General features: G+C 69.2%; 49 protein-coding genes (1 of these 49 cut by a window edge). 24 read left to right on the top strand and 25 right to left on the bottom strand.

Annotated features, from left to right (window positions below):
- Window positions 1–1,927 carry the 5' portion of a cyanophycin synthetase gene (gene cphA / locus A9977_RS32370; RefSeq protein ID WP_259652253.1) on the bottom strand. 326 nt of this gene lie to the left of the window's left edge, so only the first 1,927 of its 2,253 coding nucleotides appear in the window; it begins with the start codon at window positions 1,925–1,927; the stop codon falls past the left edge of the window.
- A gap of 127 nt (window positions 1,928–2,054) precedes the next feature.
- Here cphA and A9977_RS32365 point away from each other — a divergent pair, with 127 nt between their 5' ends.
- The 6 genes from A9977_RS32365 to A9977_RS32340 all read left to right on the top strand — a co-directional run bounded on the left by A9977_RS32365 (window position 2,055) and on the right by A9977_RS32340 (window position 7,333).
- Entirely contained in the window at window positions 2,055–4,337 is a 2,283-nt protein-coding gene (locus tag A9977_RS32365) for an ABC transporter ATP-binding protein (RefSeq protein WP_183028930.1), read from the top strand.
- Window positions 4,337–4,807 carry a DUF1854 domain-containing protein gene (locus tag A9977_RS32360; RefSeq protein WP_183028929.1) on the top strand — a complete coding sequence of 157 codons (471 nt, stop codon included), beginning with the start codon at window positions 4,337–4,339 and terminating at the stop codon, window positions 4,805–4,807. Before A9977_RS32365 ends, A9977_RS32360 begins: the two co-directional genes overlap by 1 nt.
- A gap of 459 nt (window positions 4,808–5,266) precedes the next feature.
- Window positions 5,267–5,959: a hypothetical protein gene (locus A9977_RS32355; protein ID WP_183028928.1), complete on the top strand. Its 693-nt coding sequence runs from the start codon at window positions 5,267–5,269 to the stop codon at window positions 5,957–5,959.
- Window positions 5,956–6,501 carry an ATP/GTP-binding protein gene (locus A9977_RS32350; protein ID WP_183028927.1) on the top strand — a complete coding sequence of 182 codons (546 nt, stop codon included), beginning with the start codon at window positions 5,956–5,958 and terminating at the stop codon, window positions 6,499–6,501. Before A9977_RS32355 ends, A9977_RS32350 begins: the two co-directional genes overlap by 4 nt.
- Entirely contained in the window at window positions 6,498–6,881 is a 384-nt protein-coding gene (locus A9977_RS32345) for a hypothetical protein (RefSeq protein ID WP_183028926.1), read from the top strand. Before A9977_RS32350 ends, A9977_RS32345 begins: the two co-directional genes overlap by 4 nt.
- A gap of 92 nt (window positions 6,882–6,973) precedes the next feature.
- On the top strand, window positions 6,974–7,333 hold the full coding sequence (locus A9977_RS32340; RefSeq protein WP_183028925.1) for a hypothetical protein: 360 nt from the start codon (window positions 6,974–6,976) through the stop codon (window positions 7,331–7,333).
- Between the two features lie 31 nt (window positions 7,334–7,364).
- Here A9977_RS32340 and A9977_RS32335 read toward each other — a convergent pair whose 3' ends face one another.
- The 3 genes from A9977_RS32335 to A9977_RS32325 all read right to left on the bottom strand — a co-directional run bounded on the left by A9977_RS32335 (window position 7,365) and on the right by A9977_RS32325 (window position 11,172).
- A complete protein-coding gene (locus tag A9977_RS32335; protein ID WP_259652252.1) occupies window positions 7,365–8,015 on the bottom strand; it encodes a hypothetical protein in 651 nt (216 codons plus the stop codon).
- Between the two features lie 137 nt (window positions 8,016–8,152).
- Window positions 8,153–9,676 (bottom strand): alkaline phosphatase, encoded by a 1,524-nt coding sequence (locus A9977_RS32330; RefSeq protein WP_183028924.1) that lies wholly within the window; start codon window positions 9,674–9,676, stop codon window positions 8,153–8,155.
- Window positions 9,677–9,708: 32 nt separating this feature from the next.
- On the bottom strand, window positions 9,709–11,172 hold the full coding sequence (locus A9977_RS32325; protein ID WP_183028923.1) for an alkaline phosphatase: 1,464 nt from the start codon (window positions 11,170–11,172) through the stop codon (window positions 9,709–9,711).
- 236 nt (window positions 11,173–11,408) lie between these two features.
- Between A9977_RS32325 and queC the strand changes: the two genes are divergently transcribed.
- Window positions 11,409–12,110 carry a 7-cyano-7-deazaguanine synthase QueC gene (gene queC / locus A9977_RS32320; protein ID WP_183028922.1) on the top strand — a complete coding sequence of 234 codons (702 nt, stop codon included), beginning with the start codon at window positions 11,409–11,411 and terminating at the stop codon, window positions 12,108–12,110.
- Here the strand turns inward: queC and A9977_RS32315 are convergent.
- The gene (locus A9977_RS32315) at window positions 12,095–13,882 is read right to left on the bottom strand and encodes an ABC transporter ATP-binding protein/permease (protein ID WP_183028921.1); all 1,788 of its coding nucleotides are present in this window, start codon (window positions 13,880–13,882) and stop codon (window positions 12,095–12,097) included. The genes queC and A9977_RS32315 overlap by 16 nt on opposite strands.
- A 271-nt stretch (window positions 13,883–14,153) precedes the next feature.
- Between A9977_RS32315 and A9977_RS32310 the strand changes: the two genes are divergently transcribed.
- From A9977_RS32310 to A9977_RS32295, 4 genes are read left to right on the top strand one after another with little or no spacing between them, the layout of a single operon-like run.
- Window positions 14,154–15,188, top strand: coding sequence for a putative 2-aminoethylphosphonate ABC transporter substrate-binding protein (locus A9977_RS32310; RefSeq protein WP_183028920.1), 1,035 nt, complete (start codon window positions 14,154–14,156; stop codon window positions 15,186–15,188).
- A gap of 25 nt (window positions 15,189–15,213) precedes the next feature.
- Complete coding sequence (locus tag A9977_RS32305; RefSeq protein ID WP_183028919.1) at window positions 15,214–16,287, top strand: ABC transporter ATP-binding protein; 1,074 nt, start codon at window positions 15,214–15,216, stop codon at window positions 16,285–16,287.
- Between the two features lie 2 nt (window positions 16,288–16,289).
- Window positions 16,290–18,005, top strand: coding sequence for a putative 2-aminoethylphosphonate ABC transporter permease subunit (locus A9977_RS32300; protein ID WP_183028918.1), 1,716 nt, complete (start codon window positions 16,290–16,292; stop codon window positions 18,003–18,005).
- A complete protein-coding gene (locus tag A9977_RS32295) occupies window positions 18,005–19,132 on the top strand; it encodes a TIGR03364 family FAD-dependent oxidoreductase (protein ID WP_183028917.1) in 1,128 nt (375 codons plus the stop codon). The genes A9977_RS32300 and A9977_RS32295 overlap by 1 nt, the downstream gene beginning before the upstream one ends.
- Before the next feature lie 10 nt (window positions 19,133–19,142).
- Here A9977_RS32295 and A9977_RS32290 read toward each other — a convergent pair whose 3' ends face one another.
- The 16 genes from A9977_RS32290 to gspG form a co-directional block, all read right to left on the bottom strand.
- Window positions 19,143–21,152, bottom strand: coding sequence for a lipoxygenase family protein (locus tag A9977_RS32290; RefSeq protein ID WP_183028916.1), 2,010 nt, complete (start codon window positions 21,150–21,152; stop codon window positions 19,143–19,145).
- 206 nt (window positions 21,153–21,358) lie between these two features.
- Window positions 21,359–22,756 (bottom strand): 8-oxoguanine deaminase, encoded by a 1,398-nt coding sequence (locus A9977_RS32285; RefSeq protein ID WP_183028915.1) that lies wholly within the window; start codon window positions 22,754–22,756, stop codon window positions 21,359–21,361.
- A gap of 19 nt (window positions 22,757–22,775) precedes the next feature.
- Window positions 22,776–25,022 carry a phosphocholine-specific phospholipase C gene (locus tag A9977_RS32280; protein WP_183028914.1) on the bottom strand — a complete coding sequence of 749 codons (2,247 nt, stop codon included), beginning with the start codon at window positions 25,020–25,022 and terminating at the stop codon, window positions 22,776–22,778.
- Window positions 25,023–25,042: 20 nt separating this feature from the next.
- Window positions 25,043–25,222, bottom strand: coding sequence for a hypothetical protein (locus tag A9977_RS32275; RefSeq protein ID WP_183028913.1), 180 nt, complete (start codon window positions 25,220–25,222; stop codon window positions 25,043–25,045).
- A 238-nt stretch (window positions 25,223–25,460) separates the two neighbouring features.
- Complete coding sequence (locus A9977_RS32270; protein ID WP_183028912.1) at window positions 25,461–26,360, bottom strand: 5'-nucleotidase; 900 nt, start codon at window positions 26,358–26,360, stop codon at window positions 25,461–25,463.
- A gap of 5 nt (window positions 26,361–26,365) precedes the next feature.
- A complete protein-coding gene (gene gspF / locus A9977_RS32265; protein ID WP_183028911.1) occupies window positions 26,366–27,598 on the bottom strand; it encodes a type II secretion system inner membrane protein GspF in 1,233 nt (410 codons plus the stop codon).
- A 1-nt stretch (window position 27,599) separates the two neighbouring features.
- A complete protein-coding gene (gene gspE / locus A9977_RS32260; RefSeq protein WP_183028910.1) occupies window positions 27,600–29,018 on the bottom strand; it encodes a type II secretion system ATPase GspE in 1,419 nt (472 codons plus the stop codon).
- Between the two features lie 13 nt (window positions 29,019–29,031).
- Entirely contained in the window at window positions 29,032–31,314 is a 2,283-nt protein-coding gene (gspD, locus tag A9977_RS32255) for a type II secretion system secretin GspD (protein ID WP_183028909.1), read from the bottom strand.
- A gap of 2 nt (window positions 31,315–31,316) precedes the next feature.
- Window positions 31,317–32,114, bottom strand: coding sequence for a type II secretion system protein N (gene gspN, locus A9977_RS32250; protein ID WP_183028908.1), 798 nt, complete (start codon window positions 32,112–32,114; stop codon window positions 31,317–31,319).
- 11 nt (window positions 32,115–32,125) lie between these two features.
- The gene (gspM, locus tag A9977_RS32245) at window positions 32,126–32,686 is read right to left on the bottom strand and encodes a type II secretion system protein GspM (RefSeq protein ID WP_183028907.1); all 561 of its coding nucleotides are present in this window, start codon (window positions 32,684–32,686) and stop codon (window positions 32,126–32,128) included.
- Window positions 32,683–33,888: a type II secretion system protein GspL gene (gene gspL / locus A9977_RS32240; RefSeq protein ID WP_183028906.1), complete on the bottom strand. Its 1,206-nt coding sequence runs from the start codon at window positions 33,886–33,888 to the stop codon at window positions 32,683–32,685. The genes gspM and gspL overlap by 4 nt, the downstream gene beginning before the upstream one ends.
- A gap of 122 nt (window positions 33,889–34,010) precedes the next feature.
- Window positions 34,011–35,027 (bottom strand): type II secretion system minor pseudopilin GspK, encoded by a 1,017-nt coding sequence (gspK, locus tag A9977_RS32235; RefSeq protein WP_183028905.1) that lies wholly within the window; start codon window positions 35,025–35,027, stop codon window positions 34,011–34,013.
- On the bottom strand, window positions 35,024–35,665 hold the full coding sequence (locus tag A9977_RS32230; RefSeq protein WP_183028904.1) for a type II secretion system protein J: 642 nt from the start codon (window positions 35,663–35,665) through the stop codon (window positions 35,024–35,026). Before A9977_RS32230 ends, gspK begins: the two co-directional genes overlap by 4 nt.
- Window position 35,666: 1 nt before the next feature.
- Window positions 35,667–36,038, bottom strand: coding sequence for a type II secretion system minor pseudopilin GspI (gspI, locus tag A9977_RS32225; RefSeq protein ID WP_183028903.1), 372 nt, complete (start codon window positions 36,036–36,038; stop codon window positions 35,667–35,669).
- On the bottom strand, window positions 36,035–36,538 hold the full coding sequence (locus A9977_RS32220) for a prepilin-type N-terminal cleavage/methylation domain-containing protein (RefSeq protein WP_183028902.1): 504 nt from the start codon (window positions 36,536–36,538) through the stop codon (window positions 36,035–36,037). The genes gspI and A9977_RS32220 overlap by 4 nt, the downstream gene beginning before the upstream one ends.
- Window positions 36,513–36,953: a type II secretion system major pseudopilin GspG gene (gene gspG, locus A9977_RS32215; RefSeq protein ID WP_183028901.1), complete on the bottom strand. Its 441-nt coding sequence runs from the start codon at window positions 36,951–36,953 to the stop codon at window positions 36,513–36,515. The genes A9977_RS32220 and gspG overlap by 26 nt, the downstream gene beginning before the upstream one ends.
- A 59-nt stretch (window positions 36,954–37,012) precedes the next feature.
- Between gspG and A9977_RS32210 the strand changes: the two genes are divergently transcribed.
- Window positions 37,013–37,510: a type II secretion system protein N gene (locus A9977_RS32210; protein WP_183028900.1), complete on the top strand. Its 498-nt coding sequence runs from the start codon at window positions 37,013–37,015 to the stop codon at window positions 37,508–37,510.
- Window positions 37,511–37,520: 10 nt separating this feature from the next.
- On the opposite strand, the gene ilvA is transcribed toward A9977_RS32210, so the two are convergent.
- Window positions 37,521–39,074, bottom strand: a complete 1,554-nt coding sequence (gene ilvA / locus A9977_RS32205; RefSeq protein WP_183028899.1) for a threonine ammonia-lyase, biosynthetic — start codon at window positions 39,072–39,074, stop codon at window positions 37,521–37,523.
- 404 nt (window positions 39,075–39,478) lie between these two features.
- Between ilvA and A9977_RS32200 the strand changes: the two genes are divergently transcribed.
- Window positions 39,479–39,928, top strand: coding sequence for an OsmC family protein (locus tag A9977_RS32200; RefSeq protein ID WP_183028898.1), 450 nt, complete (start codon window positions 39,479–39,481; stop codon window positions 39,926–39,928).
- A 23-nt stretch (window positions 39,929–39,951) separates the two neighbouring features.
- Here A9977_RS32200 and coq7 read toward each other — a convergent pair whose 3' ends face one another.
- Entirely contained in the window at window positions 39,952–40,581 is a 630-nt protein-coding gene (coq7, locus tag A9977_RS32195) for a 2-polyprenyl-3-methyl-6-methoxy-1,4-benzoquinone monooxygenase (RefSeq protein ID WP_183028897.1), read from the bottom strand.
- 282 nt (window positions 40,582–40,863) lie between these two features.
- Between coq7 and A9977_RS32190 the strand changes: the two genes are divergently transcribed.
- From A9977_RS32190 to A9977_RS32160, 7 genes are all read left to right on the top strand, one after another.
- Complete coding sequence (locus A9977_RS32190; RefSeq protein WP_183028896.1) at window positions 40,864–41,985, top strand: porin; 1,122 nt, start codon at window positions 40,864–40,866, stop codon at window positions 41,983–41,985.
- Window positions 41,986–42,204: 219 nt separating this feature from the next.
- Window positions 42,205–43,185 carry an ABC transporter permease gene (locus A9977_RS32185; RefSeq protein ID WP_183028895.1) on the top strand — a complete coding sequence of 327 codons (981 nt, stop codon included), beginning with the start codon at window positions 42,205–42,207 and terminating at the stop codon, window positions 43,183–43,185.
- A gap of 1 nt (window position 43,186) precedes the next feature.
- Entirely contained in the window at window positions 43,187–44,413 is a 1,227-nt protein-coding gene (locus A9977_RS32180) for a M20 aminoacylase family protein (protein ID WP_183028894.1), read from the top strand.
- A gap of 31 nt (window positions 44,414–44,444) precedes the next feature.
- Window positions 44,445–46,028 (top strand): ABC transporter substrate-binding protein, encoded by a 1,584-nt coding sequence (locus tag A9977_RS32175; RefSeq protein ID WP_183028893.1) that lies wholly within the window; start codon window positions 44,445–44,447, stop codon window positions 46,026–46,028.
- A 160-nt stretch (window positions 46,029–46,188) separates the two neighbouring features.
- On the top strand, window positions 46,189–47,100 hold the full coding sequence (locus A9977_RS32170) for an ABC transporter permease (RefSeq protein ID WP_183028892.1): 912 nt from the start codon (window positions 46,189–46,191) through the stop codon (window positions 47,098–47,100).
- Window positions 47,100–48,107 (top strand): ABC transporter ATP-binding protein, encoded by a 1,008-nt coding sequence (locus A9977_RS32165; protein ID WP_183028891.1) that lies wholly within the window; start codon window positions 47,100–47,102, stop codon window positions 48,105–48,107. Before A9977_RS32170 ends, A9977_RS32165 begins: the two co-directional genes overlap by 1 nt.
- On the top strand, window positions 48,104–49,135 hold the full coding sequence (locus A9977_RS32160) for an ABC transporter ATP-binding protein (RefSeq protein ID WP_183028890.1): 1,032 nt from the start codon (window positions 48,104–48,106) through the stop codon (window positions 49,133–49,135). Before A9977_RS32165 ends, A9977_RS32160 begins: the two co-directional genes overlap by 4 nt.
- A gap of 78 nt (window positions 49,136–49,213) precedes the next feature.
- Here the strand turns inward: A9977_RS32160 and zwf are convergent, their stop codons facing one another.
- The gene (zwf, locus tag A9977_RS32155; protein ID WP_183028889.1) at window positions 49,214–50,683 is read right to left on the bottom strand and encodes a glucose-6-phosphate dehydrogenase; all 1,470 of its coding nucleotides are present in this window, start codon (window positions 50,681–50,683) and stop codon (window positions 49,214–49,216) included.
- Window positions 50,684–50,834: 151 nt separating this feature from the next.
- Here zwf and A9977_RS32150 point away from each other — a divergent pair, with 151 nt between their 5' ends.
- The 4 genes from A9977_RS32150 to A9977_RS32135 are packed head-to-tail and all read left to right on the top strand — an operon-like array spanning window position 50,835 to window position 55,827.
- Window positions 50,835–51,851 carry an ABC transporter substrate-binding protein gene (locus A9977_RS32150; RefSeq protein WP_183028888.1) on the top strand — a complete coding sequence of 339 codons (1,017 nt, stop codon included), beginning with the start codon at window positions 50,835–50,837 and terminating at the stop codon, window positions 51,849–51,851.
- A gap of 4 nt (window positions 51,852–51,855) precedes the next feature.
- Complete coding sequence (locus A9977_RS32145) at window positions 51,856–54,069, top strand: iron ABC transporter permease (protein ID WP_183028887.1); 2,214 nt, start codon at window positions 51,856–51,858, stop codon at window positions 54,067–54,069.
- Window positions 54,070–54,083: 14 nt separating this feature from the next.
- Window positions 54,084–55,145, top strand: a complete 1,062-nt coding sequence (locus tag A9977_RS32140) for an ABC transporter ATP-binding protein (protein WP_183028886.1) — start codon at window positions 54,084–54,086, stop codon at window positions 55,143–55,145.
- A gap of 46 nt (window positions 55,146–55,191) precedes the next feature.
- A complete protein-coding gene (locus A9977_RS32135) occupies window positions 55,192–55,827 on the top strand; it encodes an HAD family phosphatase (RefSeq protein WP_183028885.1) in 636 nt (211 codons plus the stop codon).
- Here A9977_RS32135 and A9977_RS32130 read toward each other — a convergent pair.
- Window positions 55,824–56,479: lipocalin family protein (locus tag A9977_RS32130; protein WP_259652251.1), on the bottom strand; the 656-nt coding region annotated here is incomplete at its 5' end. The genes A9977_RS32135 and A9977_RS32130 overlap by 4 nt on opposite strands.

Genomic DNA, 56,479 nt, shown 5'->3' with positions numbered 1-56,479 from the left:
CATAGAGGATCACGGCGCCGTCGCACAGCGGCGCCAGCGCGGCCACGCGCGGGTCGGCGGCGTTCAGCACGGCGGTGCCCTGGGGCAGCACCACGTCGACCTGGGTGCGCAGCACCTTGACCATCTGGTCGCTCTCGGTGATATCGAACTCGGCCAGCGCCTCGGCGCCGTCGAGGTCGGTCACGATGCCGACCTGGCAGCGGTCGTAGGCCAGGCCGTCGCGCAGGATCGACGCGGCGCCGTTCTCGATCACCACGGCCTGCACCGAGCGGTTGACCAGCAGCCGGTGGCCGGCTTCCCAGTTGGCGCTGGGGCGGGCGTCGACGCGGCGGCGCTCGAGGAACAGGCCGTCGCCGCAGGCCAGGCCGGTGTAGCGGCCGCCCAGGCCGGTGAGCCAGGCCAGCAGGCGCGCCAGCACGGCCGTGTCGCGCGAGCCGGCCACGCCGACCACGGGGATGCGGCCGGGCAGTTCGGCGTCGTCGCCGTCGGGGAACAGGTGCTCGCAGATCACGCGGCCCACGGGGCGCGGCGAGCCGACGGCCGGCTTCAGGTGCATCAGCAGGCCCGGGCCGGCGTTGACCTCGACGATCGCGCCGCGTTGGGCCGCCAGCGGCCGCGAGATGTCCTCGGCCACCAAGTCGATGCCGGCGATGTCCAGGCCGACCACGCGCGCGGCCAGCACGGCCGCATGGGCCACTTCGGGGTGGACCTGGTCGGTGCAGTCCACGCCCAGGTTGCCGCTGCGCTGGATCGTGACGACCCGGCCCTTGGCCGGCACGGCACCGCCGTCGAGCGCCTGGCGCTGCAGTTCGAGCTGCAGCTTGGCGTCGGTCGCGACGTCGATCACGTCGAGCGGGAATTCTTCCTCGGCGCCGCGGCGCGGGTCGCTGTTGAGCTGGCTGTCGATCAGCGCGGCCACGGTCGAGGTGCCGTCGCCGGTCACGGTGATGATGTCGCCGCGCGCCGCCGCGACCACCTGGCCGCCGACCACCAGCAGGCGGTGCTCGTGGCCGCGCACGAAGCGCTCGACCATCACGTCGCTGCCTTCGGGCTCGGCCACCGCGAAGGCGGCCATGACTTCTTCGCGCGTCGTGAGTTCGAGCGAGACGCCGCGGCCGTGGTTGGCGTCGGAGGGCTTGACCACCACCGGCAGGCCGATGTCCTCGGCCGCTTCCCAGGCTTCCTCGGCGCTCTCGACCACCTGGCCTTCGGGCACCGGCACGCCGCAGCTCTGCAGCAGCGACTTGGTCAGTTCCTTGTCGCTGGCGATCGATTCGCCGATGGCGCTGGTGTGGTCGGTCTCGGCGGTCCAGATGCGCTGCTGGCTCGCGCCATAGCCCAGCTGCACCAGGTTGCCGCCGTTGAGGCGCAGGTGCGGGATGCCGCGGTCGGTGGCCGCGCCCACGATGGCCGCGGTGCTCGGGCCCAGGTAGCAGTCCTCGACCTTGGCCTTGACCACGTCGACGGCGCGCTGCACGTCGGCGGCGTCGAAGGGCGTGTTGTTGATGGCGGCCATCAGCAGGCGATGGCCCTCGGCCAGCGCGACGCGCGCGACCTGCTCGTCACGGGCGCGGAACACCATCCGGTAGACCGCGTGCTGCGAGGTGCTGCGGGTCTGGCCGAAGCCGGTCGGCATGCCGGCCAGGTTCAGCAGCTCGATCACCACGTGCTCGAGCACATGGCCGGCCCAGGTGCCTTCGTTGAGGCGCTGGATGAAGCCGCCGCGCTCGCCCACGCCGCAGTGGTGCTCGATCAGCGCCGGCAGCAGGGTGGTCAGGCGCTCGGTGAAGCCGGGCACCAGGTTGGAGGGGAAGTCCTCGAGCCGGCCCAGGTCGAGCCAGACCTCGAGCACCGGACGGTAGGTCCAGAGGTTCGGGCCGCGCAAATAACGGGTACGGAGCAGTCGGATGTCGTCGAAACAGGTCATGGAAACGTTCGTTGTGCTTGGGCCGAGCACGCGGGCGCCCTCAGGCGCGCCCATGGCGATCGATCAGAATCGGCGCCGGGCGGGCACCTTGGCGTGGTTCGGCGAGGACCAGAGACACAGAAAGACAATGCAACATCACGATCCAATCGGCACCCCGGAGGGCGAAGCGGGGCCGGTTTCAGAAGCGCTGAAAAGCCGGCTCTCAGTCGCGGAAAACGTTCTGGCGACGCTCACGGTTGACCTTGACGGCGAACTTCGGTTTGCACAAGGGCTGCTGGCCCTCAGCGATCGACGGCTGCTGGCCCGATCCGCAGAGGGGGTTTGGCGTGAGTGGGCGCTCACAACAGCCGGACTTTCCATGCAGCTGAGCGATCACGCGGGCGTCGGCACCATCGACCTGCAAAGCGATGCCGGCCATCTGGCGCGCTGGCGTTACACCTTGGCACAGCAAGCGGACGCGCTGCGCCTGTTCAAGTTGCTGGGCCAGCGGGCCGGCAGTGTCGCGCTGGCGACAGAGCCGGTCGACGCGGAGGAACTGCCCGCGGAAACCGTGTCGGCCGCGCCGCCCTCCACCTGGGTGCTGCTGCGCCTGGGCCGTTTCGCCAAGCCCTACCGCAAGCAGCTGATCGCGGGCTTCCTGCTGACGCTGGCCTCGACCGCCGCCACGCTGGTGCCACCCTACCTGACCATCCCGCTGATGGACGACATCCTGATCCCGTTCCAGAACGGCCATCAGATCGCCATGAGCAAGGTCGCGCTGTTCCTGGGTGCGCTGCTCACAGCCGCGCTGGCCGGCTGGGGCCTGGGCTGGGCCCGCACCTACCTGCTGGCGCTGGTGTCCGAGCGCATCGGCGCCGACCTGCGCACCACCACCTACGAGCACCTGCTGACGCTGCCGCTGGACTACTTCGGCGGCAAGCGCACCGGCGACCTGATGGCGCGCATCGGCTCCGAGACCGACCGCATCAACGTCTTCCTCTCGCTGCACGCGCTCGACTTCCTGACCGACGTGCTGATGATCGTGATGACGGCGGTGATCCTGTTCTCGATCAACCCGCTGCTGGCGGTGGTGACGCTGGTGCCGCTGCCCTTCATCGCCTGGATGATCCATGTGGTTCGCGACCGGTTGCGCACCGGCTTCGAGAAGATCGACCGGGTGTGGAGCGAGGTCACCAACGTGCTGGCCGACACCATCCCGGGCATCCGCGTGGTCAAGGCCTTCGCGCAGGAAAAGCGCGAGGCCGACCGCTTCCATGCCGCCAACGCCTACAACCTGCAGGTCAACGACAAGCTCAACAAGACCTGGTCGCTGTTCACGCCCAGCGTGTCGCTGCTGACCGAGATCGGGCTGCTGGTGGTCTGGGGCTTCGGCATCTGGCAGGTGGCGCGCGGCAGCATCACGGTGGGCGTGCTGACCGCCTTCATCGCCTACATCGGCCGCTTCTACACCCGGCTCGACTCGATGAGCCGCATCGTCTCGGTCACGCAGAAGGCCGCGGCCGGCGCCAAGCGCATCTTCGACATCCTCGACCATGTGAGCAACGTGCCGGAGCCGCTCAACCCGGTCAAGGTCGACCGGCCCTCGGGCCGCATCGAGCTGGCCGACGTGGGCTTCCGCTACGGCTCGCGCGCGGTGATCCGCGACCTCGACCTGGTGATCCAGCCCGGCGAGATGATCGGCCTGGTGGGCCACAGCGGTTCGGGCAAGAGCACGCTGGTCAACCTGATCTGCCGCTTCTACGACGTGACCGACGGCGCGATCAAGGTCGACGGCACCGACATCCGCCGTTTCGCGGTGGCCGACTACCGGCGCCACGTCGGACTGGTGCTGCAGGAGCCCTTCCTGTTCTTCGGCACCATCGCGCAGAACATCGCCTACGGCAAGCCCGAGGCCACGCGCGAGGAGATCGTCGCGGCCGCGCGCGCGGCCCATGCGCACGACTTCATCCTGCGCCTGCCGCACGGCTACGACTCGCTGGTGGGCGAGCGCGGCCAGGGCCTGTCGGGCGGCGAGCGCCAGCGCATCAGCATCGCGCGCGCGCTGCTGATCGACCCGCGCATCCTGATCCTCGACGAGGCCACCTCGGCGGTCGACACCGAGACCGAGAAGGAGATCCAGAAGGCGCTCGACAACCTGGTGAAGGGCCGCACCACCATCGCCATCGCGCACCGGCTGTCGACGCTGCGCAAGGCCGACCGGCTGGTCGTGATGGACCGCGGCGAGGTGGTCGAGGTCGGCCCGCACGACGTGCTGATGGAGAAGCAGGGCGCCTACTGGCGGCTCTACCAGGCGCAGTTGCGCCAAGCCGACGAGGAGGCCAGCGACGGTGCCGTGGCCGAGCGCGCCGCGGTGGCCGTGGCGCTGCTGTCGAACCAGAACCATGCGGCCCATCCCGCGGGAGAGGCGTGATGACAACCCCCGACTTCCAACTCGCGCGCGACGCCTTCGACCGCCTGGTGCTGACCGACGCCGAAGGCCAGCGCCACGAGGGCATCGTGCCGGTGCGCGCCTTCCCGCTCAGCGCGCCGCAGGCCGGCCTGTCGCTGGTGGGCGCCGACGGCCGCGAGCGGCTCTGGATCGACCGGCTCGACGAGCTGCCGCCCGCCATGCGCGCGCTGCTCGACGAGGACCTCGCGGCCCGCGATTTCGCGCCCGCGCTGCTGAAGCTGCATGCGGTGTCGAGCTTCGGCGTGCCCAGCACCTGGCGGGTCGACACCGACCACGGCCCGACGAGCTTCGTGCTCAAGGCCGAGGAAGACATCCGCCGGCTGGCCGACGGCGCGCTGCTGATCGCCAGCGCCCACGGCGTGCAGTTCCGGATCGCCGACCCGAAGACCTTGGACCGGCCTTCGCGCAAGCTGCTCGAGCGCTTTCTCTGAGGCGCGGCGGACCGGCCGCGCGTGGCGACCGGTGCGTCAAGAAAGAAACATTCGGCGAGTCCGACCGTGCACAGGTCGCTCGCCGTTTTCTTTGGTCCGAATGAAAACTTTCCAATTCTTTTTTGGCCTCAACTGAGGGGTCTGTATGCAATGTCTCAATTCATTGAAATGACATTGAATTTCCCTCTGCTACGAGGAGAAGTGGTGATTTTCAAACCGTTTTCCAGGGGAAAAATTGGCCTTTAGGATGTAATAAAAAAACATTAGATCCACGAAGCTTTTACAGGCTTCGGAATTGAGAAAAAGGACGCAAAAAAGCACGCTTCAATAGCGCAAGCGTGTAACGAAAGGCTGATAATTGTTTCCAGTCGTTATGAATTCAGTCCTTTTTCCAATTGCCATCCGCACGCGTTTCGACCGGTCGAGCGATCGGGCGCAGGGCGGGGGGCGGGGTTCCAGATGACGGACGCAGCCACCGCGGCACTGCGCAGGCCCTCGCTGGGCCTGAGCGTCGAAGGGTTGGCTCCGCGCGACGAGCTGCTGCTGAAATCCCTGGTGCGCCTGCTCGATCACCGCACGCAGCACCAATGGAGCTTCCATGCCGCGCGCTGCGACCTGCTGATCGCGGGCGAGGGCCTCGGCGGCCTGGCCACGGTGTCGGGGACTGCCGCGGGCGACGGGCCGCCACCGACCGTCCTGCGGGCCGCTCGCGCCGGAGCGGGCGCCCACGCACTGAACCTGCCCTTGAATCCCGAAGCGCTCGAGCAGGCGCTCAACCGCGCTGGCGCCGCCATCGTCGAGGCGCGCCAGCGGGCCGAGGCGCAGGCGGCGGTGCCGATCCTGGATGACGAGCGGGCCTTTCAGCTGACGCGCTGGCCGCCGTCGGAGCTGCTGCGCGGGCCGGGCCGCCTGGCGCTGGCGACCCTGCTGGTCAGCCGGCCCTGCACCGTGACGCAGCTGCATCTGCGCGGCTGCGCCGAGCGTTCGGTCTGCCTCGCCTTCCTCCACGAACTGCAGCGCGCGCAGCTGTTGCGCAGCGACGAAGCCCACACCGCCGGACCGTCGAGCGCCCCGGTGCCGGCACCGGCGCTGCCGGGCCTGTTCGCCCGCATCCGCCGCCGCCTCGGCCTGCTGCCGGGCCTCGCCTCATGATCGAACACAAGATCCTTTTCTCCGGCACCATGGGTGCCGGCAAGACCACGGCCATCGCCGCGGTCAGCGAGATCGGTCCCTTGAGCACCGACGTGCGCAACACCGACGAATCGGTGGCCAAGGCCACCACCACCGTCGGCCTCGACTACGGTGAGCTGACCCTGGACAACGGCGAGCGCCTGCGCCTCTACGGCACGCCGGGCCAGCCGCGCTTCGCCTTCATGTGGGACATCCTGGCCCGCGGCGCGCTCGGCCTGGTGATCCTGATCGACAACAGCCGGCCCGATCCGCTGGCCGACCTCGACGTCTACCTCGACGGTTTCGCCGACCTGATCGGCCGCTCGGCCTGCGTGGTCGGCATCGGCCGCTCCGAGACCCATGCGTCGCCCGACATCGACGCCCACGGCCGCCACATGGCCGCGCGCGGCGTGGTGTGCCCGGTGCTGCCGGTCGACGTGCGCGAGCGCGCGCAGGTGCTGCAGCTGCTCGATCTCCTTCTTCTCCAGCTCGAATCCCGGTCCCTGTCGGACCTGCGCGCATGAACATCCCTCCCCACATCCATGCGGTCGCCCAGGCCGCCGTCGACAGTCTCATGCGCGAGGTCAAGGGCGTGCGGGCCGTGGTGGTGTCCACCGAGGACGGCTTCGAGGTCACGGGCCGGATCGAGAACACCGCCAAGGTGGCGCAGCTGTCGGCGGTGGCCAGTTCGCTGGCGGCGCTGGGCTCGCTCTCGGGCGAGGAAAGCAACCTCGGCGCCTGCACCAGCGTGACGGTGGAAGCGGCCCACGGCCATGTGGTGATGGTGCAGGCGCGCCACCGCGAGGTGGACCTGATCGTGAGCGTGGTCGCCGGGCGCGATGCGGTCATCGGCCAGGTCCTGTACTTCGCCAAGCAGGCGGCGCGCACGCTGGCGCAGGCCTGAACGCGGCGTCGCACACACATCGATCGCCGGCGCCCATTTCTCGCCCGGGCGGCGGCTTTTTCAACGGGCGATGAACTCAACGAGGAAATGAAATGGCAACCATCAAGCAATCCATGGAAGACCTGATGACCAGCGACGGCGCCATGTGCGCCGCCCTGGTGGACTCGGACAGCGGGATGATCCTGGGCCAGATCGGCTCGGGCCTCGACCTCGAGGTGGCTGCCGCGGGCAACACCGAAGTCGTGCGTGCCAAGCTCAAGACGATGCGCTCGCTGGGCATCAACGACGCGATCGAGGACATCCTCATCACGCTCGGCAAGCAGTACCACATCCTGCGCCCGATGGTGAAGCAGGAGGGCCTGTTCCTCTACGTGGTGCTCGACAAGGCCAAGTCGAACCTGGCGCTGGCCCGCCGCAAGGTGCTGAGCGTCGAGCAGGACCTGGTGATCTGAGCGGGCGGCCGAAGAACGGCCGCCCGGCCGTTCAGTCCAGCAGGTCGGAGTACTCGCCGCGCTCGTAGCTGCCGATCTGCTGCCAGGGCAGCGCCTTCGGCGCCGCGATGGCCGAGGCGGTCATCACGTTGAGCGAGGTGCCGTGCGCGTTGCGCTGCTCGATCTTGCGCGCGTAGCGGCCTGCCACGTCCCAGTCGATGCGCAGCGTGCTCTCGCCCTGCTGCAGCTCGTAGCGCTGCACGCCCTTGCCGGCCGCGCCCAGGTCCTTCATGCGCTTCAGGCTCGCCGGGTCGACCAGCCAGTAGGCGTTGGCCCAGGAGCCGTTGTAGCCGACGTTGCCGTAGTTGGCGGCATCGACCTCGATCAGCTTGCGCTGCTGGCGCAGCACCATCCCCACCTGCACCTTGCCGCCCGCATCGCGCCGCACCCACAGCGGCGCCGCGGTGTTGTCGGCATGGGCGTGGCCGATGTGCACCTTGCCCTCGCGGGCCTCGTGCGCATGGTCCTCGCGCAGCGCCGGCGGCAGCTCGCGCTCGACCCACACCGAATCGGCGCGGCGGAACATCAGGTCGGCGTAGCGGCTCTCGCGCTGCACGCCGTCCTTGCCGATCGTCAGCACGTGGTGGCTGATGCGCAGGTTCTGGTCGGGCGCCGTCGCATCGCCCGCGGCGATTCCCGCCAATGGAACGACTGCGAGAAAAGCCGCCAGCCCCAGGCCAGGGATGCCGCGGAACCGGCTTTGCCGGGCCGCTGGCATCGCCCCCTGGAAGGGGGTTGGCGAAGCGACACGCAGTGCGCGAAGACTGGGGGTGAGCCTGTTCACAGGCCCGCCGCTTCCTTGACCTTGTTGAACACCTTGGTGTTCTCCACGGTGCCCTTGAACAGCTTCGAACCCGCGCCGCCCGCGAACAGCATCACATCGCCGCCGCCGTGCGTTTCCGCGCCGGGCGTGCCGAGGTTGATGCCGACTTCCTGCAGGTAGTTGTCGTCGGTGGTGTCCATCGCGCTCTGGTCGTCGCGCACCGGGCCGCGTGCGGGCGCGATCCAGGGCTTGTTGCCGTCTTCGGCGTTGACCTGGCTCGAAGGCGTGGCGTTGGGGCGGCCGCCGTTGCCGAACACCAGCGTGGTGTAGGGCTTGCCGTCCGCGGCCTTCGTGGGCTTGCCGTCGGCGTAGCCGTTGACCAGGCCCAGGATCGGGTTGCCGATCTTCGGGTAGCCGTTGAAGGCCATCGCGTGGTCATGGTCGGCCGTGACCACCACCAGCGTGTTCTTCAGGCCCGGGTCCTTCTTGTTCATGATGTCGAGCGCGGTCTGGATGGCCGCGTCGAAGGCCAGCGTGTCTTCCAGCGCACGCTTGGCGTTGGTGCCGTGCAGCGCGTGGTCGATGCGGCCGCCTTCGACCATCAGGAAGAAGCCCTTGTCGTTCTTGCTCAGCACGCCCAATGCCTTCTCGGTCATGTCCGACAGGCTGGGCTGGTCGAGCTTCTGCTTCACGCGGTCCAGCTCGTAGGCCATTTCGCTGGGCGAGAACAGGCCCAGCAGCTTGCCGGTGGCGGCCGTGTCGACGGCTTTGAGCTGGGTGCCGGTGTCGACGTAGGCATAGCCCTTGGCCTTCATCGCGGCCACCAGGTCCACGCCGTCGGTGCGCTTGGTACCGGCGCCGACCAGGTAGTTGCGCTGGCCGCCACCCATCAGCACGTCGATGCCGTCGAGCAGCTTGGGGTTGTAGTTGGCATGGCCCGGCACGCTCTGCTCGGCGATGGTGTTGTAGCCGTTGCGGTTGCAGATGTGGGCATAGGTGGTGGCTGGCGTGGCATGGCCGACGCGCGTGGTCGACACCGCGCCGACCGCGCGGCCCTTGGCCTTGGCCAGCTCGAGCAGCGTGTCGGCGGCCTTGCCGTTGGTGGGCTGGCAGGTGGTGTCTTCGCCGTTGATGTACTGCTTGCCGGCGCTGTCGTAGGCCATGGTGTCGCTCGACATCGAGATCACCTCGTTGCGCATCTTCACGCCCGTCATGTAGGCGGCCATCGAGGGCGCGCTGTCGGTGGTCTGGCCGTCGAGCGAAAAGGTCTTCACGCGCGCCGCGTAGGGCAGCGACTGCATCACGAGGGTGGCGCGCTCGGAGCTCACCAGCGAGCCGGGCTTGGCGGCCAACTGCTTCTCGCCCTTGTAGATGCGCGCGGCGGTCACGGTGACCGGGCCCATGCCGTCGCCGAGGAAGAAGATCACGTTCTTGGCTTCGCCGGCGGCGTGGGCGCCGAAGGCCAGCGTGCCGGCGGCGGCGCAGACGAGGGCGGCGGCCAGGCGGGTGGTGCGGTTGGTGCGGTTCATGGTCGTGTTCATGGTTGTGTTCGTCGGTGGGCGGCGTTCGCCACTCACAGGCCGACCGCCTTCTTGATCAGGCCGAACACGTCGGTGTTGGTGAGGACGCCGGCAAAGTTGTCGGCGCCCAGGCCTTGCGCGCCGAGGAACACGTCGGCGCCGCCGTGGGTTTCGGAGTCGCTCGTGGGGTCGGTCGGGACCACGGCTTCCTGGCGGTAGTCCTTGTTCTCCAGTGCCGTGCTGTCGATGCCGCTACGCGTGGCCAGTCGAACCGGGCCATTGCCGAAGCCGATGATGGTGTACGGGTTGCCTTCGACGTCCTTGCTGGTTTTGCTGGTGTCGACATAGTCCTTTACCAGACCGAGCACGCCCGGCTTGTTGGCTTCGGTCTTGCCGGTGCGCGCGGCATAGCCGTTGAGTTGCAGCGTGTGGTCGTGGTCGGCCGTGACCACCACCAGCGTGTTCTTCAGGCCCGGGTCGACGGCTTGCATCTTGCTCAGCGCGAGCTTGATGGCGTCGTCGAAGGCGCCGGTGTCCTGCAGCGCGCGGCGTGCGTTGGTGGCGTGCAGCGCATGGTCGATGCGGCCGCCTTCGACCATCAGGAAGAAGCCCTTCTTGCGCGCGGCCAGTGCGTCGATGGCCTTGCCGGTCATCTCGGCCAGGCTCGGTTCCTTGCTGGCGTCGCGGTCCAGGTCGTAGGCCATGTGGCTCTTGGTGAACAGGCCGACGATCTTGGTGCTGCCGTCGACCGGCAGCTTGTCGAAGTCGCTCTTGCTGGCGGCGTAGCTGTACTTGGCGGTCTTGAGTTCGGCGATCAGGTCGCGCTTGTCGTTGCGCTTGCCGCCGGCTTCCTTGGACAGGAAGTAGTCGGTGCCGCCGCCGAAGAGCACGTCGATGCCGTCACCCAGCTTGCCGTTGAAGCCGCTGCCGCCCGGCACCAGCGCCGCGGCGATGGTGTTCTCGGCGTCGCGGTGGCAGACGTGCGAGTAGGTGGCGGCCGGCGTGGCGTGCGTGATGCGGGTGGTGGTCACCACGCCGGTGGCGTAGCCCTTGGCCTTGCTCTGCTCGAGCAGCGTCTCGACGGCCTGGCCGTTGGTCGACGGACAGGTGCTGTCGAAACTCACGTGATACGCCTTGCCCGCGGCGTCGGTGGCCTTGGTGTCGGGCGTCATCGAGATGACTTCGTTGTTCATCTTGATGCCGGTCATGTAGGCCGACATCGAGGGCGCGCTGTCGGTGACCTGGGCGTCGTTCGAATAGGTGTGGACGAAGGCCGTCTCGGGCAGCGTGTCCATCGTCAGGTCGCCGTCCTCGCCGACCTTGTAGATGCGCGCGGCGGTCATGGTGGTGATGCCCATGCCATCGCCCAGGAAGAACAGCACGTTCTTCGGCGCCTGTGCCACCGGCGGCGGTGTCGTCGTCGGCGGTTGCAGTTGCGGGCCTTGGCTGCTGCCGCCGCAGGCGGTCAGCAGCAGTGAAACGCCCAGCAGCGCTGGGGCAATGAAGCGTTGGGTCATGCGACTCCCTCGGATGGTTGTTCGGGTGGTGCGCGCGGCGCGCACCTGTTCCGAGGCGGGAATCTAGAGACCGCAGATGACCGGTCCGTGACGAGTCGGATCCCGCACGGAAGTTCACTGCATGGCGAAAAAGATAGGCAGTGCCGGTCGTCGGCTTGTCATGTGCGGCGTGCAGGCGCATGGCACGGCCTGCGAAAATCGCGGCTTTGAATGCAGCGGCCCGGCCGTTGAAGGAAATGCCCGTGCACACCACTGCCCTCGTCCTGTTCTCTGGCGGCCAGGACTCCACCACCTGCCTGGCCGACGCCCTGTCGAAGTACCAGCGCGTCGAGACCCTGGGCTTCGATTACGGCCAGCGCCACCGCGTGGAACTCGACGTGCGCCGCACGGTGCGCGAGCGCATCGCCGAACGCTTCCCGGACTGGGCGCCGCGGCTGGGCGAGGACCACCTGCTGACGGTCGATGCGCTGTCGCAGCTCGGCGGTTCCTCGCTGACCGAGGAGGTGGCGTTCGCAATGCAGGCCGACGGCCTGCCCAACACCTTCGTGCCCGGGCGCAACCTGCTGTTCCTCGCGCTCGCGGGCGCGCTGGCCTACCGCCGCGGCCTGCAGGTGATCGTCACCGGCGTCTGCGAGACCGACTACTCGGGCTACCCCGACTGCCGCGACGACACCATGAAGGCGATGCAGCTCGCGCTGTCGCTCGGGCTCGACCGCCGGCTGGTGATCGAGACGCCGCTGATGTGGATCGACAAGGCCCAGACCTGGGCCATGGCCCACCGGCTCGGCGGTGACGCGCTGGTCGAGCTGATCGTCGAGGAGACCCACACCTGCTACCAGGGCGACCGCAGCCACCGCCACCCCTGGGGCTACGGCTGCGGCGGCTGCCCGGCCTGCGAACTGCGCAAGACCGGCTGGGCGCGCTACGCCGCGGGCTGAACCGCCGTGGTGGTCAGCCGGTAGCGCGCGCCGCCGGCGTCGCCGTCCTGCTGCGGCACCAGCGTCCAGCGCTGGTTGTGGAAATCCCCGACGGCGGCGCGGTGCGCGATCGACACCATCGCGCCGCCCGCGGCCTTCACCGTGTCCGACAGCCGCTGGTAGAGCACGCCTTCGGCCTGCGCGTCCAGCGCGCTGGTGATCTCGTCGGCGAACAGCCAGGCCGGTTTCTTGAGCAGCACGCGCGCGATGGCCAGCCGCTGCTGTTCGCCGCCCGAGAGCTTCTGGCTCCAGGCGTCGCTGTCGTCGAGGCGCGCGGCGAGATCGGGCAGCAGGGCGTCGTTCAGGGCCTGCCGCAGCTGGTCGTCGCCGAAGTCGGCGGCCGGGTGGGGGTAGGTCAGCGCGTCGCGCAGCTTGCCGTCGGGCACGTAGGGGCGCTGGGGCATGAAGGCCACGTTGTCGGGCACCTGCATCCGGCCCGTCGAGAACGGCCAGATGCCGGCGAAGGCGCGGAACAGCGTCGACTTGCCGCTGCCCGAGGGGCCCTGCAGCAGCACGCTGTCGCCGGGCTTCACCGCGAGCGCGGCGCCGGCCAGCAGCGGCGTGCCATTGGGCAGGGCCACCGCCAGATCCTCGGTGTGCAGCACGGCCGAGGGCGTGCGCCGCAGGCCGTCTTCGCGTTCCGCATGGGCGCGCATGCCGTCGTCGAAGCTGGTCAGGCGGTCGGTGGTGGCGCGCCACACGGCCACGCTGTCGTAGTTGTCGACGAACCAGCTGAGCGACTCCTGCACCTTGCCGAAGGCCGAGCTGATCTGCATCAGGTGGCCGAGCTGGAAGGCGCCGCCGAAGTACTGCTGCCCGGCCACCAGGAACGGAAAGATCACCGCCGCCTGCCCGAAGAAGGAGGTGAAGGTGACCAGGTTCTTCTGCTGCTTGATCAGCGCCAGGTAGTTGCGCAACACGTCGCCGAAGCGCAGCTCGAGCCGCTCGCGCTCGACCGTCTCGCCCTTGTCCAGTGCGATGGCCTCGCTGTACTCGCGCACCCGCACCAGGTGGTGGCGGAAGTCGGCCTCGTAGCGTTGCTGCCTGAAGTTCAGCCCGATCAGCGGACGGCCGATGAAGTGCGTGATGGCGGTGCCGACGATGGAGTAGCCGAGCGCCACCCAGACCATCGCGCCCGCGACCTGGTAGGTGGTGCCGTGGAAGCTGAACGAGAAGCTGCCCGACAGCGCCCACAGCAGGCCGATGAAGCTCATCAGCGTCACCACCGCGTTCAGCAGGCCCATCGACAGCGTCATCGTGGCGCTGGTGAAGATCTGCATGTCCTCCTGGATGCGCTGGTCGGGGTTGTCCGGCGTGTGGCTGTCCTTGGCCGCATAGCGCGCGAGCTCCAGGTGGTAGAAGGTGCGGTCCGCCATCCAGCGCGACAGGTAGCTGCGCGTCATCCAGGCCCGCCAGCGCAGCTGGAGCAGCTGCGTCACATAGAACTTGAGCACCTGCACCGCGATGTTGGCGAAGGCGATCCAGCCGAAGACCCCCACCTCGTGCCAGAAGACCACCGAGTCCTTGTTCTGCAGCGCATCGTAGAAGCGGCCATACCACTGGTTGCCCAGCACGGCCACATACACGAACAACAGGTTCAGCGCGACGATGCCCAGCAGCATCGCGCGGGCGCGCCATTTCTCTTCCGAGCGGAAGTAGGGCGCCGCGAGCGTGAAGACGCGCCGGAGCACCTGGGCAAAGCTGCCGGCACGCGCCGAGATGGATGGAGACATGCGTATTCCCTCGCTGGCGTCGTGCGCCGAACATCGTGAGGCGCCCATGGTAGGGGGCGAATCCTTAGCCGGGGCTGAAAGCGTGCGCCGATGCGCTCGTCCCGGCACCGGCCCGGTGACGCCGGCATGACAGGCGAGCGGCCGGAGCGCGCAAGACACCGGTCACGGGTCTGACAAATCTCTGTCACATGGCACTGCGAGCATCGCCGCGTTGACCTGTGTCGACGTGCTTCGCGCACGTCCCCTCCTTCTTTCCTAGGGACTCCCCAACATGCTGCGTCGTTCTTTCCGCTGGGCCCTCGTGCCGGCCGCCCTGCTCTCGATGGCCTTCACCGTGGCCGCGCAGGGCCGCACCGAGCTGCTGGTCTACACCGCGCTCGAAGCCGACCAGGTGCAGGCCTACAAGGCTGCGTTCGAGAAGGAGAACCCGACGATCGAACTGAAGTTCGTGCGCGACTCCACCGGCATCGTCACCGCCAAGCTGCTGGCCGAGAAGGCCAACCCGCAGGCCGACGTGGTCTGGGGCCTGGCCGCCACCTCGCTGATGCTGCTCGACAAGGAAGGCATGCTCCAGCCCTACGCGCCCAAGGGCCTGGACGCCATCAAGCCCACCATGCGCGACCCGGCCAACCCGCCCAAATGGGTCGGCATGGACGTGTGGTCCTCGGCCATCTGCTTCAACACCGTCGAGGCGCAGAAGAAGAACCTGCCCAAGCCCATCAGCTGGGCCGACCTGACCAACCCGGTCTACAAGGGCCAGGTCACCATGCCCAACCCGGCCGCCTCGGGCACCGGCTACCTGATGGTCTCGGGCTGGATCCAGATGATGGGTGAGGACAAGGCCTGGAAGTACATGGACGCGCTGCACCAGAACATCGGCATCTACAGCCAGTCGGGCAGCAAGCCCTGCCGCCAGGCCGGCGCGGGCGAGTTCGCGCTGGGCATGTCCTTCGAATACCGCGCCAACAAGACCAAGCGCGACGGCGCGCCCATCGACATCGTGCTGCCCAAGGAAGGCCTGGGCTGGGACATGGAGGCCACCGGCATCCTCAAGACCAGCAAGAAGCAGGACGCCGCCAAGGCGCTGGCCGACTGGGCCGTGACCAAGCAGGCCAACGAGCTCTATGCGAAGAACTTCGCGGTGCTGGCGCTGCCGGGCGTGCAGGAGAAGCTGGAGTTCGTGCCGGGCGACGTCGAGAAGCTGCTGGCCAAGAACGACTTCACCTGGGCCGCGTCCAACCGCGAGCGCATCCTGACGGAGTGGTCGAAGCGCTACGAGTCGAAGTCCGAGAAGAAGCCCCTCTGACCGGGCCCCGAGACCGCCGCCGCACATGACGAGCTTTCTTTCCCTGCGCGGCATCGGCAAGTCCTTCGGCGCCACCCGCGTGCTCGACGGCATCGATCTCGACATCGAGCCCGGCGAGTTCGTCTGCCTGCTCGGCCCCTCGGGCTGCGGCAAGACCACGCTGCTGCGCATCGTCTGCGGCATCGAGCGCGCCGACCGCGGCCAGATCCTGCTGGGCGGCCAGGACATCGCGGGCCTGCCGCCGGCGGCGCGCGGCTTCGGCGTGGTGTTCCAGTCGTACGCGCTGTTCCCCAACCTGACGGCCGCGCAGAACATCGCCTACGGCCTGCATCCCACCGGCGCGCTGGCGCGCGAGATGGCCAGACGCTCGCGCGAGATGCTCGACCTGGTCGGCCTCGCCGCGCATGCCGACAAGTACCCGGTGCAGCTCTCGGGCGGCCAGCAGCAGCGCGTGGCGCTGGCACGGGCCCTGGCGCCCAATCCGCGCCTGCTGCTGCTCGACGAGCCGCTGTCGGCACTCGACGCGCAGGTGCGCGCCAGCCTGCGCAGCGAGATCCGCGCGCTGCAGAAGCGCCTGGGCATCGTCACCATCATGGTCACGCACGACCAGGAGGAAGCACTGTCGATGGCCGACCGCGTGGTGCTGATGCACGACGGCCGCATCGCGCAGGCCGGCACGCCCGGCGAGCTCTACCGCCAGCCGCGCACCCGCTTCGTCGCGGGCTTCGTGGGCCGCATGAACATGCTGCCCGCGACCGTGCTGGCAAACGGCAAGGTGCGCGTGCGCGACAGCGAGCTGGTCTGCGCCCCGGGTGACCTGCGCGTGGGCGCGCAGGTCACCGTGGGCATCCGGCCCGAGCATGTGGTGGTCTCGCGCTTCGGTTCGGAACTGGGCGTCAACAGCTTCGCGGCCCGCCTGCTCGACACCGAGTTCTTCGGTCACCGCACCTCGGCCCGCCTGGCCTGCGAAGCGCTGGGCACCGAGATCGAGGTCGAGCTGCCGGCCGATGCGCGCGGCGATGGCGGCGAGCCGCTGGTGCCCAGCAGCATGGTGCACATCCAGCTTCCCCTGAACGCACTGTCCGTTCTGGCGCATTGAGCATGAGCAGTCTTCCGGGCGCCGTCGCCGTACCGCCGGTGGCGATGGCGCGCAGCAGCGCCTTCGACCGCGAGCGCTGGCTGACCGGCGTCGCCGTGGGGCTGATGGTGGCGCTGCTGGTCGTGATCGTCGCGCTGCCCGTCGGCGCGCTGGTCGGCCAGAGCTTCTTCGACCGCGCGGGCGCCTTCGTCGGCCTGGCCAACTTCGCGCGCTATCTCGACAACCCCGCGCTGGTGCAGTCGGCTTTCAACAGCCTCTGGCTGGCGGCGATCAGCGCGGTGATCTGCACGGCCATCGCCTATGTCTACGCCTACGGCCTCACGCTGTCGTGCATGCCGGCCAAGGGCCTGCTGCGCGCGGTGGCGCTGGTGCCGCTGCTCGCGCCTTCGCTGCTGCCGGCCATCAGCCTGGTCTACCTGTTCGGTAACCAGGGCCTGTTCAAGGGGCTGCTGGGCGAGGTGTCGATCTACGGGCCGCTGGGCATCGTGCTGGGCTCGGTGTTCTGGACGCTGCCGCATGCGCTGCTGATCCTCACCACCGCCATGGCCACCTCCGATGGCCGGCTCTACGAGGCCGCGCAGACCATGGGCGCCTCGCGCTGGCGCATCTTCCGCACGGTCACCTTGCCGGCTTCGCGCTATGGCCTGATCGTGGCCGCGATGGTGGTGTTCGTGCTGGTCATCACCGACTTCGGCGTGCCCAAGGTGGTGGGCGGCCAGACCGGCGTGCTCGCGACCGACATCTACAAGCAGGTGGTGGGCCAGCAGAACTTCCAGATGGGCGCGGTGGTCGGGCTGGTGCTGCTGATCCCGGCGGTGCTGTCCTTCCTGGTCGAGCGCCGCGTGCGCAGCCGGCAGGCCGCGGCGCTGTCGGCGCGCGCCACGCCCTACCAGCCCGAGCCGGTGCGCGCGCGCGACCGCGCGCTGCTGGCCTTCTGCGTGTTCACGGCGCTCGCGATCCTGGTGATGATCGGCATGGCCGTGTTCGCCTCGCTGGCCACCTACTGGCCCTACAAGCTCACGCCCTCGCTGAAGAACTACGACTTCAGCAACATGGACGGCGGCGGCTGGGGCAGCTACTTCAACTCGCTGCGCCTGGCCGTGTGCGCGGCGGTGGCGGGCGCGCTGCTCACCTTCGTCTCGGCCTACCTGGTCGAGAAGCCGCGCCACTTCGGCCTGCTGCGCGAGCTGCTCAACCTGCTGGCCAACCTGCCGCTGGCGGTGCCGGGGCTGGTGCTGGGCGTGGGCTACATCTTCTTCTTCATCTCGCCGTCGAACCCGCTGCGCGCCATCTACGGCAGCATGACCATCCTGGTGGTGTGCACCGTGGCGCACTTCTTCTCGGTGGCGCACCTGACCTCGCTCACCGCGCTGCGCCAGCTCGACCGCGAGTACGAGTTGGTGTCGGAGTCGATGGGCGTGCCCTTCTGGCGCACGCTGTGGCGCGTGCACCTGCCGGTGGCCTTGCCCACGGTGCTCAACGTGGGCGGCTATTTCTTCGTCAACGCGATGACCACCGTGTCGGCCGTGGTGTTCCTCTATTCGCCGCAGACCACGCTGGCCGCCATCGCCGTGCTCAACATGGACGATGCCGGCGACGTGGCGCCCGCCGCGGCCATGGCCTCGCTGATCATGCTCACCGCGGTCATCGGCCGGGGCGTGTTCGCGCTCGCGGGGCACTGGGCGATCCGACGCACCCAGGCCTGGAGGCACCGCTGATGCCCGACGTCACCCAACACTTCGACCTGGTCGTCGTCGGCGCCGGCATCGTCGGCCTGGCCCATGCCTACACCGCGGCACAGCGCGGCCTCCAGGTGTGCGTGGTCGAGCGCGATGCGGCCGCCATCGGTGCATCGATCCGCAACTTCGGCTTCATCACCGTCACCGGCCAGGCACCGGGCGACATGTGGCGCCGGGCGATGCACAGCCGCGAGGTGTGGAACGCGGTCGCACCGCAGGCCGGCATCGACATCGTGCACCGCCACCTCTGGCTGGCGGCCTATCGCCCGGAGGCGCATGCGGTGCTCGAAGCCTTCATGCGCACGCCGATGGGTGAAGGCTGCCAACTGCTCGACGCAGACGATGCACAGGCCAGGGCGCCGGCCCTGAGCCTGGCCGATGCGCAGTCGGTGCTGTTCAGCCCGCACGAGCTGCGCGTCGAATCGCGCACCGCCATCGGCCTGCTCACGAAGTGGCTGGCCGAAGCGCATGGCGTCGTGTTCCGCTTCGGCGAAAGCGTGCACGAGGTCGATACGCCGCGGGTGCGCACTTCGCGCGGCACACTGCACGCCGAGCGCGTGGTGGTCTGCACCCACACCGAGCTGCACGGCCTGTTCGCCGATCGCATCGCTGCGCAGGACCTCACGCTGTGCCGCCTGCAGATGTTGCGCGTCCAACCCGAAGCCGGTTTCCGTCTGCCGGGCGCGGTGATGACGGACCTGAGCCTCGTGCGCTACGAGGGCTACAGCCGCCTGCCCGAGGCCGCGGCCCTGCGCGCGCGGCTGCAGGACGAAGAGGCGGCGTCGCTGGCGCACGGCATCCACCTGATCGTGGTGCAGAGCGCCGACGGCTCGCTGGTGGTCGGCGATCCGCACCACTACGCCGACGCGCCCGAGCCCTTCGCGATGGAGGCGGTCGACCAGCTCATCCTGCGCCACCTGCGCAGCACGCTGAACCTCGAGGCCGCGCAGGTCACCGAGCGCTGGACCGGCGTCTACCCCTCGTCGAAGACCACCCCCTGCGTCATCGATGCGCCCGACGACGCCACGCGCGTGGTGCTGGTCACGAGCGGCAGCGGCGCGAGCACCGGCTTCGGCATTGCGAACGACGTCTTCGAGGCTTGGTGACGCCGGCCGCTCAGATGTTGGTGCTCGACGGGATGCGGCTCGGCAGCAGGTGCTCGTAAGGGCGCGATCGTGTCGCGTTGCGCTGGCGGATGGTGGCTTCGATGCCGACGAGCGCGCGGCGGAAGCGCTCCAGCGGCCCGCCGGGGCCCGCGATGGCCGGGTCGATCAGCACCGGCAGGTGCGGGAATGCGTTGTCCTTGTACTCGCCGAGCATCCGGTAGTACACGCCTCCGAGCACGTGGAACAGCAGAATCTGCTCCTGCGCCGCAAGCCGTGAAGGCAGCATCTGCGACCAGGTGGCCTCGGTCTGACCGGTGCGCGTGACGGGGGCCGGCGTGCCGGAAGTGCCGGCGCTGAAGGGCGCGTAGGTCATCACCGAGTACTGCGGGAAGTTCACGGCCGCATGCTGCGCGCTGGTGTTGAACAGGATCGCCGTCAGCACGTCGACCAGCTGGGCCCGCGTGGTGATCGGCCGGAAGCCGTGCACCTTGCCCTGGGTCGCGAGTTCGGTGGCCCAGGCCTTGAGCTCGTAGTCGGCGGTGACGTCGCCGTCGCTCAGGTAGTAGGTGCCGACGTAGTCGCCGACCCACTGCGCGATCGCCTTCCACACCAGCAGCGCGTCGTCGCGGTAGGGATAGTCGGGCAGCGCCGCCGTGTCGTCCACGCCGCGCGCGCGCAGGTCGTTGGGCAGCATCATGCGCTCGTAGAAGTCATAGGCCAGCCGGTCGCGGCCGCACTCGCGCTGCAGCGTCTCGATGGGTGCGGTGAGGATCACGTCGCCCGTGGTCAGCGGCGCCATGATCAGCAGCGTGGCGGCCTCGTTGATGAACATCGTGCCCTCGAGGTGCGGCGACAGCAGCCGGCTCAGCGGATGCGCGGTGGCCAGCTGGCGCTGCGTGGCCATCGCGAAGGCCTCGGACATCAGGTGCGTGCGGCCCAGGTGCACGAACATCTCGTGGTAGTTGAAGTCGGCGACCTGCACCACGGTCTTGGCCGATTGCCAGGCCCAGTAGGCCTCGGCATTGGCCGTGTCGTCGACGCGCAGGAAGATCGGGTTGCGCGTCGCGTCCTGGCCGCACTGGATCGCGACCGGCACCAGCGAGCGGCCGGCCTTCGGGCGTGCGAACAGCGCGATCGGTGCCGCGGCATAGCCTGTGCCCGTGAGCGGCTTGCTCGTCGGTCCCTGGGGCGCCATGTCGCCCAGGTCCTGGTAGTCGAGCAGGTAGAGCCGGCCCGAGGCCGCGGCATCGGCGAGGCTGTCGCCGGCGCCCATCACCTGGCGATACTGCGCGTCGCCGAGCGGGAACTTGGCGGGCAGTGCCGAGGCGCGCTGGATCAGCATCGGATTCGGTCCGGCGACACGCATGGCGGCGAACAGGTCGTTGTCGTGCAGCAGCTGCGAGATCGCCGGTTTCTCGATGGTCACGAACAGCGCGTCGTACTGCGCCACGGTCTTGGGGCCGCCGAGCGCGTTCAGCGGACCTTGCGACAGCAGCTGCTGGTGGATCTGCCGCAATTGCGTGCCGATGTCGCCCGCGGTGCCGACCAGTCCGGCGAGCAGGCTCAGGGCCGTGGCCGGCAGGGTGAGCAGGCCGCCGTTCGCGGCCAGCAGCTGGTCGAAGGCCGCCTGCAGGCTCGCGAGGCGCGTGCGCAGGTTGTCGAGCGCCTGCAGGCTGCCCGGGGCCTGTGCGCTGGTGACGAAGGAGGCCGCGAAGTTGGTCACGGCCTCGAGCGCCTTGGTGAGCGTCTTCAACTGGTGCTCGAGCGCGGGCAGCTCGCCCGGGGGCACCACCGCGCCCATCGGCACGCCGGCGAGGTTGATGTGCGATTCGGTCCACACATAGGTGGCCTGGCGCCCGGCCAGCTCGAGCCGCCGCGCCGCGGCGCTGAGCGGATCCAGCTTCTGCGGCAGCCGGGGCTGGAGGACCGGGACGGCCGCCGACGCGGTCGATGCCTGCCCGGCGAGCAGGCCGAGGCCCCCCATCGAGGCGGACCATTTGAGAATCTCTCTGCGCTTCATCGTTGAACTCCCTGACGTTGTGATTCCTGGAGCGTTCGAAGAGGTGACAGCCGGATCGAACGCTCGTTCCATTCGGCTGCGGATTCTGTGGAGGGGCCCTGGCCTTGGCAACGCCGGTCTTCGCCTGCCGCGCGAATGCGAGGAAAAATGCCGTTTGGGCGGGGCTTTTCGTCCTGGGGCGAAAGCCGAACGAAAGGCGACCGGCTTCAGCGGTCGGCGGCGTGCGGATGCCTTGCGCCTTCGTACAGCGCCTGCGCCAGCGCGCGATGCCGCGCGAGCAGGGGCGCGAACTCGAGGCCGGTGAAGCGTCCGGCGCGGATGCGCACCTGGCCGTCGATCACGCTCAACGCAGTCGAGGCCGGCGTGCAGAACACGAGGGCCGCCACCGGGTCATGGCCGGCGCCCGCATGCGCCACGCCGCGCAGGTCGAAGGCCACGAGGTCGGCCGACATGCCCGGCGCGAGCGCGCCGATGTCGTCGCGGCCCAGCACCTGCGCGCCGCCCAGCGTCGCGATCTCCAGCGCCTCGCGCGCGGTCATCGCGGCCGGGCCGTGGCCCACGCGCTGCAGCAGCAGGGCCTGCCGGGCCTCGCCCAGCATGTGGGCGCCGTCGTTCGAGGCGCTGCCGTCCACGCCCAGGCCCACGGGCACGCCCGCGCGGCGCATCGCGCCGACGGGTGCGATGCCCGAGCCGAGCCGCATGTTGGAGCAGGGGCAGTGCGCCACGCCGGTGCCGGTGCGGCTGAACAGCGCGATGCCGGCCGGGTCGAGCTTGACGCAGTGGGCATGCCACACGTCGCGGCCGACCCAGCCCAGGTCCTCGGCGTATTCGGCCGGCGTCATGCCGAACTTCTCGCGCGAGTAGGCGACGTCGTTGTCGTTCTCGGCCAGGTGGGTGTGCAGCGACACGCCCCGCGTGCGCGCGAGCACCGCCGACTCGCGCATCAGCTCGCGCGAGACCGAGAAGGGCGAGCAGGGCGCGAGCACGATGCGGCGCATCGAATGGCGCGAGGCGTCGTGCCAGCGGTCGATCAGGCGTTCGCTGTCGGCCAGGATCGCGGCCTCGGTCTCGACCACCGCATCGGGCGGCAGGCCGCCCTGGCTGCGGCCCACGCTCATGCTGCCGCGCGCCGCGTGGAAACGCATGCCCATGGCGTGCGCCGCCTCGATCGAGTCGTCGAGCCGCGCGCCGTTTGGAAAGAGATAGAGGTGGTCGCTGGTGGTGGTGCAGCCCGAGAGCATCAGCTCGGCCATCGCGGTCTGCGTCGACACGCGCACCATCTCCGGCGTGAGGCCGGCCCAGAGCAGGTAGAGGTTGGTGAGCCAGCCGAAGAGCTCGGCGTCCTGCGCGGCCGGCACGGCGCGCGTCAGGCTCTGGTACATGTGGTGGTGCGTGTTGACCAGGCCCGGCGTCAGCACGTGGCCGTGCAGGTCGATGGCCTCGGCCTGGCCGTTTCGCCACGCCTCCAGGTACACGGCGGGCAACTCGGCCGTGGGGCCCACCCAGGCCACCGCGGGGCCATCGCACACCACGGCGCCGTCGGCGATTTCGCGCCGCGCGGCGTCCATGGTGACCAGAACGTCGGCATGTCGAAGGATCAGCATGCCGGCATTCTGCCGCCGCTCAGCGTTCGGACAAGCCCATCGCCGGATCGCTCACCGTGTGCTTGCCGGTTTCCACGCGGCCGGCGAAGCGGCGGTAGTAGGCCGGGTCGCTGTCGCAGGTGACCGCGAAGTCGTACCACTGGCCGCTGGCCGCGAGCTCCCAGTGCTGGTCCACGCTGGCGCCGCCGGCCACTTCCGCGGTCCAGGGGCCGTCGTTGCGGTAGGCCTTGGGGACGATGGTGAAGCGGCAGGCGGTCTTGCCGTCGTTGCGCATGCTCAGGTAGACGTTGCCGTTGGCGATGTCGTAGCAGACGCGCACTTCAGGACTCGCGGCGCCGCCCGCGCGCAACGTGTTGAGGTTGCCCTTGAAGTGGCGATGGAAGCCGTTCGGGCCAAGCACCCAGAGGTCGTAGGCGCCGGCGTTGTCGCTCATCGCGCTCCAGGCGTCGTCGAGCGTCTTGCCCGCTTCGACCATGTAGCGGCGCGGCAGGCGGTCGAGGTTGAGCTTGTCGTAGACATGGAACACCGCGGCGGCCTTGCCGCTGTTGGCGAACAGCAGCTGCACCTTGCCGTTGAGGGCATCGGTCCTGGCGCTCGCGTGCAGCTCGTAGGGCAGCGCGCGCGAAGGGCGGGTGCCCGTGGGCTGGCGCGGCAGCTGCGGATCGAGCGGCAGCGGCACCTGGGGCAGCTTGCCCTGGTCGGTGCGCAGCTGGTCAGCCTGGTCCCGGCTCAGGCGGCCGCCGAGCGTCGGCAGCGTTTCGGTGTTGGGCGTGGCGAAGTTGAAGGCGCTCGTGAGGTCGCCGCACACCGCGCGCCGGAAGGGCGAGATGTTCGGCTCCTTGACGCCGAAGCGGGCCTCGATGAAGCGCAACACCGAGGTGTGGTCAAAGGCCTGCGAGTTGACCCAGCCGCCGCGGCTCCAGGGCGAGATCACGTACATCGGCACGCGCGGGCCGGGGCCGAAGACGCGGCTGTCGGTGGGGGGCTGCGAGCTGCTGCCCGCGGGCGGCGGCTGCGTGAAGTACTCGTGCGCCAGGTCGGCATCGGCCAGCGTGGTCTTGCCGGCCGGCTTCTTGCTGGCGTCGAGCGAGGGCGCCGAAGGCGAAGGCACGTGGTCGAAGAAGCCGTCGTTCTCGTCGAAGTTGACCAGCAGCACGGTCTTGCTCCAGACCTCGGGCGCGGCGGTCAGGGCGTCCAGGATCTCCTGGATGAACCAGGCGCCCTGCACCGGGCTGGAGGGGCCTGGATGCTCGCAGTAGGCCGAGGGCGCACTGATCCAGCTCACCTGCGGCAGGCGGCCCGCCAGCACGTCCTTGCGGAAGGCGTCGAGGTACTCCTCGGGCTTGGTGCCGGGCAGGGTGTTGGCGATGCCCTTGTAGAGCGGGTTGCCGGGGTTGTCGCTGGCCGCGTCGTAGGCGTGGTAGGGCACGGCCTGTCCGGGGTTGGAATACGGCGCGCCGGGGCCGCCGCCGCTGGAAACCGGGAAGGCCGAGGCGCGGTTGGCGCGGCGGAACTGGCGGAAGGCGCCCAGCATGTTGTCGCCCCATTCGTCGGGCATGTTCTGGTAGCAGATCCAGTTCACGCCCGCGTCCTCGAGCCGCTCGGCGTAGGTTTTCCAGGTGTAGCCGGTGTTCACCGCGGACGCGCGACCGTCCAGCCAGTCCCATTCGTTGTTGACGTAGGCCACGCCCTGCGCGGTCGGGCCGTTGGTGCCCGTGAGGTGGAAGGAGCGGTTGGCATCGGTGCCGGTGTGCATCGCCGCGTGGTAGCTGTCGCACAGCGTGAAGGCGTTGGCCAGCGAGAACTGGAACGGCACTTCGGCTTCCTTGAAGTAGCCCATCGACGCATCGGTCTTGTAGCGCGGCCATTGCGAGAGGCGGCCGCCGTCCCAGGCGTTCTGGCTGTCGTCCCATTCGTGCGGCGTGCCCTTCACGCGCTGCGCGTTGCCCTTGGACTGGTCGAGGTGGTAGGGCAGCACGAGCCGGCCGTTGCCGTCGGCCTGCTGCCACACGTTGCGCCCGCCGGGCAGCGGCACGGTGAAGCGGTCGCCGAAGCCGCGCACGCCCGGCAGCGTGCCGAAGTAGTTGTCGAAGGAGCGGTTCTCCTGCATCAGGATCACGATGTGCTCGACGTCCTGGATGGTGCCGGTCTTGTTGTTCGCGGGAATGGCGAGCGCGCGGCGGATACTGGGCGGGAAGGCGCTCAGCGAGAGTGCGGCCAGGCCGGTGGTGGCGGTGCCGGTGAGGAATTTGCGACGGGAATTCATGGCTTGCTTCTTCGGATCGTTCATGGCGCGCAGCGCATCACGGGGGCCACGCCGGTGTCGGGCTGCGTGGTCGGTGGGGTCGGTGTCGTGGGCGGGGTGGGCGCCGCTGCGCCGTTGTCGCTGCTGCCGCCGCAGGCCGAGAGGGCGCCGGCCAGGACGAGCACGGTCGCGAGACGCGTGCCAAGGGTTGAGATTCGCATGAGAGACCTCCGGGTGTTGTTGTGATCGACAGAGCGTCGGCGCGGGCGCGATGGCCTGCATTTCGCTCGTGAAGGCGTGGGGAGGTCCGTGGACCGGACCGCGGCCCAAGGCTAGGCAGCGGGCATGACCTCGCGATGAACGTTCCATGACATGGCGTGCATCGAGATCGCGCCCGAGGCGCCTCGGGGCGTGGAGAACCGCAGGGAAGAATGCGCGACCCGGCGTCGCGCGCGGCGCTCAGGACTCGTTGCTGATGCCGCTGCTCACATGCCCGGCCGGCACATGGCGCGCGGCCGCATCGACGTGGCCGGTCTGGTCGTCGAAGAAGAAGTCGGGCTCGAACTCGCGCAGGAACTCGCCCTTGGGCAGGCCGCCCAGGAACATCGCCTCGTCGACGCGGATGTTCCAGTTCATCAGCGTGCGGATGGCGCGCTCGTGTGCCGGTGCGCTGCGCGCCGTGACCAGCGCGGTGCGGATGCGCATCGAGGCGTTGCCGGCCATCTGCAGGCGATGCAGGGCCATCAGCAGCGGCTTGAACGGCCCCTCGGGCAGGGGCAGCTCGGCCTTGCTCGATTCGTGCAGTTGGAAGGCGTCGAGCCCCTCGGCCTGGAACACCCGCTCGGCCTCGTCGCTGAACAGCACCGCATCGCCGTCGAAGGCGATGCGCACTTCGTTGGGAAAGGCGTCGCTGGCCTTGACCGATTCGACCAGCACGCGCGCCGCGGGAAAGCCCGCGTGCAGCGCCTCGCGCACATCCTGCGCGTTGACCGAGAGGAACAGGTGGGCCCGCAGCGCACGCAGGTAGCCGAAGGGCGCGCGGCCCTGGGTGAACACGCCGCGCTGCAGCGGCAGGCCGGCGGCGGTGCTGGAGCGGAAGATGCGCATGCCCGAGACCGGGTCGTTGCGCGAGAGGATCACCACCTCGACCCGCTGTACGCCGTCGTCGTTGAAGCGCAGCAGCTTGCGGATCAGCGAGTAGGCGATGCCCGGGGCGGCCGGCTGGTCGATGCGCTCGAGCTGCAGCCGCATGTAGCCCTCGTTGTCGCCCGACTCGAAGATCCGGTTCTCTTCCTCGAGGTTGAACAGCGCCCGCGAGGAGATCGCCACCACCAGCTTGTCGTCGAGGGTGGCGGCCATGGCGTTTATTTCACGAACTGGTTGAGCTGGATGATCGGCATCAGCACCGCCAGCACGATCAGCATCACGACCCCGCCCATGCCGACGATCAGCAGCGGCTCGAGGATGGTGGCCAGGTGCATCGCGCGGCGCTGCACTTCGGCGCCGAGCTGGGTGGCCGCCCGCTGCAGCATCAGCGGCAGCGTGCCGGTCTGCTCGCCCAGCCGCGCGAACATCGAGACGATGCCGGGGAAACGCTTCTTCTGTGCCAGGGCCGAGGCCAGCGGCGCGCCTTCGCGCACCAGCACCAGCGCGTCGAGCGCGTCGGCGCGCATCGCGCGGTTGCTCAGCGTCTCGGCCGCGGCCTGCAGCGCGCGCAGGATCGGCACGCCGGCGGTCGTCAGCATGGCCAGCGTGCTGGCGAAGCGCGCCGCGTTGTAGCCGCGCGCGAGCTTGCCCACCAGCGGCAGGTTGAGCCAGGCGGCATCGAACTTCTCGCGGAAGGCCGGCCGTGCGAGCGCGGTGCGGATGGCGACCGTGCCGGCCACGATGGCGATCAGCATGGTCCAGCCGTAGTTGCGGACGAAGTCGCTCAGCGCCAGCATCGCCACCGTGAGGAAGGGCAGCGCGCGCTTGGTGCCGGCGAACACGTTGGCCACCTGCGGCACCACATAGCTCACCAGGAAGATCACGATCACGATCGCCACCAGCGTGACGATGGCCGGATAGAGCGCCGCGCCCACCAGCTTCTGCTGCAGCGCCTGGCGCTGTTCGAGGTCGTCGGCCAGGCGTTCGAGCACCAGGCCCAGGTTGCCGCTGTGCTCGCCGGCGCCGATGACCGCGGTGTAGATCGGCGAGAACTCGCGCGGGTGCTGCGCCAGCGCGCGCGCGAAGGGCGAGCCGGCATTGACCTCGGCCCGCAGCGAGGCCACGAGGTTGCGCTGGTTCTCGCGCTCGGCCTCGTCGGTCAGGGCGGTGAGGGCACGTTCCAGCGGCAGGCCGGACGACACCAGGCCGGCGATCTGCCGTGTCCACACGGCCAGCTCGGTGGTGCTGAAGGCCCGCGCGCCGCCGAACAGCTTGCGCCAGCCGCCCGCCTCGCGCCGCTGCGCGTTGGCGTTGCCGACGATGGTGACTTCGAGCGGGATCAGCTGCTGCGCGCGCAGCATGCCGCGTGCGTTGCGCGCGGTGTCGGCCTCGAGCACCCCCTTGCGGGCGTTGCCCTGGGCGTCAATGGCTTCGAAGGAATAGGCGGGCACGTCAGTCTCGCGTCACGCGCAGCAGTTCGGCGCGTGAAGTGACGCCGGCCTGCACCAGCCGCTCGCCGTCGGCGCGCATCGAGCGCAGGCCGCCGCGTTCGGCCGCGGTGAAGATCTGGCTCTCGGGCGCGCGGCTGTGGATCAGCGACTGCACGGCCTCGTCGGCCACCAGCAGTTCGAAGATGCCGGTACGGCCCTGGTAGCCCGTGTGGCCGCAGGCGTCGCAGCCCACGGGCACTACCTCGCCGTTCTCCGAGCGCGTGGCGCAGGTCGGGCACAGCTGGCGCACCAACCGCTGCGCGAGCACGCCCAGCAGCGAGGAGCTCAACAGGAAGGGCTCGACGCCCATGTCGGTGAGCCGGGTGACGGCGCTGACCGCGTCGTTGGTGTGCAGCGTGGCGAGCACCAGGTGGCCGGTGAGCGAGGCCTGGATCGCGATCTGCGCGGTCTCGAAGTCGCGGATTTCGCCGATCATGATCACGTCCGGGTCCTGCCGCAGGATCGCGCGCAGGGCCTTGGCGAAGGTCAGGTCGATCTTGGCGTTGACCTGGGTCTGGCCGACACCGGCCAGCTCGTACTCGATCGGGTCCTCGACCGTCATGATGTTGCTGCGCGTGGCGTCGAGCCGCGCCAGCGCCGAGTACAGCGTGGTGGTCTTGCCCGAGCCGGTCGGGCCGGTCACGAGGATGATGCCGTGCGGCTGCGAGATCAGGGTCTCGAAGCGCGACAGCGTGTCGCCCAGCATGCCCACCGATTCGAGCGTGAGCTTGCTCTCGTTCTTGTCCAGGAGCCGCAGCACCGCGCGTTCGCCGTGCGCGCTGGGCAGGGTCGACACGCGCACGTCGACCGCGCGGGTGCCGATGCGCAGCGAGATCCGGCCGTCCTGCGGCAGGCGTTTCTCGGCGATGTCGAGGTCGGCCATGATCTTCAGCCGCGAGATCAGCGCGGCATGCAGCGCGCGGTTGGGCTTGACCACCTCGCGCAGCGTGCCGTCGATGCGAAAGCGCACCGACGACGTGCGCTCGTAGGGTTCGATGTGGATGTCGCTCGCGCCGTCGCGCGCGGCCTGCGTGAGCAGGGCGTTGAGCATCCGGATGATGGGCGCGTCGCCGGCCGATTCCAGCAAGTCCTCGACCGCCGGCAGCTCCTGCATCATGCGCGAGAGGTCGGCCTCGCCCTGCACCTCGCTGACCACGGTGGCGGCGTTCGATTCGCCGTTGGAGTAGGCGGCGCTGATGCGCTGCGCGAGCTGCTCGGTCGGCAGCGGCTCGAAGGTCTTGATCGCGAAGCGGCGCGCGACTTCGCCCAGCGCGCTGCGCGGCGGGTCGCGCGGCATCCAGAGCGTCAGGCTGCCGTCGTCGGCCTCTTCCAGAAGCAGCTGCTGGGCACGCGCGAAGGCGTAGGGGAGGGGGTAACGCATCGCCCGTCGGTGCTCAGGGAAGTTCGCGCGTGGTCGCGGGGTCGGCGGTCGGGGGCAGCGTGCCCTTGAGCGGCGTGTCCTTGGGCGCGACCCTGTTGTCGATCATCGGCGGCGGGATCAGGCGCGTGCCCTCGATGCGGCGGCTGCTGTCGTTCGACTCGGGCGTCGGCTGCAGCAGCAACTGGGGCAGCTGGGGCAGCACCGGCGCCTCGGTCACGCCGCGCAGCATCACGTTGTCGGTGGCCGGCTGCAGGTTCTGCTGCAGGGTGCGCAGCATGTCGTAGCGCTCGGTCGCGAGCGCCTCGCCGCTGATGCTGTCGCGCAGCACCATCGGCCGCAGGAACACCATCAGGTTGGTCTTCTTGCGGCTGCGCGTCTCGCTCTTGAACAGGTTGCCGAGCACCGGGATGTCGCCCAGGCCGGGCACCTTCTCGTCGGCGCGCGTGTACTCGTCGGTCAGCAGGCCGCCGATGACGATGATGCTGCCGTCGTCCACCAGCACGCTCGATTCGATCGAGCGCTTGGAGGTGGTCGGCCCGTTGGTGTTGTTGGCGGTGCCCGCGACCACGCTCGACACTTCCTGGAAGATGGTCATCTTGACCGTGCCGTTCTCGCTGATCTGCGGGCGCACGCGCAGCGTCAGGCCGACGTCCTTGCGTTCCACGGTCTGGAACGGGCTGACGTTGGTGCTGCTGCTGCCGGTGTTGGTGTACTGGCCGGTCACGAAGGGCACGTTCTGGCCGATCACGATCTTGGCTTCCTCGTTGTCCAGCGTCAGCAGGTTGGGCGTGGAGAGCACGTTGCCTTCGCCGTTGCTCTGCAGGAAGCGCGCCACCAGGCCCAGCGCGTTCACGCCGTTGATCTTGGTGCCCAGGCCGATGTTGAAGCCGCTCGAGGGCTGCGAGGGCACGCCGCCGGCCGCCGTGGCCGCCGACAGGTTGAAGATGTTCTGGCCGCCGAGGCTGGAGTTGGTGCCGACCGCGCCGGTGGAGCCGATGGCGGTCTGCCACTGCACGCCGAACTCGGCGGCCTTGTCGGCATTGACCTCGACGATCAGGCTTTCGACCATCACCTGCGCGCGGCGGCTGTCGAGCTTGTCGATCACCGCGCGCAGCTGGCGGTACTGCGGCTCGGGCGCCGAGATGATCAGCGAGTTGGTCGAGGGGTCGGCCTGGATCTGGCCGCCGGTCGAGGGCTGGTTGGCGTTGTTGAGCGGCGTGGTGGCCGCGGCGCTGGTGGTGCTGCCGCTCTGGCTGTTGGTGCCGGTCTGGCCCGCGGTCTGCGGGTTGGTGGCGCTGCCCAGCGTGCCGGCCGCGCCGGAGTTGCCGCCGGTGCCGCGCGCATCGGTCGACATAGCGGCGCGCAGCGTGGTGGCGAGCCGCACCGCGTCGGCGTTCTTGAGGTACACCACGTAGATGTTGCCGGCCGCGCCGTTGCCGTTGTCGAAGGCCGGGCGGTCGAGCTTGTCGACCAGCGTGCGCACCAGCTGGACCCGCGCCGGGTTGGCCGCGCGCAGGATCAGCGCGTTGCTGCGCGGGTCGGCCACCAGCGTGGTGCGGAAGGTGGCGTCGACCGTGCCGGGCGCGGCGCCCGCCGGGCCGGTGGCGCTGCCGCCTTCGATCAGCCGCGTGATCAGCGGCACCATGTCGGTGGCCACCGAGTGGCGCAGCGGGATCACCTCGATGTCCGACGCGTTGGGCACGTCGAGCGAGGCCACGATGCGCGCCAGGCGCTGCATGTTCTCGGCGTAGTCGGTGATCACCAGCGAGTTGTTGCCGGGGTTCACGTTGATGGCGTTGTTCGGCGCGATCAGCGGGCGCAGCACCGGCAGCAGGTTGTTGGCCGCCTCGTAGTTGAGCTTGAAGACCTGCGTGACGATCTGGTTGCCGCTCATACGGGCCGCGGCGCCGGTGGAGCTGACCACGGTGCTGCTCTGCAGCTTGGCGTCGGCCTCGGGCACGATCTTGTAGAGGCCGTCGGCCTCGACGATCGCGAAGCCCTGCAGCCGCAGCGCGGCGGCGAACTGGTTGAAGGCGGCCGCGGGCGGAATCGCGCGGTCGGTCTGCAGGCTGATCGTGCCCTTGACGCGCGGATCGACCACCACGTCGCGGCCGGTGATCACGGCCATGGTGCGCGCCACCGATTCGATCTCTGCGCTGCTGAAGTTCAGCGTGATCGGCTCGCCGCGGCGCGGTGCATCCTGCGCGAAGGCCGCGGGAAGGCAGGCGGTCATCAGGACCTGTGCCGCGAGTGCGACAAGGCCGAGGCGCATGCCGTGAGAAGACAGATGCTTCATGGTCAACCCAGTGTGATGAGCGAGCGCGTGCCCTGGCGCCGCCCGATGATGTTCAACAAGTTCGAAAGCGCGTCTTCGCGGCCCGGGGCCGCACTGGCCTCGCCGTCGAAGCGCATCGCGGTGCCGTTCCAGCGGCCGCTGCCGCTGAGCACCAGGCTGCCTTCACGGGTGGTCAGCAACAGGCTCGGCGCGGGGCCGCCCTCGATGGTGACGCGGTAGCTGCCCATGGGGCGCAGCGTGGAGAGACTCGACGAGATGTCGGTGGCGTCGAGCGTGGCCCGGCCCGAGAGGCCGAGTGTCCGGCCCTTGAGTTCCATGACGAAGGCCTGCGTCGACAGTTCGAGCATGCCTTCGGGCTTGAGCGTGTTCCAGGGCGCGCCGAAGCCGCTCAGCATGGCTGCCGGCCAGTTCGAGCGGCCGTCGCCCCAGGCGAGCAGCGCGCCGTCGGTGCGGGGCCGCACCTGCAGGCGCAGGGGTTGCGGGGCGCAGCAGGGCAGCGTGAAGGCCGCGTTGACGGCGCCCCAGCCCGGCCGCAGCGTCCAGCTCAGGGTGCCGGGCAGCGAGATCGATTCGGCCCCGCGTCCGCCGCTGGAGAACACCACGCCAGCCTGGCCGTTCCAGACGGTGCCGCGCGCATTGATGAGTTGCAGCTGGTTGCCGCTGGCCTGGGCCAGGCCGGCGGCCAGCCAGCGCGCCGGCGCGTAGAAGGCCAGCGTCGCGAGCGCGCCCAGCAAGGCCCCGACGAGCGCCCAGCGCCAGCCGGCGCTGGGCGGGGCCTGGGAAGAGGAGCGGGGCGCCATGCGGAGCGGCCTCACTTCGCGGGCAGGTTCATGACCAGCGTGCCGTCCCAGCGCACCAGGGCATCGGTCGGGGCGGGGGCGGCCGTGGCGCCGCGCGGCGCCGGGGCGGCACCCGCCTGCGAGCGCGTCAGGTGCACTTCGCGCGGCACCGCGCGGGCGTTGCCGCGCGCCTGGGCCAGCCACTGTGCCAGGCCGTCGGCCGAGGTGCCGCGCAGCGTGACCAGCACGCCTTCGCCGGACCCGGCGACCTGGATCTGCGCATTGCTGCCCAGGCTCTGCTGCACCGAGGATTCGATGGCGCGCAGGGCTTCGTCGCGGCTGGCGCGAGGTTGCGATTGCAGGGCCTTGGCCTGGATCTGCAACGCGCTCATGCGCTGCAGCTGGGCGTCGAGTTCGGCATGGGCGGCCGGGGCGGTGGCCAGGGTGCGCAGCGCCGGCGCCAGCCCCACCCACCAGAGCAGCGCCAGCAGCAGCAGCGCGACCATGCCCTGGACCAGGCGCTGTTCGCGCAGTGCGAGCGATGGCCACCAGGCGTCCCAGCGGGCTTGCAGCTTGTCGATCCACGGGCTCATCGTTGGGCCTCCGCCTGCACCAGCAACAGGTCGCCTTCGCTGCGGGCGCTGTAGCCGCGCGATGCCAGCGTGGCCGACAGGGTGCTGGTCTCGGCCATGCCCAGGGCCAGGCCGCGCAGGCGCAGCTGGCCGCCGCTGTAGTCGACGGCGGTGGGCACGCGGCCGGGCGGCAGGCTGCTGGCCAGCGCGCCGAGCATGGGCTCGAGGTCGGCCGGCGACACGCCGCCGGTGGCCTGCTGCAGCGCGGCGACCTCGCGGCTCATCTGAAGCTGGGGTTCATAGATCGGCACCGAGGGGAAGGTCTGGGCCAGGATGCTGCGGACCGTGCCGCGCTTGGCGTCGAGCGCGCGGCGCTCCTTCCAGGCCCAGGCGTTCACGCCGACGAGCTGCGCGACCAGCAGCAGCAGCACGCCCCAGCGCGCGGCACGCCACTGCGGGCCGCGCCACAGCGCCTGCACGATCGCGCCGAGCTTCTTGCCGGCGCGCGCGCGGCCGGTGGAGGCGAGATCGAACTGCGCCAGGTCCCAGCCCGACTGCGCAGCCTCCAGCCAGCGCTCGGCCGGCTTGGTGATCGGCAGCCGGTGCGCGAGCAATTCGTCCGCCAGTTCGGCCACCGCCGGCTCGGCCGAGGCGATCGTGTCTTCGGGCAGGTTGCCCAGCGCGCTGACGCCGGCGGGCGCGAGCGGCAGCGACAGCACGCCCTGGCCGTCGCACAGCGTGAGCGATGCGTTCTCGGCCTGGCCGGTGGCGAACAGCCGCGGTGGTGCGCCGGCGGGTTGCGGCGTGAATTCGGGGACGATGCGGTTGACGCGGTGGCCCGCGCCTTCGAGCGCCTGGACCGCGCTGCGCAGCCAGGCCTTGTGGCAGGCGGCGACCCAGACCGGCTTGCCCGTGGCCGCGGAGGGCTCGAGGGCGAAGTGCAGGTTCTCGGGCTCCTCGAGCAGCCGGTCTTCCAGCAGGCCGTTGAGCACGGCGCGCAGGCGCGAGCTGCTGCTCAGGCTGCCCTGCGGCAGCGTCACCTGGTGCCAGGACAGCGCGGCCGCGGGCAGGGCCAGCACGAGCTCGTCGCTGGCGGGCAGCAGGGCGGGCAGGGCATTGCCTTCGCCGCGTGCCTTGCGGCCATCGGCAGACCACATCGCCCAGCCGTACTCGCCACCGGTGGGCGCCGGTGGAGGGGGAAGGGTGACGATGAGCAAGGGCATGGCGGTCGAAAAGGGGGCTATTGTAGGAGAGGGCTGACCGCGTTCGCTATGGACTTCATAGCGATCGATTCAGTGCCGGTGCGTGCTCGCGGCACTTTTAAATGATCTTTGTGTCAGCACGTTTAACGTGTCACCTTGTCCGTGGGCAAGGTCACGCCGGCACCCCGTTCGCGCCAGACGATGCTGAGTTCCATGCCGTTGCGCTTCACCAGGGAATGCTCGTCCACCCAATGGCGGTCGAGGCGCAGCCGGCCGTGCACTTCGAAGTAGTTGGTGCGCACGGCATGCTGACCATCGGGGAACTGCGCCGAGCCCATGTAGGGCTTGGCGTCGTCCGGCTTGCGGAAGTAGCTGCGCGCCCGCTGGCTCACCAGGCGCTGGGCCCCCGCGAGGTCGAGCTCGGGGATGCTCGCATACAGGGCTTCGGCGCTGGCGGTGTTGATGTTGAGCGGGGTGCGATCGGGCAGCACCGTGACGTACGGCTCGATCACCGCCACCGTGGCCGGCGACACGCCGAGCCAGACCAGCTGCGAGACCTGCTGCGGGATCAGCGGCTTGCCGGTGTCGTCCGTCGGTGGGCTGACCGGCGTGCCGCCGTTCGGGGAGGGCACGGCCGGTGGCGGGCTGGCGCGTTGCAGGGCATTGGTCATGGTCGCCACCTCCTGCGGCGGCAGGCTCAGCAGCGCAAAGAGCTTGACGAAGGCCGCGACCGCCGCGGGCACCGGCTTGCCTTCGTTGACCAGGTTCATCACGTTGAGCTTGGACTGCGCGTCGACGATGCGGCCCGACAGGAAGGCATCGGGCAGGCCCTCCAGCGCGTCGCTCGACACGTTCTTGTCGCCCGCCAGGAAGCTCGACAGGCGCGCTTCCTCGAGGGGCACCGCCCAGGGCTCGGTGAGGTTGTCGTTGTCGGGGTTGCGGCCGTCCTCGCGCAGGATCAGGCGCGACCAGTCGAGCGCGCCGATCAGCACCCACGAGGCCTGGACCCGCGCGCGCTCGGCCGATTCGACCTCGGTCGCGCGCCACTGCTGCCACAGCGCCGCGGCGGCGAAGGTGGCCACCAGCGTGACCGTGAGCATCGCGGCCAGCAGGGCGGCACCGGCCTGCCGGCCGGGGCGGAAGGTGGGGCGCGGGTTCATGTCTTGGGCGTCGCGGCGGTGGGCTTGACCCAGTCGCGGGTCAATGTGCCGGTCAGGGCGGCGCCGGGCGGCAGCTGCAGCACCAGGCGGATGCCCTCGGGAATCGCGTTGGTCTCGGTGCTGACCGCCTGGGTCCAGACGCCGCCCTGGAAATAGGCTAGCTGCCAGCTCGCCAGCGGGACCAGCGACAGCGCGCTGCCGCCGGCGACCACACCCTCCTGGCCCCAGGCGCCGGCGCGGTCCCAGGCCTGCTGCCACTCGACGCGGGTGACGATGGGCGGGGACTGCCAGCGCTGCCATTGCGTGGCGCCGGCCGCGTCGGCGTGCATCGCCCAGGCCACCACGTAGAGCGCGGGCTGGGCGTTGTCCGCGCTGCGGCGCGTGAGCCGCAGCACGCTGCCGTTCCAGTCGAGCGGCCGCAACTGCGTCAGGGCCACCGTGGCATCGAGGTCGGTCGACCACTGCGACAGGGTGGTCTGCAGCGTGAGCACCGCATCGCCGCGGGCCTGGGTCTGTGCCTGGGCGCGCGTCATGCCGTCGATGCCGCGCCAGCTCATCATGGCGAGCAGGGCCATGGCCGCGATCGCGACCATCAGCTCGATCAGCGTGAACCCGCCGGCGCTTCTTCGGGTGCGCATGTCAGTAACGGCTGATCACGGTCGAGACCTGCAGCACCGACGCGTCGGACGCGTCGCGCACCTGCACGTCGACGCGGCGGAAGTTGGGGTTGAGCGTCTGCGTGGCGGACACCGTGACGGCGAAATCCACACCGGCCTGGCTGCACACTAGCGTGGCGGTGCCCACGGCCGGCATCTGGCGCGACAGGCGGGCCTTGACCAGTTCGTTCTCGGCGCACAGCTGGGCCAGCATCACGTCGCTCTGGCGCTGGGCATTGCGGGTCAGCGCCGAGACCGCCTGCGTGCCGGCGGCCAGCGCGATGGCCACGATGGCCAGCGCGACCAGCACCTCGATCAGCGTGAAGCCGGCCGCCCTGGCGTTGCGACGGCTCATGGCGAGACCACCGCGAAGGGCCGCAGGCCGTCGGTGGCGATGCGCAGCGTGCGCCCCGGCGGGGCGCTGCTGGTGATCAGCACCTGCTGCGCGGCGATGATGGGTTCGGGCCCCAGTTGCAGCCCCACGACCGGCTGGCCGTCGGCCGCCACCGCTTGCGCGCTGATGCCGTCGGACATCCAGGCGGAGGGGAGCGCGTCCGGCGGCAGGCCGTCGAAGGCGAAGGCGCCCGGGCCCTGCGGCGTGGGCCGCCAGCGCACCGTGGCGCCGCTGGCCCGCGATTGGGCGCGCGCCGATTCGAGCAGCGCGGCGAGCCGGTCGCCCTCGCGCTCGAGCGAGGCTTGCCCGGAGTCGCGCAAGGACAGGCCGACGCCGGCGGTGGCCATGGCGATGATGGCGATCACCACCAGCAGCTCGAGCAGCGTGAACCCGTCGGATCGAACGGGCGCCCGGACCTTGCGTGGCGGCGCTCGCTTACTGCCAGCTGCCGATGTCGGCATTGTTGCCCTCCCCGCCGGGCTGACCGTCGGCGCCCAGCGAGAGCACGTCGATCTCACCCTTGATGCCAGGGTTCAGGTACTGGTAGGGGCGGCCCCAGGGGTCGTTGGGCAGCTTGTCGACGTAGGGCTTCCAGTTCGGGGCGGCGGGGCCGGTGGTGGGGCGCGTCACCAGCGCCTGCAGGCCTTGCTCGGCCGTCGGGTAGCGCTGGTTGTCCAGGCGGTACAGCTTGAGCGCCTGCATGATGTTGTTGACGTCGGTCTTGGCGGCGGTGGCGCGCGCGTCGTCGGCGCGGCCGATCACGTTGGGCACGATCAGCGCGGCCAGCACGCCGATGATGACCAGCACCACCATCAGTTCGATCAGCGTGAAGCCGCGCTGCAGGGCGCGTGCGGTAGGGCTGCGGTAGGAAGACATGGGAAAAGTATCGGTCGTTGACATGAAGGGAGTGCGTCGCTGCATGATAATCCGGCCCCATGTCGCTTCTCTACGCATCTCCTCGCTGGCCCGCCGCCACCGCCACCCTCGGGGTGTGGGCGCTGGCTGCGGCCAGTGTGGTGTTCTGGGGACTGCGGCTGGCGTCGCCCAGCGACGGGCTGGCCCCGCCCCCGGTGGCCGGCGTGGCGGTCGCGACGATCGATTCCGCGGCGGTGGCGCAGCTCTTCGGTGCGCCCTCGGACAAGACGGCCGCCGCCGTCGCGACGCCCCAGGCGGCCAGCCGCTTCGTCCTGCTGGGCGTGGTGGCCGACAGTGCCCGGCAGGGCGCCGCGCTGATCGCCGTCGACGGCAAGCCGGCACGGCCCTTCCGCGTCGGCAGCCGGCTGGTCGACGGCTACGTGCTGCAATCGGTGAGCGTGCGCAGCGCCGCGCTGGGCGGCAGCGTCGGTTCGCCCACGGCGATCACGCTGCAGCTGCCGGCGCAGGCCATGGCGATTCCCGCGCCGCCCGCACCCGTGACCGCGGGTAACAGCTGAGACCTTTCGCTCAGGCCTGCAGGAACAGCCGGTAGACCGGGTTCGCGGTCTCTTCCACGAAGGGATAGCCCAGCGTCTTCAGGAACTCGTCGAAGGCCGCGTGGTCGCCGGTGGGCACCTGCAGCCCGACCAGGATGCGCCCGTAGTCCGCGCCCTGGTTGCGGTAGTGGAACAGGCTGATGTTCCAGTTGGGCCGCATCATGTTCAGGAACTTCAGCAGCGCACCCGGCCGCTCGGGGAACACGAAGCGCAGCAGCCGTTCGTCGTGGGCCAGGCCGGTGCGGCCGCCGACCATGTGGCGGATGTGCTCCTTGGCCAGCTCGTCGTGCGTCAGGTCGATGGCGCCGAAGCCGTGGGCCTCGAAGGTGCCGGCGATGGTGGTGGATTCGCCGCGCACGGTGGTCGTCAGGCCGACGAACACATGCGCCTCCTTGGTGTCGCTGATGCGGTAGTTGAACTCGGTCACGTTGCGCGACGCGCCCGGCAGCGTGCTGACCAGTTCGCAGAAGCGGCGGAAGCTGCCGCGCGCCTCGGGAATGGTCACGGCGAACAGCGCCTCGCGCTCCTCGCCGACTTCGGCGCGCTCGGCCACGAAGCGCAGCCGGTCGAAGTTCATGTTCGCGCCGCACAGGATCGCGGCATAGGTCTCGCCGCGCGTGCCGTGGCGCTCGACGTATTCCTTGATCGCCGCCACGGCCAGCGCGCCGGCCGGCTCGACGATGCTGCGGGTGTCGATGAACACGTCCTTGATGCCGGCGCAGACGGCGTCGGTGTCGACCGTGATGAAGTCGTCGACCAGGTCGCGCGCGATGCGGAAGGTCTCCTCGCCCACCAGCTTGACGGCGGTGCCGTCCGAGAACAGGCCCACGTCGGGCAGCGTGACGCGTTCGTGCGCCGCGACCGACTGCATCATGGCGTCGGAGTCGTTCATCTGCACGCCGATCACCTTGATCTCCGGGCGCACGGCCTTGATGTAGTTGGCGACGCCCGAGATCAGGCCGCCACCACCGATGGCAACGAAGACCGCGTCGAGACGCCCCTGGTGCTGGCGCAGGATCTCCATGGCGATCGTGCCCTGGCCGGCGATCACGTCCGGATCGTCGAAGGGGTGGACGAAGGTCAGGCCCTGGGCCGCCTGCAGCTCCAGCGCGTGGCCGTAGGCGTCGGAGTAGCTGTCGCCGAACAGCGCGACCTCGCCGCCGAGCGCGCGCACCGCGTCGATCTTGAGCTGGGGCGTGGTGACCGGCATCACGACCACCGCGCGGGTCCCGAGGGTGCGGGCGCTCAGCGCCACGCCCTGGGCGTGGTTGCCGGCCGAGGCGCAGATCACGCCGTTGGCCAGCTGCTCGGTGCTGAGCTTGGCCATCTTGTTGTAGGCGCCGCGCAGCTTGAAGCTGAACACCGGCTGCTGGTCTTCGCGCTTGAGCAGGACGGTGTTGCCGATGCGCGCGCTCAGGGCGCGGGCGGGTTCGAGGGCCGATTCCACCGCGACGTCGTAGACGCGGGCGGTCAGGATGCGCTTGAGGTAATCGGCGGGGGTCAGCGGGGGGGTGTTCTGTGGCATGGAACGCCGATCATAGTTTTCCACTGCCCCCCAGGCCGGCGCAAGCCATTCCAGGGACACCGCGGAACTGGCTTCGCCAGGCCGCCCCGGTGTCGCCCCCTTGAGGGGGAGGCGCTGAAAGCGCGTCGGGGGTGGGACAGGTGCCCCCTCGAGGGGGAAGCGCTGAAAGCGCTTCGGGGGTGGGACAGCCGCCAAGAAAAAAGCCCCGAGTCTTGCGACTCGGGGCTAAATCCACCAATTGAGAGGGTGGAGGAGACAACCGGTGCACACGGCTTCGTGTGCGATGAAATAAAGTATATCGGTTGTTTGCTGCAATGCAACAAGCAGTGATGCTTTTCCCACACAAATCGGGCCGCCACCGTGACTTTTAGACGGTAGCGCCTACTTTTATGGAGTTTCTGGACATGGAATGCACAGTCAGCTGGACCGGCAACGCGGGCACGCGATCGGCCATGGGCTTCGTGGCGGAGACCGGCAGCGGTCACGTCCTCACGATGGACGGGGCCCCCGATGCCGCCAAGCCGCAGAACGGCGGCCAGAACCTTGCGCCGCGCCCCATGGAAACCTTGCTCGCCGGCACCGGCGGCTGCACCGCCTACGACGTGGTGCTGATCCTCAAGCGCGGTCGACATGCGGTGGAAGGCTGCAGCGTCAAGCTCACCAGCGAACGCGCCGAGACCGATCCCAAGGTGTTCACCAAGATCCACATGCACTTCACCGTGACCGGCAAGGGCATCCCGGCTGCGGCCGTCGAGCGCGCCATCGCGCTGAGCCACGAGACCTACTGCTCGGCCAGCATCATGCTGGGCAAGACCGCCGAGATCACGACCAGCTTCGACCTGATCGAGCGCTGAGCGAAGACCTGGGTCTCAGGGTCTCAGATCCGGTGCGCCATCGTGGTCATGACCTTGGAGGCGGCCCGCATCAGCAGCTTGGCCGGCGCCGGCAGGTCGGTGGCGCCGGCGTCCCAGGCCTGGGCAGCGTGGCGCGCCTCGTCCAGCTTCATCTGCGTCACCACGGCCCGTGATGCGGTGTCGCCCGCGGGCAGGCGGTCGAGGTGGCTGTCGAGGTGCGCCTCGACCTGCCGTTCGGTTTCGGCCACGAAGCCCAGGCTCAGCGGATCGCCCGCGCGTCCGGCCAGCAGGCCCAGCCCGAAGGCGCCGGCATACCAGAGCGGATTGAGCCAGGAAGGTCGGTCCCCCAGTGCATCCAGACGCTCGCGGGTCCAGGCCAGGTGATCGGTCTCTTCCTGCGCGGCCTCCATGAAGTGCGCGCGCAGGACCGGGTCGCGGGTCGATGCCGCCTGCGCCGTGTAGAGCGCCTGGGCGCACACCTCTCCCACATGGTTCACCCGCATCAATGCGCCGGCCTCCTTGCGTTGGGCCGGCGTCAGTTCCGAGGGAGCGGACTCCGGTGCGGGTGTGGCGCGCGTGGCGTGCGGTTTGGCGAACAGGGTGCGCAAGGCCGAGTCGGCGGCCACGAGAAACGGGTCGATGGAGCGAAGCATTCAGTCATTCTGACGCGGTGGCCGCCCGTGTGCCTTGAGGCCTCGTCGCTTTTCACATGGTGGGGTTTTGGGGGTGCGAGGTGCTTTGTCGCATCTTTGCAACGAAAGGCGCGGCCCAGTCGACATTTCGGGTGAATTCTTTTGCCCTGCCGCGGATGGTCTGGTGCAATAGCAACAACTTCCCAAAAGGAGGTTGGCCCGGGGTCCGGTGGGAGCGCAAAGTGTTCAGCACAGCGTTCTCTCTGCACCGGAGCCCTATGTTTAACCTTGGAGAAACTTGCAATGAAAAAATCCCTAGTTGCTCTGGCTGTTCTGGCTGCTGCCGGTGTTGCCTCGGCCCAGTCGTCGGTCACCCTGTTCGGTATCGTCGACGCTTCGGTCAGCCACTACTCGGTCAAGGATGGTCAAAGCCAGACCGTGCTGGGTAACGGCGGCTACAACTCCAGCCGTCTGGGCTTCCGCGGCACCGAAGACCTCGGTGGCGGCCTGGCTGCTGGTTTCTGGCTCGAAGCTCCCCTGTCGAACGACGACGGCAGCCAAGTGCGCGCCTTCAACTTCACGCGTCGTTCGACCGTGAGCCTGTCGGGTGGTTTCGGTGAAATCCGCCTCGGCCGTGACTACACCCCGACCTTCTGGAACGACACCGTGTTCGATCCGTTCGGCACCAACGGCGCCGGCACGAACCTGATCTCGACCATCCACAACGCTGGTGGCCTGATCGGTGGCCTGCCCGCAGGTGCTCTGACCGACGGCAACTACGTCCGCGCCAGCAACACCATCGGCTACTTCCTGCCGCCGAACCTGGGTGGTTTCTACGGTCAAGTACAACTCGGCCTGGACGAGCAAGTGCACAACGACGTGGGCTTCAACTCGAAGGCCGGTCGTTATGCAGGCGGTCGCATCGGCTACGCCAACGGCCCGCTGGACGTCGCTCTGGCCTACGCTCAAAGCAAGACCTTCAACTCGGCTACCACGTCGGTTGACGTGAACACGCTGAACCTGGGCGCTTCGTACGACTTTGGCGTCGTCAAGCTCTTCGCTGAAGCGTCGCAAGTCAAGAACGACGTGCAACAAGCTGGTCTGGCTGACACCGACGCGAAGGCCAACGGCTTCCTGTTCGGCGCTACCGCTCCGATCGGTGCTGGCCTGATCCGCGCTTCGTACTCGATCGTCAAGCTCGACGTCGACGGCGTGTCGGCTGACCCGAAGGCTCAAAAGTTCGCACTGGGCTACGTGCACAACCTGTCGAAGCGCACGGCTCTGTACGCTACGCTGGCTCACGTGTCCAACAAGAACGGCGCGAACTTCACGACCTACCCGGGCGGCAACGCTGTGACCGGCATCGCTGGCACCGCCAACAAGAGCTCGAACGGCTACGACTTCGGTATCCGTCACTCGTTCTAATCCCTGGCTGGCCTCTGGCCAGCTTGGTTGACAGAACCCAAAGCCGCCCGGCGCAAGCCGGGCGGCTTTTTTCATGCGCGTCGTTTGCAGGATCGGGCCTTTTCGGTCCAAAACAGTGCGCGCACACTGCATCTGCATGCACTTGTCAACATCGCTTGACCCGGGGTCGGGCACGGTGCTTGCTCTGTAGCATTCATCCTTTTGACTGCCATCTCCTGAATGCTTGCTTTTGTTCTGCGTCGCCTGTTTCAGGCTGCGATCGTGATGGTCGCGGTGGCGTTCATCTCCTTCTTGTTGTTCCAGTATGTCGGCGATCCGGTCGTGTTCCTTTTGGGACAGGATGCGAAGCCTGAACAGATCCAGCAGCTGCGCTCGGACCTGGGCCTGGACCAACCCTTCTTCGTCCAGTTCTGGCACTTCCTCTCGAACGCGGTGCAGGGCGAGTTCGGCCTGAGCCTGCGCCAGGGCGCCAAGGTCTCGCGGCTGATCGGCGAGCGCTTCCCGGCCACGCTGGAGCTCGCGCTGGTCGCGGGCGTGATGGCGCTGGCCATCGGCATCCCGATGGGCGTCTACACCGCGCTGCGCCGCGGCTCCTTCATGAGCCAGGTCTTCATGACGCTGTCGCTGATCGGGGTCTCCCTGCCGACCTTCCTGATCGGCATCCTGCTGATCCTGGTGTTCGCGGTGCATCTCGGCTGGTTCCCCAGTTTCGGTCGCGGGGACACGGTGCAGCTCGGCTGGTGGAGCAGCGGGCTCTTCACCGTCGACGGCTGGATGCACGTGATCCTGCCGTCGATCACGCTGGCCATCTTCCAGCTCACGCTGATCATGCGGCTGGTGCGCGCCGAGATGCTGGAGGTGCTGCGCACCGACTACATCAAGTTCGCGCGCGCACGCGGCCTGAGCAACCGCGCCATCCACTTCGGCCATGCGTTGAAGAACACGCTGGTGCCGGTGATGACCATCACCGGGCTGCAGCTCGGCGGCCTGATCGCCTTCGCCATCATCACCGAGAGCGTGTTCCAGTGGCCGGGCATGGGCCTGCTGTTCATCCAGGCCGTGACCTTCGCCGACATCCCGGTGATGTCGGCCTACCTGTGCCTGATCGCGCTGATCTTCGTGGTCATCAACCTGGTCGTCGACCTGCTGTACTTCGCGGTCGATCCGCGCCTGCGCGTGGGCAAGGCGGGAGGCCACTGAGATGCAGGCGGCACGACTGCGGCCTGCGGGCCGCGCCTTCGCGCACATCGCGGAATTCCACCCCGAACTCACGGCCCTGCGCCGCGACCTGCATGCGCACCCCGAGCTCGGCTTCGAGGAGGTCTACACCGCCGCGCGCGTGAAGGAGGCGCTGCGCGCCTGCGGCGTCGACGCGATCCACGAGAACATCGGCAAGACCGGCTTCGTGGCCCTGATCCGCGGGCGCAGCGACACGCGCGGCGCGATGATCGGCCTGCGCGCCGACATGGACGCGCTGCCCATGACCGAGCACAACGACTTCACCTGGAAGTCGGCCAAGCACGGCCTGATGCACGGCTGCGGCCACGACGGCCACACCACCATGCTGGTCGGCGCGGCCCGCTACCTGGCCCAGACCCGCAATTTCGACGGCACCGCGGTGCTGATCTTCCAGCCCGGCGAGGAAGGCTTCGCCGGCGCGCGCGTGATGATCGAGGACGGCCTGTTCGAGCGCTTCCCGGTGCAGTCGGTCTACGGCATGCACAACTGGCCCTCGATGAAACCCGGCACCATCGGCCTCAACATGGGCGCGATGATGGCCGCGGCCGACCGCATCACCATCGACGTCACCGGCCGCGGCGGCCATGGCGCCCATGCCTACCAGACCATCGACCCGGTGCTGGTGTCGGCGCACCTCATCACGGCGGCGCAGAGCCTGGTCTCGCGCAACGTGCGCCCGATCGACAGTGCCGTGGTCAGCATCTGCGCGATGCAGGCGGGCGACCTGGGCGCGATGAGCGTGATCCCCGGCAAGGCCACGCTGGTTGGCACGGTGCGCACCTTCAGCACCGAGGTGCAGGACATGATCGAGCACCGCCTGCGCGAACTCTGCAGCGGCGTGGCACTGGGCTTCGGTGCCAGCGCGAGCGTGAACTACGAGCGCATCTACCCGGCCACGATCAACACCGCGCGCGAGGCCGCCTTCGCCGCCGACGTGGCCGAGCGCCTGGTGGGGGCCGAGCATGTCGAGCGCGACATGGAGCCCAGCATGGGCGCCGAGGATTTCTCCTTCATGCTGCAGGTCAAGCCGGGCGCCTACCTGCGCATCGGCCAGGGCGGCAGCAGCGGCGCCGGCAGCACCTCGCTGCACAACAGCCGCTACGACTTCAACGACGAGATCCTGCCCCTGGGTGCCGCCCTGCACGCGGGTCTGGTCGAACAGGGCATGCCGCTCGCGCAGCAGGCCTAACCATTTTTTCAACGCAGTCAGGAGTCCTTCCATGAATCTCAAATCCACCGTGCTTGCCACCGCCGTCCTGTCTGCGCTGTGCGCCGTCGGTACGGCCGCCAACGCGCAGACCATCCGCGTGGCGAACCAGGGCGACGCGCTGTCGCTCGACCCGCACTCGCTCAACGAATCGCTGCAGCTGAGCACCACCGCCAACGTGTACGAGACGCTGGTCGGCCGCAACAAGGACCTGAGCGTCGCGCCGTTGCTGGCCACCAGCTGGAAGCAGACCTCGGACACCGTCTGGCGCTTCGAATTGCGCAAGAACGTGCAGTTCCACGACGGCACGCCCTTCACCGCCGACGACGTGATCTTCAGCTTCGCCCGCGCGGCCGGCGAAGGCTCGGACATGAAGTCCAACACCACCGACATCAAGGAAGTGCGCAAGATCAACGACTTCGTGGTCGAGATCGAGACCCGCGGTCCGTTCCCGATCCTGCCGGAGGTCATCACCCAGCTCATGATCCTGAGCAAGAAGTGGTGCGAGGAGAACAAGGCCACCACCCCGGTCGACCGCCGCAAGGGCATCGAGAACACCGCCTCGTTCAAGGCCAACGGCACCGGCCCCTTCCGCGTGCGCGAGCGCCAGCCCAACGTGCGCACGGTGTTCGTGCGCAACCCCACCTACTGGGGCAAGATCGAAGGCAACGCGCAGGAAGTCATCTTCACGCCCATCGCCAACCCGGCCACCCGCGTCGCGGCCCTGGTCTCGGGCGAGATCGACGTGATGGAACCCGTGCCGGTGCAGGACATCGCGCGCATCAACGCCAGCCCCAACGCCCGCGTGATCGCCGGCCCCGAGCTGCGCACCATCTTCCTGGGCATGGACCAGAAGCGCGACGAGCTGCAGTACTCGAACGTGAAGGGCAAGAACCCGTTCAAGGACAAGCGCGTGCGCCAGGCCTTCTACCAGGCCATCGACATCGTCGGCATCCAGCGCACCGTGATGCGCGGCGCCTCGCGCCCGACCGGGCTGATGGTCGGCCCCGGCATCAACGGCTGGACCGAAGCCCAGGACAAGCGCCTGCCGCTGGACGTCGACGGCGCCAAGAAGCTGCTGGCCGACGCCGGCTACCCGAACGGCTTCGAGGTCACGATGAACTGCCCGAACGACCGCTACGTCAACGACGGCCAGATCTGCCAGGCCGTGGCCGCCAACCTGGCCAAGATCGGCGTGAAGATCAACCTCGCGGCCGAGACCAAGGGCACCTACTTCCCGAAGGTGCTGCGCCGCGACACCAGCTTCTACATGCTGGGCTGGACGCCGACCACCTACGACTCGCACAACGCGCTGACCGCGCTGATGGCCTGTCCTGACGACAAGACCGGCGCCGGCCAGTTCAACCTGGGTGCCTACTGCAACCCCAAGGTGGACGAGCTGACCAAGAAGATCCAGTCCGAGACCGACAAGGCCAAGCGCGACGCGATGATCAAGGAAGCCTTCGACCTGCACACCGCCGATGTGGGCCACCTGCCGCTGCACCAGCAGACGCTGGCCTGGGGCGTGAGCAAGAAGGTCGCGCTGACGCAGATGGCCGACAACTACATGCCCTTCAAGTGGATGAGCATCAAGTAACTGGCCCACCCCCGACTCCGGCGCACTTCGTGTCGCCGGACTCCCCCTCAAGGGGGCAACACCAGCGGCCCGGCAGAGCCGGTTCCGCGGTGTTTCACGAACGGGCTTCGCTTCGCTTGCCATCGGGCAGGCAAGAAGCGGCGCCTTCACTACTCTCACGATGACAAATACTCTCGCGCGCTGGTACGACAGCGACGTCGGCTACAGCTTCCGGACCTCGCCCGTTGCCATGGCGGCGGCGCTGGTCGCGTTCGTCTGCATCTTCTGTGCGGTCTTCGCCGGCTGGGTGTCGCCGCACAACCCCTTCGACCTGGCCAAGCTGGAACTCATGGACGCGCGCCTGCCGCCGGCCTGGTATCCGGAGGGCAGCCGCAAGTACTTCCTCGGCACCGATGACCAGGGCCGCGACATCCTCTCGGCCGTGATCTACGGCGCCCGCATCTCGCTGATCGTCGGCGTGGTGTCGGTGGTGCTCTCGGTCGCGGTCGGCACCATGCTCGGGCTGATCGCGGGCTTCCGCGGCGGCTGGGTCGACGCGGCGCTGATGCGCCTGTGCGACGTGATGCTGTCCTTCCCGCCGATCCTGGTCGCGCTGCTGATCTCCGGCGTCGGCCGGGCCCTGTTTCCGCAGGCCGACACCACGGTGGCCTTCGGCGTGCTGATCTTCTCGATCTCGCTGACCAAGTGGGTCGACTACGCGCGCACGGTGCGCGGCTCGACCATGGTCGAACGCAACAAGGAATACGTGCAGGCCGCACGCGTGATCGGCGTGGCGCCGCTGCGCATCATGGTGCGCCACGTGCTGCCCAACGTGACCGGCCCGGTGATGGTGCTGGCCACCATCCAGGTCGCGACCGCCATCATCACCGAGGCGACGCTGTCCTTCCTCGGCGTCGGCGTGCCGCCGACCTCACCCTCGCTGGGCTCGCTGATCAACAGCGGCAACCAGTACCTGTTCTCCGGCGAGTGGTGGATGATCGTGTTCCCCGGCCTCATGCTGGTGCTGATCGCACTCAGCGTGAACCTGCTGGGCGACTGGCTGCGCGACGCGCTCAACCCGAGGCTCCGCTGATGACCGCCCCCCTGCTCGAAGTCCGCAACCTGGTCGTGGAATTCCCCGGCCGCCGCGGCACGCTGCGCGCGCTGGACAACATCTCCTTCGACATCGCCCCGGGCGAAATCCTCGGCGTGGTCGGCGAGTCCGGTGCCGGCAAGTCGCTCACCGGCGCCGCCATCATCGGCCTGCTCGAGCCGCCGGGCCGCGTGGCCGGTGGCGAGATCCGGCTCGAGGGCGAACGCATCGACCAGCTCTCGCACGAGAAGATGCGCCACATCCGCGGCCGCAAGATCGGCGCGATCTTCCAGGACCCGCTGACCTCGCTCAACCCGCTCTACACCGTGGGCCGCCAGCTGGTCGAGACCATCCAGGCGCACCTGCCGGTCAACGGCGCCGAGGCGCGCCGGCGCGCCATCTCGCTGCTGCAGGACACCGGCATTCCGGCGGCCGAGCAGCGCATCGACCACTTTCCGCACCAGTTCTCGGGCGGCATGCGCCAGCGCGTGGTGATCGCGCTCGCGCTCGCGGCCGAGCCCAAGCTGATCGTGGCCGACGAGCCGACCACCGCGCTCGACGTGTCGATCCAGGCGCAGATCATCCAGCTGCTCAAGCGCATCTGCAAGGAGCGCGGCGCGGCCGTGATGCTGATCACACACGACATGGGCGTGATCGCCGAGACCTGCGACCGCGTGGCCGTGCTCTACGCGGGCCGCATCGCCGAGATCGGCCCGGTGCAGGAGGTGATCCACCAGCCCGCGCACCCCTACACGATGGGGCTGATGGCCTCGATCCCCGACATCGAAGTCGACCGCGAACACCTCAACCAGATCGACGGCGCCATGCCCCGCCTCAATGCCATTCCGCGCGGCTGCGCCTACAACCCGCGCTGCCCGCGGGTGTTCGAGCGCTGCACGCAGGAGCGGCCCGATTTGATCAACGCCGGCGCCACGCGCGCGGCCTGCTGGCTGCACGATGCGCACGACCCGCACACCGCGCTGCACGGGCAGGGAGCGGCGGCATGAGCACGACGACGAACACGATGAACGCCTCGCAGGCCGGTGTGCCGCTGGTCGAGGTGCGCGACCTGGCCAAGACCTTCGACGTCTCCTCGCCCTGGCTCAACCGCATGATCGAGCGCAAGCCACGGCAGCTGCTCAACGCCGTCGACGGCGTGAGCTTCGAGATCGAGCGCGGCAAGACGCTGGCGCTGGTGGGCGAATCGGGCTGCGGCAAGAGCACGGTCGCGCGGCTGATGGTGGGGCTCTACGGCCCCACGCGCGGCGGCATGCAGTTCGACAACCAGGACGCGCACGCCGCCTTCAAGACGCCGGCCGGCCGCACGCTGCGCCGCCGCATCCAGATGATCTTCCAGGACCCCTACGCGAGCCTGAACCCGCGCTGGATCGTCGAGGACATCATCGGCGAGCCGCTGCGCGAGCACGGCATCCTCAAGGAAGGTCCGGCGCTCAAGCAGCGGGTGGGCGAACTGCTGCAGTCTGTGGGCCTGAGCCCGCTGGACATGCCCAAGTACCCGCACCAGTTCTCGGGCGGCCAGCGCCAGCGCATCTCGATCGCGCGCGCACTGGCCACGCAACCCGAGTTCCTGGTCTGCGACGAGCCCACCTCGGCGCTCGACGTGAGCGTGCAGGCCCAGGTGCTCAACATCATGAAGGACCTGCAGCGCCAGCAGGGCCTGACCTACCTCTTCATCTCGCACAACCTCGCGGTGGTGCGCCACGTGGCCGACCAGGTCGGCGTGATGTACCTGGGCCGGCTGGTCGAGGTGGCGGACAAGCACAAGCTGTTCGACAGCCCGCAGCACCCGTACACCCGCATGCTGCTCGACGCGATCCCGCAGATGAAGCACACCGGCCGTTCGCGCACGCCGGTGCAAGGCGAAGTGCCGAACCCGCTGAACCCGCCCACGGGCTGCACCTTCCACCCGCGCTGTCCGCACGCCAACGCGCGCTGCAAGGCCGAGCGGCCGCCGCTGCAGATGCTGCGCGGCGTGAAGGTGGCGTGCCACGCCGTGGAAGAGGGCCGGATCTAAGGTCTGAAACCCGCCGAATCGGCGGGCTCTCGTCCAGCAAGCATCGCAGCGAGGGAAGGGGGCGCCCGTTGCGCGCGCCTACTGCTCTTCACTCCAGGCGAAGCCGTCCCGCGCGATCATCGCGCTCGACGCACTCGGCCCCCAGGTCCCGGCCGCATAGGGCCGCGGCCCGCCGTCCGAACCCCAGCTGTCGATCAGCGGTTCGACCCAGCGCCAGGCTTCCTCCTGTTCGTCGCTGCGCACGAACAGGTTGAGGCGGCCGTCGATCACGTCGAGCAGCAGGCGTTCGTAGGCGCCCACGCGTTCGCTGCCGAAGCGCTTGTCGAAGTCCAGGTCGAGCTGCACCGGCGCCAGCGGCTGCGTGGCGTCGCCGCTGTTGCTGCGCTTGCGGTTGTCCTGGGCCTGCGAGAGCAGGTGCAGTTCGAGGCCGTCCTTGGGCTGCAGGTTGATCACCAGCTTGTTCCGCGCACCCGCCGGCGCGCGGAAGATCGCGTGCGGCGTGGAGCGGAAATTGATCTCGATGCGCGCATCGCGCGAGGCCAGGCGCTTGCCGGTGCGGATGTAGAAGGGCACGCCGGCCCAGCGCCAGTTGGCGATCTCGGCGCGCAGCGCGACGAAGGTCTCGGTGCGGCTCTGCGGATCGATGCCGGCTTCCTGCAGGTAGCCGGGCACGCGTTCGCCATAGGCGGTGCCGGCCGTGTACTGGCCGCGGATCGCGTGCAGGCCCAGGGTCTCGGGCGTCCAGGGCTTGAGCGAGCGCAGCACCTTGAGCTTCTCGTCGCGCAGCGCGTCGGCATGGGCGTTGATGGGCGGCTCCATCGCGATCGCGCAGACCAGCTGCAGCGCGTGGTTCTGCACCATGTCGCGCAGCGCGCCGGTCTGGTCGTAGAAGGCGCCGCGCTTCTCCACGCCCAGGTCCTCGGCGATGGTGATCTGGATGTTGGCGATGTGCTCGCGGCGCCAGATGGGTTCGAACAGCGCATTGCCGAAGCGCAGCGCGAACAGGTTCTGCACCGAGGGCTTGCCCAGGTAGTGGTCGATGCGGAAGACCTGCTTCTCGCTGAGCACCTTGCCCACCGCCTCGTTGATCGCGCGGTTCGAGGCCAGGTCGTGGCCCAGCGGCTTCTCGAGCACCACGCGGGTGCGCGCGGTGTTGAGCCCGGCCGCGGCGATCTGCTCGACCACCTGGGTGAACAGCGCGGGTGCGGTGGCGACGTACATCACCACCGTGTCGGCGTTGCGGCGCTCGAGCGTGTCGGCCAGCTTGGCATAGTCGTCCGGTTTCGACAGGTCCATGCGCAGGTAGTACAGCAGGGACGCGAACTTCTTGAACTCTTCCGGATTCGGGCGCTTGGAGCCCTCGACCGCCTCGAAACGCGACTGGATCAGTTCGCGGTACTGGTCGTCCGACAGGTCGTCGCGCGCCACGCCGATGATGCGCCCGCCTTCGGGCAGGCTGCCGTGCCGGAAGGCCTGGAACAGGGCCGGCATCAGCTTGCGCCATGCGAGGTCGCCAGTGCCGCCGAACAGAACGAGGTCGAAGCTCATGGAAGGAAAATCCGTGAAGTGGGTGAAATGCCGAAGTCGAAGCTTGCCAGCCGAATGGTACTTGTACCGATTCGACAACCGTGGCGTGCGGGCTACGCTCGAGGGGGCGGCCCGTGGGCCGCCGTTCCATTGTCAAAGGCGAGAGTCCAACATGAATAAGAAGTTTTGGGTCGCGGCAGCCCTGGTGGGCATGGCGACCGGTGCATCGGCACAAGGTACCGTCAACGTCATCTGCTCGGTGCAGGCCGACTGGTGCAACATGATCGCGACCGTGTACGCACGCACCACCGGCGTGAAGATCAACCTGGCCCTCAAGGGCTCGGGCGAGGCGCTGGCCCAGCTGATCGCCGAGAAGGACAACCCCAAGACCGACGTCTGGTTCGGCGGCACCGGCGACCCGCACCTGCAGGCAGCCGAGATGGGCCTGACGCTCGAGTACAAGTCGCCCAGCCTGCCGCAGCTCTACCCGTGGGCGCAGCAGCAGGCGCAGCAGTCGGGCTACAAGACGGTGGGCGTGTACTCGGGCCCGCTGGGCTTCGGCTACAACACCGAGCTGCTGAAGAAGAAAAAACTGGACGTGCCCCGCAGCTGGGCCGACCTGCTCAAGCCCGAGTACAAGGGCGACATCCAGGTCGCCAATCCCGCCTCCAGCGGCACGGCCTACACCATGATCGCCACGCTGGTGCAGATGATGGGCGAGGACAAGGCCTTCGAATACCTCAAGGGCCTGCACAAGAACGTCGGCCAGTACACGCGCTCGGGCACCGGCCCGATCAAGGCGGTGGCGCGCGGCGAGACCGCGGTGTCGATCAGCTTCGTGCACGACGCGCCGCAGGAAAAGATGCAGGGCTTCCCGGTCGAGACCGTCACGCCTTCGGAAGGCACGGGCGCCGAGATCGGCTCGATGAGCATCATCAAGGGCGCGCGCAACCTTGAGCAGGCCAAGAAGTTCTACGAATGGGCACTCACGCCGCAGGCCCAGACCTTCGGCGCCGCCGCCAAGCAGTACCAGCTGCCCTCGAACAAGGCGACCGCGGTCGATCCCAACGTGCCGGACTTCAAGAAGATCAAGCTGATCAACTACGACTACGCGAAGTACGGCGCCAGCGCCGAGCGGCGTCGCCTGATCGCGCGCTGGGAGAAGGACGTCAACTCGCTGCCGCGCTGATCCGGTGTCGGCCGCACGCCACCCCCGGACCGCTGTCTGGGCCTGCCTTGTCGCGGGCCTCGTCGGCTACCTGTTCCTGCCCTGGTATGCGATCCAGGACACCAGCTGGTACGAGGCGCTGCCCCAGGTGTTCGGCAGCGCCGAAGGCGCCAACGGCCTGCTGCAGGCCGCGACGCAGGGGCGCCGCTGGCTCTTCGTCGGGCTCGTCGGCCTCGCGCTCTGCGCGGTCGGCGCGCTGCAGCCGCCGGGCCGTGCGCAGGGCCGCTGGCTGCTGGCCGGTGGCGGCCTCGGCTTCGTCGGGCTGGCCGCCAGCGGCTTCCTGATCGGGGCGCGCGGCTGGAGCGTCGCGGCCTTCAACGGCAGCTTCGGCGAGCTCGCGGTCAACCAGTTCGGCATCGGCGCGGGCGGCTTCGTCGCGCTGGCGGCGCTGCTGCTGCTGGCGGCCTTCGGCCTGGCGCGGCTGGGCTTCTTCAAGGGCGACCTGTTCGTCGCGGGCGCGGTGCTCGGCTGCGGCACGATCATGGCGTTGTTCATCGCCTACCCGGTGTCGAAGGCGCTGGCCGGCGCCTTCATCGACGAGGACGGCGGCTGGTCGATCGCGGCGCTGGTGGCGCGCGTCGGCACCGAGCGCATCTGGGGCCTGGGCTGCGTCACGGGTGGCATGCGCTGCGGCGTGGCGTGGAACACGCTGTTCCTGGCGCTGCTCACGGCCGCCGGCACCACCTTCCTGGGCACGCTGATGGCGCTGATGGCCGAGCGCGGCGGCAAGCGCTGGCAGGGGCCGCTGCGGGTGCTGGCGCTGCTGCCCATCATCACGCCCCCCTTCGTGGTCGGGCTGGGGCTGATCCTGCTGTTCGGCCGCGCGGGCGTGGTCAACCAGCTGCTCGAAGCCTGGTTCGGCATCGAGCCCACGCGCTGGTTCTACGGCATGCCGGGCGTGCTGGTGGCGCAGCTGTTCGCCTTCACGCCGATCGCCTTCATGATCATGCGCGGCGTGGTGCAGGGCATCGCGCCCAGCCTGGAGGAGGCGGCGCAGATGCTGCGCGCCGACCGCCGCCGCACCTTCCTCACGGTCACGCTGCCGCTGCTCAAGCCGGGCCTGGCCAACGCCTTCCTGGTGGGCTTCATCGAGAGCATCGCCGACTTCGGCAACCCGGTGGTGGTGGGCGGCCAGTTCTCGGTGCTGTCGACCGACATCTTCTTCGCGATCGTCGGCGCGCAGTACGACCAGGGCCGCGCGGCCTCGCTGGCCTGGGTGCTGATGCTGTTCGCGCTGGGCGTGTTCGCCTTGCAGCGCGGCCTGCTGGGCAGGCAGAACTACACCACCGTCAGCGGCAAGGGCGACGCGGGCATCGCGATGCCGCTGCCCGACGGCGTGCGCCGCACCATCTATTCGATCGCCTTCCCCTGGATCGTGTTCACGGTGGTGGTCTACCTGTTCGCCTTCGCCGGCGGCTTCGTCCAGACCTGGGGCCGCGACTACACGCTGACCTTGAACCACTTCAAGACCGCCTTCGCGCTCGAGTGGGGCCAGTTCGGGCTGGTGTGGGCCGGCACCGCGTGGAACTCGCTGCTCACCACGCTCAAGCTGGCGGGCATCTCGGCGCCGATCACCGCTGGCCTGGGCCTGCTGATCGCCTGGCTGCTGGCGCGCAACGAGTTCAAGGGGCAGGGCGCCTTCGAGTTCGCGGCGCTGCTGGCCTTCGCGATTCCGGGCACGGTGCTGGGCGTGAGCTACATCCTGGCCTTCAACGTGCCGCCTTTCGAGCTCACGGGCACCGGGCTGATCATCGTGCTGTGCTTCATGTTCCGCAACCTGCCGGTGGGCGTGCGCGCCGGCACCGCGGCCTTCAAGCAGCTCGACCGTTCGCTCGACGAGGCCTCGCTGATGCTGCGCGCCTCCACCGCGCAGACGCTGTTCAAGGTGGTGCTGCCGCTGCTCAAGCCGGCGCTGGTGGCCGCGCTGGTCTACAGCTTCGTGCGCGCCATGACCACGGTCAGCGCGGTGATCTTCCTGGTCACGGCCGAGAACGAACTGGCCACCACCTACATCATCGGCCGCGTCGGCAACGGCGACTACGGCGTGGCGCTGGCCTATTGCACCGTGCTGATCGTGCTGATGTCGGCGGCCATCGCGCTGATCCAGCTGGTGGTCGGCGAACGCAAGCTGGGACGGCGCAAGGCCGGCGTGGCGACCCCGGCGGTCGTCGCACACTGAGGCAGGAACAAGACATGACAACGACCCCCACGCTGACCCACGGCATCGAGTTCCGCAACGTCACCAAGCGCTACGGCAGCGACGCCTCGGCCCCGCTGGCCGTCAAGGGCATCAGCTTCGAAGTGCCGGTCGGCACGCTCACCACCATCCTCGGCCCCTCGGGCTGCGGCAAGACCACCACGCTGCGCATGATCGCGGGCCTCGAGTCGCCGACCTCGGGCGCGATCGTGATGGGCGGGCGCGACGTGACCACGCTGGGCCCGGCCGAGCGCAACGTGAGCATGATGTTCCAGAGCTACGCGCTGTTCCCGCACATGGACGTGATCCAGAACGTGGGCTATGGCCTGCGCATGAGCGGCGTGGCCAAGGACGAGGTCGGGCGCCGCGCGCGCGAGGCGCTCAAGGGCGTGGGCCTGGTCGGCTTCGACCACCGGCTGCCCAGCGAACTCTCGGGCGGCCAGCAGCAGCGCGTGGCGCTGGCGCGCGCGCTGGTGCTCGAGCCCGCGGTGCTGCTGTTCGACGAACCCTTGTCCAACCTCGACGCGCGCCTGCGCCGCGAGATGCGCGAGGAGATCCGCATGCTGCAGCAGCGCCTGAAGCTCACGGTGGCCTACGTCACGCACGACCAGAGCGAGGCGCTGGCCGTGAGCGACCAGATCATCGTGATGGACCACGGCGTGATCGCGCAGCGCGGCACCCCGCAGCAGCTCTACTCGCGGCCCGAGAGCGAGTTCGTCGCCGGTTTCATGGGCGAGGCCAGCGTGTTCCCGGCCACCGCGCAGCCCGACGGGCAGGTGGCGCTGGGGCCGCTGCTGCTCACGCCGCCGCATGCGGTGGCGGCCGGCGCGGTCAAGGTGGCGGTGCGGCCCGAGGCCTGGCAGATCGGCACGGCCGAGGGCCTGCCCGCCACCTGCACCAAGGCGGCCTACCTCGGCAGCTTCTACGAATACGGCTTCGACACGCCCATCGGGCCGGTGTTCGCGGTGTCGTCCGACCTGGCGCGGCCGCTGGCGGCGGGGGCGCAGACCGTGCTGGGCCTGGGGCGGCATGGCGTGTCGGTGGTGCCGGGCGGCTGAGGGGCGCTGACAGAGACCTGTCAGGGTGCCGTGGAACAATGGCGCCATGAACGTCGTATTCGATCTGGGCGCCGTGCTCGTCGGCTGGGAGCCCGGCCGCCTGCTGCAGGCGCATTTTCCCGAGCGCGCCGCCACCGCCGAAGCCGGCCGCGCGCTGGCCAAGGCCTTCTTCCACCACGCCGACTGGCTCGACTTCGACTGCGGCATCCGCAGCGTCGACGAGGTGGTCGCGCGCACCTCCACGCGGCTGGCGCTGCCGGCCGACCGGGTGCATGCGATGGTGGCGCCGCTGGGCGAGCGGCTGGAGCCGATCGCCGAGAGCGTGGCGCTGCTGGCCGACCTGCGCGCGCAACGCGAGGCGGGTGCCGAGGTGCGCCTGTACTACCTGTCGAACATGCCTGTGCCTTATGCGCGGGCGCTACAGCGCCGGTTGCCCTTCTTCGAATGGTTCGACGGCGGCATCTTCTCGGGTGACGTGAAGCTCATCAAGCCCCACAGCGACATCTACCAGATGCTGGCCTGGCGCCATGGCTTCGACCCGGCGCAGACCCTGTTCATCGACGACACCGCGGCCAACGTCGAGGCGGCGCGGGCGCTGGGCTGGCACGCGATCCACTGCACCGCGCCCAAGGCGTTGGCGGCGCAGGTGGCGCGCTTCGTGCCGTCGCTGATTTCCGTCTAGGGTGCCGGTGCGCCCGTACGCACCACCCGGTCGACGTCGAAACCCAGGCTGCGCGCGTAGTCGAGCTCGACCTGCAGCGAGGCCTCGTCCAGCACCGGATCGCGCGACAGCACCCAGAGGAAGTCGCGGTCGGGCGTGCCGACCAGCGCGACCTGGTAGTCGCGGTCGAGCTTGAGGATCCAGTAGTCGCCCCACACCACCGGCAGCCAGCCGAGCCAGGCCGGCGCGAAACGCACCTCGAGCCGGCCGGCGCCGGGCTGGCCCGTGATCGGCACCACGCGGGCGCTGCCCACGGCCTCGTCGAAGTTGCCGTCGGAACGGATGCAGCGGTTGCGCACTTCCACCGTGCCATCGGCCAGCGGCGTGTATTCGGCCGTCACCGGCCCCGTGCAACTGCGCTGGAAGCGGTTGGGCAGGCGAGCCTGCTCGTGCCAGAGGCCGGCGTAGCGTTTGAGGTCGACCGGGGCCACGGCCTGCAGCGGCGCGCGCATCAGCGGCGCGCCGTCGGCCGGCCCGGCGGGCACCCGGGCGTGGGCCCGGGCCGCGCGCGCCACGCCGAAGCTCGCCAACGCCAGGGCGCCACCCACGAGGAAGGCGGTGGCCAGGGTACCGACCGAGGCGCTGAAGCGGCGGTCGTCGAAGGGGGCGGGCG

The organism is Variovorax sp. UMC13 (assembly GCF_014170375.1).
In the GTDB taxonomy this organism is placed as follows: Bacteria; Pseudomonadota; Gammaproteobacteria; order Burkholderiales; family Burkholderiaceae_C; genus Variovorax.
The sequence above is the reverse complement of the archived record's forward strand: the minus strand, read 5'-3'. Positions and strand labels throughout refer to the sequence as shown.

Excerpts from the sequence above, each read along its gene's own strand:
- A9977_RS32365 (WP_183028930.1), top strand. The coding sequence starts at position 2,055 with ATGCAACATCACGATCCAATCGGCACCCCGGAGGGCGAAGCGGGGCCG.
- A9977_RS32360 (WP_183028929.1), top strand. The coding sequence starts at position 4,337 with ATGACAACCCCCGACTTCCAACTCGCGCGCGACGCCTTCGACCGCCTG.
- A9977_RS32355 (WP_183028928.1), top strand. The coding sequence starts at position 5,267 with ATGACGGACGCAGCCACCGCGGCACTGCGCAGGCCCTCGCTGGGCCTG.
- A9977_RS32350 (WP_183028927.1), top strand. The coding sequence starts at position 5,956 with ATGATCGAACACAAGATCCTTTTCTCCGGCACCATGGGTGCCGGCAAG.
- A9977_RS32345 (WP_183028926.1), top strand. The coding sequence starts at position 6,498 with ATGAACATCCCTCCCCACATCCATGCGGTCGCCCAGGCCGCCGTCGAC.
- A9977_RS32340 (WP_183028925.1), top strand. The coding sequence starts at position 6,974 with ATGGCAACCATCAAGCAATCCATGGAAGACCTGATGACCAGCGACGGC.
- A9977_RS32330 (WP_183028924.1), bottom strand. The coding sequence starts at position 9,676 with ATGAACACGACCATGAACCGCACCAACCGCACCACCCGCCTGGCCGCC.
- A9977_RS32325 (WP_183028923.1), bottom strand. The coding sequence starts at position 11,172 with ATGACCCAACGCTTCATTGCCCCAGCGCTGCTGGGCGTTTCACTGCTG.
- queC (WP_183028922.1), top strand. The coding sequence starts at position 11,409 with ATGCCCGTGCACACCACTGCCCTCGTCCTGTTCTCTGGCGGCCAGGAC.
- A9977_RS32315 (WP_183028921.1), bottom strand. The coding sequence starts at position 13,882 with ATGTCTCCATCCATCTCGGCGCGTGCCGGCAGCTTTGCCCAGGTGCTC.
- A9977_RS32310 (WP_183028920.1), top strand. The coding sequence starts at position 14,154 with ATGCTGCGTCGTTCTTTCCGCTGGGCCCTCGTGCCGGCCGCCCTGCTC.
- A9977_RS32305 (WP_183028919.1), top strand. The coding sequence starts at position 15,214 with ATGACGAGCTTTCTTTCCCTGCGCGGCATCGGCAAGTCCTTCGGCGCC.
- A9977_RS32300 (WP_183028918.1), top strand. The coding sequence starts at position 16,290 with ATGAGCAGTCTTCCGGGCGCCGTCGCCGTACCGCCGGTGGCGATGGCG.
- A9977_RS32295 (WP_183028917.1), top strand. The coding sequence starts at position 18,005 with ATGCCCGACGTCACCCAACACTTCGACCTGGTCGTCGTCGGCGCCGGC.
- A9977_RS32290 (WP_183028916.1), bottom strand. The coding sequence starts at position 21,152 with ATGAAGCGCAGAGAGATTCTCAAATGGTCCGCCTCGATGGGGGGCCTC.
- A9977_RS32285 (WP_183028915.1), bottom strand. The coding sequence starts at position 22,756 with ATGCTGATCCTTCGACATGCCGACGTTCTGGTCACCATGGACGCCGCG.
- A9977_RS32280 (WP_183028914.1), bottom strand. The coding sequence starts at position 25,022 with ATGAATTCCCGTCGCAAATTCCTCACCGGCACCGCCACCACCGGCCTG.
- A9977_RS32275 (WP_183028913.1), bottom strand. The coding sequence starts at position 25,222 with ATGCGAATCTCAACCCTTGGCACGCGTCTCGCGACCGTGCTCGTCCTG.
- A9977_RS32270 (WP_183028912.1), bottom strand. The coding sequence starts at position 26,360 with ATGGCCGCCACCCTCGACGACAAGCTGGTGGTGGCGATCTCCTCGCGG.
- gspE (WP_183028910.1), bottom strand. The coding sequence starts at position 29,018 with ATGCGTTACCCCCTCCCCTACGCCTTCGCGCGTGCCCAGCAGCTGCTT.
- gspD (WP_183028909.1), bottom strand. The coding sequence starts at position 31,314 with ATGAAGCATCTGTCTTCTCACGGCATGCGCCTCGGCCTTGTCGCACTC.
- gspN (WP_183028908.1), bottom strand. The coding sequence starts at position 32,114 with ATGGCGCCCCGCTCCTCTTCCCAGGCCCCGCCCAGCGCCGGCTGGCGC.
- gspM (WP_183028907.1), bottom strand. The coding sequence starts at position 32,686 with ATGAGCCCGTGGATCGACAAGCTGCAAGCCCGCTGGGACGCCTGGTGG.
- gspL (WP_183028906.1), bottom strand. The coding sequence starts at position 33,888 with ATGCCCTTGCTCATCGTCACCCTTCCCCCTCCACCGGCGCCCACCGGT.
- gspK (WP_183028905.1), bottom strand. The coding sequence starts at position 35,027 with ATGAACCCGCGCCCCACCTTCCGCCCCGGCCGGCAGGCCGGTGCCGCC.
- A9977_RS32230 (WP_183028904.1), bottom strand. The coding sequence starts at position 35,665 with ATGCGCACCCGAAGAAGCGCCGGCGGGTTCACGCTGATCGAGCTGATG.
- gspI (WP_183028903.1), bottom strand. The coding sequence starts at position 36,038 with ATGAGCCGTCGCAACGCCAGGGCGGCCGGCTTCACGCTGATCGAGGTG.
- A9977_RS32220 (WP_183028902.1), bottom strand. The coding sequence starts at position 36,538 with ATGCCGACATCGGCAGCTGGCAGTAAGCGAGCGCCGCCACGCAAGGTC.
- gspG (WP_183028901.1), bottom strand. The coding sequence starts at position 36,953 with ATGTCTTCCTACCGCAGCCCTACCGCACGCGCCCTGCAGCGCGGCTTC.
- A9977_RS32210 (WP_183028900.1), top strand. The coding sequence starts at position 37,013 with ATGTCGCTTCTCTACGCATCTCCTCGCTGGCCCGCCGCCACCGCCACC.
- ilvA (WP_183028899.1), bottom strand. The coding sequence starts at position 39,074 with ATGCCACAGAACACCCCCCCGCTGACCCCCGCCGATTACCTCAAGCGC.
- A9977_RS32200 (WP_183028898.1), top strand. The coding sequence starts at position 39,479 with ATGGAATGCACAGTCAGCTGGACCGGCAACGCGGGCACGCGATCGGCC.
- coq7 (WP_183028897.1), bottom strand. The coding sequence starts at position 40,581 with ATGCTTCGCTCCATCGACCCGTTTCTCGTGGCCGCCGACTCGGCCTTG.
- A9977_RS32190 (WP_183028896.1), top strand. The coding sequence starts at position 40,864 with ATGAAAAAATCCCTAGTTGCTCTGGCTGTTCTGGCTGCTGCCGGTGTT.
- A9977_RS32185 (WP_183028895.1), top strand. The coding sequence starts at position 42,205 with ATGCTTGCTTTTGTTCTGCGTCGCCTGTTTCAGGCTGCGATCGTGATG.
- A9977_RS32180 (WP_183028894.1), top strand. The coding sequence starts at position 43,187 with ATGCAGGCGGCACGACTGCGGCCTGCGGGCCGCGCCTTCGCGCACATC.
- A9977_RS32175 (WP_183028893.1), top strand. The coding sequence starts at position 44,445 with ATGAATCTCAAATCCACCGTGCTTGCCACCGCCGTCCTGTCTGCGCTG.
- A9977_RS32170 (WP_183028892.1), top strand. The coding sequence starts at position 46,189 with ATGACAAATACTCTCGCGCGCTGGTACGACAGCGACGTCGGCTACAGC.
- A9977_RS32165 (WP_183028891.1), top strand. The coding sequence starts at position 47,100 with ATGACCGCCCCCCTGCTCGAAGTCCGCAACCTGGTCGTGGAATTCCCC.
- A9977_RS32160 (WP_183028890.1), top strand. The coding sequence starts at position 48,104 with ATGAGCACGACGACGAACACGATGAACGCCTCGCAGGCCGGTGTGCCG.
- zwf (WP_183028889.1), bottom strand. The coding sequence starts at position 50,683 with ATGAGCTTCGACCTCGTTCTGTTCGGCGGCACTGGCGACCTCGCATGG.
- A9977_RS32150 (WP_183028888.1), top strand. The coding sequence starts at position 50,835 with ATGAATAAGAAGTTTTGGGTCGCGGCAGCCCTGGTGGGCATGGCGACC.
- A9977_RS32140 (WP_183028886.1), top strand. The coding sequence starts at position 54,084 with ATGACAACGACCCCCACGCTGACCCACGGCATCGAGTTCCGCAACGTC.
- A9977_RS32135 (WP_183028885.1), top strand. The coding sequence starts at position 55,192 with ATGAACGTCGTATTCGATCTGGGCGCCGTGCTCGTCGGCTGGGAGCCC.